The 57,671-nt window shown below is 60.1% G+C and carries 52 protein-coding genes and 1 riboswitch (2 of these 53 running past the window's edge); of the genes, 34 read left to right on the top strand and 18 right to left on the bottom strand.

Annotated elements, in window-relative coordinates; all coding sequences use genetic code 11:
• Both AC1DA5_RS05710 and AC1DA5_RS05705 read left to right on the top strand, forming a co-directional pair.
• Window positions 1-2,951 carry the 3' portion of a prevent-host-death family protein gene (locus AC1DA5_RS05710; RefSeq protein ID WP_480289507.1) on the top strand. The gene continues 1,384 nt to the left of window position 1, outside the view, so the window shows 2,951 of its 4,335 coding nt (coding positions 1,385-4,335); its start codon lies beyond the left edge, outside the window; its stop codon occupies window positions 2,949-2,951.
• Window positions 2,952-2,954: 3 nt separating this feature from the next.
• Window positions 2,955-3,164 (top strand): hypothetical protein, encoded by a 210-nt coding sequence (locus AC1DA5_RS05705; RefSeq protein ID WP_058237235.1) that lies wholly within the window; start codon window positions 2,955-2,957, stop codon window positions 3,162-3,164.
• Between the two features lie 39 nt (window positions 3,165-3,203).
• On the opposite strand, the gene mscL is transcribed toward AC1DA5_RS05705, so the two are convergent.
• Window positions 3,204-3,617, bottom strand: a complete 414-nt coding sequence (mscL, locus tag AC1DA5_RS05700) for a large conductance mechanosensitive channel protein MscL (RefSeq protein WP_058237234.1) — start codon at window positions 3,615-3,617, stop codon at window positions 3,204-3,206.
• Between the two features lie 34 nt (window positions 3,618-3,651).
• Window positions 3,652-4,284, bottom strand: a complete 633-nt coding sequence (locus tag AC1DA5_RS05695) for a hypothetical protein (RefSeq protein ID WP_070725317.1) — start codon at window positions 4,282-4,284, stop codon at window positions 3,652-3,654.
• A gap of 243 nt (window positions 4,285-4,527) precedes the next feature.
• Here AC1DA5_RS05695 and AC1DA5_RS05690 point away from each other — a divergent pair, with 243 nt between their 5' ends.
• Entirely contained in the window at window positions 4,528-5,658 is a 1,131-nt protein-coding gene (locus AC1DA5_RS05690; RefSeq protein WP_092648815.1) for a hypothetical protein, read from the top strand.
• Window positions 5,659-5,717: 59 nt separating this feature from the next.
• Here AC1DA5_RS05690 and AC1DA5_RS05685 read toward each other — a convergent pair whose 3' ends face one another.
• Genes AC1DA5_RS05685 through AC1DA5_RS05675 form a run of 3 tightly spaced genes read right to left on the bottom strand, consistent with a single transcriptional unit; the run spans window position 5,718 to window position 9,408 of the window.
• Window positions 5,718-6,881 (bottom strand): alpha/beta hydrolase, encoded by a 1,164-nt coding sequence (locus AC1DA5_RS05685; protein ID WP_257590307.1) that lies wholly within the window; start codon window positions 6,879-6,881, stop codon window positions 5,718-5,720.
• A gap of 4 nt (window positions 6,882-6,885) precedes the next feature.
• Complete coding sequence (metX, locus tag AC1DA5_RS05680) at window positions 6,886-8,034, bottom strand: homoserine O-acetyltransferase MetX (RefSeq protein WP_092648813.1); 1,149 nt, start codon at window positions 8,032-8,034, stop codon at window positions 6,886-6,888.
• Window positions 8,035-8,037: 3 nt separating this feature from the next.
• Window positions 8,038-9,408, bottom strand: coding sequence for an O-acetylhomoserine aminocarboxypropyltransferase/cysteine synthase family protein (locus tag AC1DA5_RS05675; RefSeq protein WP_092648812.1), 1,371 nt, complete (start codon window positions 9,406-9,408; stop codon window positions 8,038-8,040).
• A gap of 514 nt (window positions 9,409-9,922) precedes the next feature.
• Between AC1DA5_RS05675 and AC1DA5_RS05670 the strand changes: the two genes are divergently transcribed.
• The gene (locus AC1DA5_RS05670) at window positions 9,923-11,299 is read left to right on the top strand and encodes a C40 family peptidase (protein ID WP_227469098.1); all 1,377 of its coding nucleotides are present in this window, start codon (window positions 9,923-9,925) and stop codon (window positions 11,297-11,299) included.
• Between the two features lie 21 nt (window positions 11,300-11,320).
• On the opposite strand, the gene AC1DA5_RS05665 is transcribed toward AC1DA5_RS05670, so the two are convergent.
• On the bottom strand, window positions 11,321-11,827 hold the full coding sequence (locus AC1DA5_RS05665) for an inorganic diphosphatase (protein WP_058237230.1): 507 nt from the start codon (window positions 11,825-11,827) through the stop codon (window positions 11,321-11,323).
• A 173-nt stretch (window positions 11,828-12,000) separates the two neighbouring features.
• Between AC1DA5_RS05665 and dacB the strand changes: the two genes are divergently transcribed.
• The 10 genes from dacB (at window position 12,001) to AC1DA5_RS05615 (ending at window position 23,262) form a co-directional block, all read left to right on the top strand.
• Window positions 12,001-13,434, top strand: a complete 1,434-nt coding sequence (gene dacB, locus AC1DA5_RS05660) for a D-alanyl-D-alanine carboxypeptidase/D-alanyl-D-alanine endopeptidase (protein WP_257590306.1) — start codon at window positions 12,001-12,003, stop codon at window positions 13,432-13,434.
• 93 nt (window positions 13,435-13,527) lie between these two features.
• Entirely contained in the window at window positions 13,528-14,415 is an 888-nt protein-coding gene (locus tag AC1DA5_RS05655) for a zinc-dependent metalloprotease (protein ID WP_083314334.1), read from the top strand.
• The gene (gene tilS / locus AC1DA5_RS05650; RefSeq protein ID WP_162272398.1) at window positions 14,405-15,649 is read left to right on the top strand and encodes a tRNA lysidine(34) synthetase TilS; all 1,245 of its coding nucleotides are present in this window, start codon (window positions 14,405-14,407) and stop codon (window positions 15,647-15,649) included. Before AC1DA5_RS05655 ends, tilS begins: the two co-directional genes overlap by 11 nt.
• Before the next feature lie 136 nt (window positions 15,650-15,785).
• Complete coding sequence (gene hpt, locus AC1DA5_RS05645) at window positions 15,786-16,352, top strand: hypoxanthine phosphoribosyltransferase (protein WP_058237226.1); 567 nt, start codon at window positions 15,786-15,788, stop codon at window positions 16,350-16,352.
• Between the two features lie 54 nt (window positions 16,353-16,406).
• The gene (gene ftsH, locus AC1DA5_RS05640) at window positions 16,407-18,512 is read left to right on the top strand and encodes an ATP-dependent zinc metalloprotease FtsH (protein WP_257590305.1); all 2,106 of its coding nucleotides are present in this window, start codon (window positions 16,407-16,409) and stop codon (window positions 18,510-18,512) included.
• Window positions 18,509-19,078 carry a GTP cyclohydrolase I FolE gene (gene folE / locus AC1DA5_RS05635; RefSeq protein WP_058237224.1) on the top strand — a complete coding sequence of 190 codons (570 nt, stop codon included), beginning with the start codon at window positions 18,509-18,511 and terminating at the stop codon, window positions 19,076-19,078. Before ftsH ends, folE begins: the two co-directional genes overlap by 4 nt.
• Window positions 19,075-19,899, top strand: coding sequence for a dihydropteroate synthase (gene folP, locus AC1DA5_RS05630; protein WP_058237223.1), 825 nt, complete (start codon window positions 19,075-19,077; stop codon window positions 19,897-19,899). Before folE ends, folP begins: the two co-directional genes overlap by 4 nt.
• An 8-nt stretch (window positions 19,900-19,907) precedes the next feature.
• Window positions 19,908-22,007, top strand: coding sequence for a dihydroneopterin aldolase (gene folB, locus AC1DA5_RS05625; protein WP_092648810.1), 2,100 nt, complete (start codon window positions 19,908-19,910; stop codon window positions 22,005-22,007).
• The gene (locus AC1DA5_RS05620; RefSeq protein ID WP_070725333.1) at window positions 22,004-22,492 is read left to right on the top strand and encodes a DUF3180 domain-containing protein; all 489 of its coding nucleotides are present in this window, start codon (window positions 22,004-22,006) and stop codon (window positions 22,490-22,492) included. The genes folB and AC1DA5_RS05620 overlap by 4 nt, the downstream gene beginning before the upstream one ends.
• Window positions 22,493-22,593: 101 nt before the next feature.
• Window positions 22,594-23,262, top strand: coding sequence for a hypothetical protein (locus AC1DA5_RS05615; protein WP_070725335.1), 669 nt, complete (start codon window positions 22,594-22,596; stop codon window positions 23,260-23,262).
• 18 nt (window positions 23,263-23,280) lie between these two features.
• Here the strand turns inward: AC1DA5_RS05615 and disA are convergent, their stop codons facing one another.
• The 6 genes from disA to AC1DA5_RS05585 form a co-directional block, all read right to left on the bottom strand.
• Window positions 23,281-24,351, bottom strand: a complete 1,071-nt coding sequence (gene disA, locus AC1DA5_RS05610; protein WP_092648809.1) for a DNA integrity scanning diadenylate cyclase DisA — start codon at window positions 24,349-24,351, stop codon at window positions 23,281-23,283.
• A 38-nt stretch (window positions 24,352-24,389) separates the two neighbouring features.
• On the bottom strand, window positions 24,390-25,760 hold the full coding sequence (radA, locus tag AC1DA5_RS05605) for a DNA repair protein RadA (protein WP_092649142.1): 1,371 nt from the start codon (window positions 25,758-25,760) through the stop codon (window positions 24,390-24,392).
• Between the two features lie 44 nt (window positions 25,761-25,804).
• Entirely contained in the window at window positions 25,805-26,473 is a 669-nt protein-coding gene (locus AC1DA5_RS05600; protein WP_058237217.1) for a potassium channel family protein, read from the bottom strand.
• Between the two features lie 40 nt (window positions 26,474-26,513).
• Window positions 26,514-28,055, bottom strand: coding sequence for a TrkH family potassium uptake protein (locus AC1DA5_RS05595; protein ID WP_082628574.1), 1,542 nt, complete (start codon window positions 28,053-28,055; stop codon window positions 26,514-26,516).
• Window positions 28,056-28,102: 47 nt separating this feature from the next.
• On the bottom strand, window positions 28,103-29,758 hold the full coding sequence (locus AC1DA5_RS05590) for a glycoside hydrolase family 32 protein (RefSeq protein ID WP_092648808.1): 1,656 nt from the start codon (window positions 29,756-29,758) through the stop codon (window positions 28,103-28,105).
• 223 nt (window positions 29,759-29,981) lie between these two features.
• Window positions 29,982-31,055 carry a LacI family DNA-binding transcriptional regulator gene (locus AC1DA5_RS05585; RefSeq protein ID WP_092648807.1) on the bottom strand — a complete coding sequence of 358 codons (1,074 nt, stop codon included), beginning with the start codon at window positions 31,053-31,055 and terminating at the stop codon, window positions 29,982-29,984.
• Window positions 31,056-31,216: 161 nt separating this feature from the next.
• Here AC1DA5_RS05585 and AC1DA5_RS05580 point away from each other — a divergent pair, with 161 nt between their 5' ends.
• The 3 genes from AC1DA5_RS05580 (at window position 31,217) to AC1DA5_RS05570 (ending at window position 32,394) form a co-directional block, all read left to right on the top strand.
• Window positions 31,217-31,435 (top strand): helix-turn-helix domain-containing protein, encoded by a 219-nt coding sequence (locus AC1DA5_RS05580; RefSeq protein ID WP_070725342.1) that lies wholly within the window; start codon window positions 31,217-31,219, stop codon window positions 31,433-31,435.
• A 94-nt stretch (window positions 31,436-31,529) separates the two neighbouring features.
• Complete coding sequence (locus AC1DA5_RS05575; protein ID WP_003792170.1) at window positions 31,530-31,628, top strand: 30S ribosomal protein bS22; 99 nt, start codon at window positions 31,530-31,532, stop codon at window positions 31,626-31,628.
• A gap of 97 nt (window positions 31,629-31,725) precedes the next feature.
• Window positions 31,726-32,394, top strand: coding sequence for a histidine phosphatase family protein (locus AC1DA5_RS05570; protein WP_058237213.1), 669 nt, complete (start codon window positions 31,726-31,728; stop codon window positions 32,392-32,394).
• 410 nt (window positions 32,395-32,804) lie between these two features.
• On the opposite strand, the gene AC1DA5_RS05565 is transcribed toward AC1DA5_RS05570, so the two are convergent.
• From AC1DA5_RS05565 to AC1DA5_RS05555, 3 genes are read right to left on the bottom strand one after another with little or no spacing between them, the layout of a single operon-like run.
• Complete coding sequence (locus AC1DA5_RS05565) at window positions 32,805-33,518, bottom strand: MSCRAMM family adhesin SdrC (RefSeq protein WP_257590304.1); 714 nt, start codon at window positions 33,516-33,518, stop codon at window positions 32,805-32,807.
• A gap of 41 nt (window positions 33,519-33,559) precedes the next feature.
• The gene (locus tag AC1DA5_RS05560; RefSeq protein ID WP_480289497.1) at window positions 33,560-34,441 is read right to left on the bottom strand and encodes a 1,4-dihydroxy-2-naphthoate polyprenyltransferase; all 882 of its coding nucleotides are present in this window, start codon (window positions 34,439-34,441) and stop codon (window positions 33,560-33,562) included.
• The gene (locus AC1DA5_RS05555; RefSeq protein ID WP_092648806.1) at window positions 34,442-35,758 is read right to left on the bottom strand and encodes an AMP-binding protein; all 1,317 of its coding nucleotides are present in this window, start codon (window positions 35,756-35,758) and stop codon (window positions 34,442-34,444) included. It abuts the gene before it with no gap.
• Window positions 35,759-35,885: 127 nt separating this feature from the next.
• Between AC1DA5_RS05555 and AC1DA5_RS05550 the strand changes: the two genes are divergently transcribed.
• The 5 genes from AC1DA5_RS05550 to AC1DA5_RS05530 all read left to right on the top strand — a co-directional run bounded on the left by AC1DA5_RS05550 (window position 35,886) and on the right by AC1DA5_RS05530 (window position 40,571).
• Entirely contained in the window at window positions 35,886-37,358 is a 1,473-nt protein-coding gene (locus AC1DA5_RS05550; RefSeq protein WP_285014787.1) for a L,D-transpeptidase family protein, read from the top strand.
• 55 nt (window positions 37,359-37,413) lie between these two features.
• Window positions 37,414-37,501, top strand: a riboswitch (TPP riboswitch).
• Entirely contained in the window at window positions 37,491-38,291 is an 801-nt protein-coding gene (thiM, locus tag AC1DA5_RS05545; protein WP_480289494.1) for a hydroxyethylthiazole kinase, read from the top strand. Its footprint overlaps the riboswitch before it by 11 nt.
• Window positions 38,254-38,988: a thiamine phosphate synthase gene (thiE, locus tag AC1DA5_RS05540; protein ID WP_257590303.1), complete on the top strand. Its 735-nt coding sequence runs from the start codon at window positions 38,254-38,256 to the stop codon at window positions 38,986-38,988. The genes thiM and thiE overlap by 38 nt, the downstream gene beginning before the upstream one ends.
• Before the next feature lie 129 nt (window positions 38,989-39,117).
• Window positions 39,118-39,918, top strand: a complete 801-nt coding sequence (gene thiD, locus AC1DA5_RS05535; RefSeq protein WP_092648803.1) for a bifunctional hydroxymethylpyrimidine kinase/phosphomethylpyrimidine kinase — start codon at window positions 39,118-39,120, stop codon at window positions 39,916-39,918.
• Window positions 39,915-40,571, top strand: coding sequence for a TenA family protein (locus AC1DA5_RS05530; protein WP_092648802.1), 657 nt, complete (start codon window positions 39,915-39,917; stop codon window positions 40,569-40,571). The genes thiD and AC1DA5_RS05530 overlap by 4 nt, the downstream gene beginning before the upstream one ends.
• Window positions 40,572-40,670: 99 nt before the next feature.
• On the opposite strand, the gene AC1DA5_RS05525 is transcribed toward AC1DA5_RS05530, so the two are convergent.
• Window positions 40,671-41,651 carry a 1,4-dihydroxy-2-naphthoyl-CoA synthase gene (locus tag AC1DA5_RS05525; protein ID WP_092648801.1) on the bottom strand — a complete coding sequence of 327 codons (981 nt, stop codon included), beginning with the start codon at window positions 41,649-41,651 and terminating at the stop codon, window positions 40,671-40,673.
• 31 nt (window positions 41,652-41,682) lie between these two features.
• Here AC1DA5_RS05525 and argF point away from each other — a divergent pair, with 31 nt between their 5' ends.
• Window positions 41,683-42,714, top strand: a complete 1,032-nt coding sequence (gene argF / locus AC1DA5_RS05520; RefSeq protein ID WP_092649141.1) for an ornithine carbamoyltransferase — start codon at window positions 41,683-41,685, stop codon at window positions 42,712-42,714.
• Here argF and AC1DA5_RS05515 read toward each other — a convergent pair.
• Complete coding sequence (locus AC1DA5_RS05515) at window positions 42,671-43,015, bottom strand: hypothetical protein (protein WP_058237203.1); 345 nt, start codon at window positions 43,013-43,015, stop codon at window positions 42,671-42,673. The genes argF and AC1DA5_RS05515 overlap by 44 nt on opposite strands.
• 26 nt (window positions 43,016-43,041) lie before the next feature.
• Between AC1DA5_RS05515 and AC1DA5_RS05510 the strand changes: the two genes are divergently transcribed.
• From AC1DA5_RS05510 to AC1DA5_RS05495, 4 genes are all read left to right on the top strand, one after another.
• Entirely contained in the window at window positions 43,042-44,145 is a 1,104-nt protein-coding gene (locus tag AC1DA5_RS05510; RefSeq protein WP_092648800.1) for an o-succinylbenzoate synthase, read from the top strand.
• Window positions 44,142-45,818, top strand: coding sequence for a 2-succinyl-5-enolpyruvyl-6-hydroxy-3-cyclohexene-1-carboxylic-acid synthase (gene menD, locus AC1DA5_RS05505; protein WP_092648799.1), 1,677 nt, complete (start codon window positions 44,142-44,144; stop codon window positions 45,816-45,818). The genes AC1DA5_RS05510 and menD overlap by 4 nt, the downstream gene beginning before the upstream one ends.
• A 66-nt stretch (window positions 45,819-45,884) precedes the next feature.
• The gene (locus tag AC1DA5_RS05500; protein ID WP_257590302.1) at window positions 45,885-47,789 is read left to right on the top strand and encodes a S1C family serine protease; all 1,905 of its coding nucleotides are present in this window, start codon (window positions 45,885-45,887) and stop codon (window positions 47,787-47,789) included.
• A 77-nt stretch (window positions 47,790-47,866) separates the two neighbouring features.
• The gene (locus tag AC1DA5_RS05495; protein ID WP_257590301.1) at window positions 47,867-50,458 is read left to right on the top strand and encodes a glycoside hydrolase family 31 protein; all 2,592 of its coding nucleotides are present in this window, start codon (window positions 47,867-47,869) and stop codon (window positions 50,456-50,458) included.
• Between the two features lie 427 nt (window positions 50,459-50,885).
• Here the strand turns inward: AC1DA5_RS05495 and AC1DA5_RS05490 are convergent, their stop codons facing one another.
• On the bottom strand, window positions 50,886-52,172 hold the full coding sequence (locus tag AC1DA5_RS05490; protein WP_070725364.1) for an isochorismate synthase: 1,287 nt from the start codon (window positions 52,170-52,172) through the stop codon (window positions 50,886-50,888).
• A 156-nt stretch (window positions 52,173-52,328) separates the two neighbouring features.
• Between AC1DA5_RS05490 and AC1DA5_RS05485 the strand changes: the two genes are divergently transcribed.
• The 7 genes from AC1DA5_RS05485 to nuoE form a co-directional block, all read left to right on the top strand.
• Window positions 52,329-52,979, top strand: coding sequence for a ubiquinone/menaquinone biosynthesis methyltransferase (locus AC1DA5_RS05485; protein WP_257590439.1), 651 nt, complete (start codon window positions 52,329-52,331; stop codon window positions 52,977-52,979).
• A gap of 158 nt (window positions 52,980-53,137) precedes the next feature.
• Window positions 53,138-54,418 (top strand): geranylgeranyl reductase family protein, encoded by a 1,281-nt coding sequence (locus AC1DA5_RS05480; protein WP_058237198.1) that lies wholly within the window; start codon window positions 53,138-53,140, stop codon window positions 54,416-54,418.
• A gap of 73 nt (window positions 54,419-54,491) precedes the next feature.
• A complete protein-coding gene (locus AC1DA5_RS05475) occupies window positions 54,492-54,851 on the top strand; it encodes an NADH-quinone oxidoreductase subunit A (RefSeq protein WP_058237197.1) in 360 nt (119 codons plus the stop codon).
• 16 nt (window positions 54,852-54,867) lie between these two features.
• Window positions 54,868-55,422, top strand: coding sequence for an NADH-quinone oxidoreductase subunit B (locus tag AC1DA5_RS05470; RefSeq protein WP_058237196.1), 555 nt, complete (start codon window positions 54,868-54,870; stop codon window positions 55,420-55,422).
• Window positions 55,423-55,475: 53 nt separating this feature from the next.
• The gene (locus tag AC1DA5_RS05465; RefSeq protein WP_070725414.1) at window positions 55,476-56,162 is read left to right on the top strand and encodes an NADH-quinone oxidoreductase subunit C; all 687 of its coding nucleotides are present in this window, start codon (window positions 55,476-55,478) and stop codon (window positions 56,160-56,162) included.
• The gene (locus tag AC1DA5_RS05460) at window positions 56,162-57,517 is read left to right on the top strand and encodes an NADH-quinone oxidoreductase subunit D (RefSeq protein ID WP_092648797.1); all 1,356 of its coding nucleotides are present in this window, start codon (window positions 56,162-56,164) and stop codon (window positions 57,515-57,517) included. The genes AC1DA5_RS05465 and AC1DA5_RS05460 overlap by 1 nt, the downstream gene beginning before the upstream one ends.
• Window positions 57,514-57,671 carry the beginning of an NADH-quinone oxidoreductase subunit NuoE gene (gene nuoE, locus AC1DA5_RS05455; RefSeq protein ID WP_092648796.1) on the top strand. Its footprint extends 532 nt past the window's final position, so 158 of the gene's 690 nt are visible here — the first part of the coding sequence; it begins with the start codon at window positions 57,514-57,516; its stop codon lies beyond the right edge, outside the window. The genes AC1DA5_RS05460 and nuoE overlap by 4 nt, the downstream gene beginning before the upstream one ends.

The following is a 57,671-nucleotide window of genomic DNA, read 5'->3' as shown; positions in this document are numbered from 1 at the left end:
GACAGCGCGCCCGCACGCTGCTGCACCGAGCCAGCGGCCTGAATCTGTTCTCATCATTCACGCAGCGCGGCGCGTGGCGCGGAGCGGTCATCAACGCAGCGGAGCAGGTTCCCGATGTCTTGAAACGAGTCAGGAGGCTCGCCACCGAATCCCTGCCTGAGATGCGAGTGCAGATGGGCACGGTTGCCGGCGAAACGGGGCTTGTCCCTGCCACCAGCCTGACTCAGTGGGAAGCTCAGCTTCAAATGCTCGAAGGCGTGCGCGATGTCCTCGACGTGTTCGAGCCGGCCATTTTTGAACGCAGCGCAGCCGATATGGTGATTGCAACCGCGTCGAAGCAATGGCGTCGCTCGCACGGTATCTCCATGAAACATTCGCAGCGTCAGCGCCTGATCCGACAGGCACGCGATTATGTGCGGCCCGGACGTCACGTTGAAGACCTTCACCGTGAACTTCTGCTCGTGCAGGAGCGCCGTGATGTGTGGCGACAGCATTGTGATTCCGACGGTTGGCCCACACTGCCGCAACGCATGGATGAGATCATTGAGCTGGCCGCATCAGTGCGTGCTGACCTGAACCGTCTGGCGCCGATTCTTGGCACCTCTCACCCTGACCTTGCCCGTATGAATATGACCGATCTGGGCAGACTGCTCGATCGTCTGGCAGCAGATCCGGATGGTGCTCGCGAACTTCCGCAACGTGTCGCTGTTCTGAAGGAACTGGCTCAGATCGGACTGGATGACCTCGTCGCTGACCTCCGTAAACGTAGTGTCGTCGATGAGATGCTGGATAGTGAACTCGATCTGGCGTGGTGGGCATCCGTTCTTGGACTGATGCTGGCACAAGAACCCAAACTCGGCGGGTTCGACCCGACAAAACTTGAAGACCTCATTGTTGAAGGCCGCCGGCTGGACGAAGAACAAATCGAATCGCTGGCTCCGATTGCGCTCCAGCGTGCACGCCGATTGCGCCAGCAGGCTCTTGCCACGCGACCTGAACAGCACGCCGACTTGGTTGCGTCATTGAAAGCAGGTGCCAGCGGGACTGACCTCTTCGCGCGACACCTCCTGTCCTCGCACCTCATTCCGCTGGTGTTGACCGTCCCGACTCTGGTACCGCTCCTTGTGCCGCATGGACACCGCATTGACCTCGTTGTGCTCGATGATGTCGATAGCCTGCCGTTGGCAGAACTTATTCCCATCATCGCGCGTGCGCGACAGATCGTGGTGATCGCCGACCTGTCGACCAGCGGCACCGCTTCCGAGCAGTCGGATTCCAGCAAAACGCAGGGAGCCGTGAGCGCGCTCGCTCAGATTTTGCCTCACTCGCGTTTGAGCGTGCTGCCGGGTCATCTCAATGACCGTGTTGCCAAATTGGTGAGCCAATACGATTCAGCTCAAATGGGTATCCCGGTTCCCTGGAGCACGACCAGTTCACCGATCAAGGCGATCTGGCCCGATGGCTCAGGTATGCCTGCACCGGGTGTAGCTGCAGTCGAGTCGTCGGCCGCCGAAGTCCACGCAGTTGTCGAGCAGGTCATTTGCCACGCACTCGAGCACCCCGACCGCTCCCTTGCTGTGATCGCGCTCAATGAACGGCATGCCACACGTATCCGCGCCGCCCTCGAACGGGAAGTGGCATCGTCTCCGGGGCTGACATCCTTCTTTGATCCTGATGCTCTTGAACCTTTCGTCGTGGTGAGTCCCGAAGACGCGCGTGGCCTGAGCCGGGATCACATTATGCTCACGGTGGGCTACGCGAAGACACCACACGGTCGCGTCCTGCACGATTTTGGCCAGATCAGCGCTGCGTCGGGCCTGCCCGTCCTTATTGATGTGCTGCGCACGGTGCGTTCGGAACTGACCGTATTTTCGTCAATTCGTCCCGAGGAATTTGATCGCTCACGTGTCACGTCCGAGGGAGCCCACTTGCTGCTCGATCTGTTGGAAGTAGCTGAAGGGGCAGAAGAGGACGAAAGAGATGCAACATGGCCGACCCTGCAGGATGCCCCCGATCCGCTGCTGATCGACTTGGCTGAGCGGCTGTATTCACTTGGTCTGGAAGTGGTACCGAACGTGGGTGTGCCCGGAGGAATGCGTATTCCGCTGGCAATCGGTCATCCCGAAGTACCTGGTCGCCTGCTCGTCGCAGTGCTCACTGATGATGATGCATATGTCAACGAGCCTTCACTGCGGGTGCGCGATCGGATCTGGCCTAAACTCCTGGAGGCCCAGGGATGGAAAGTCCGAACCGAACTGTCCATGGCAGTCTTCATTGATCCCGAACGCGAAACTGACGCGATTGTGCAGCTCGTCCTTGATGCAGTTGATGAGGCCAACGGGCCGGCAGCGCATATCACGGTGCCCGACATCATTGATATCGACGAGGCAGACTCCGATGACGCGCCTGGTCTGGATCGCTCACTGAACGCTGACGCCTCGTCCGAGCCAGTTAACGGTTCTTCAGAGTCTGATCGCGGTGCCCACTCCGGCGCGCCCGGCGCAGATGGTCAAACCGGCAGCATCACTGATGATGAGGATGCTGGTGGTACGCGCGCCGAGAGCGGGACGGAAGGCTCCGAAGGTGCGCGAGCACTGGACTCGCCATCACCGGCAATGAGCAGTGAGGATCGGGCTCGTGCCCGAGCTGACGAAATCGAGCTGGGACTGACCGCAGAGATTTCCCGAATCGATCTTGAAGCGGCGAAGGAATCGGCGGATGCTGACAAGCGTGGACCGCGACCAGCTATCGCCAAAGGCCTTCCTCTGGCCGCCTACGGTGATGATCAGCTCGATGAGCTGGCACACTGGGTGCGCGCTGATGGTGAGGAACGCACGGAAGACGAGCTGATTGATGAACTGCGTTTCGCTGTGGGGCTAACCCGTCGTGGAGCGCAAACCGATGCAGTGTTGCGTAACGTTGTCAGGCGTACCCAGCCAACTCAGGAATAGGCGATGGCAGAGCACTCCAGACGTCGGCGCGTCATACGCATCAGCCCGACTGATCAGCGGCTGATCGATGACGGCGTGGCACCCTCGTGGGACGAGAAAGTAACCTCACGTGACCGTGAACGCGAAGGAGCCCAGCGTCATAATGATCATGAAAATGACGCCAGGCTCCTTGACAATGTCCCACCGCATTGGCAGGTGCGATCCGATTCCTAGGTGATGGCCATCAGGCCGCCACCAGGGTCAGAAGCGAGGTTAGCGTACGGATGGCGTTGAGCCATTTGTGGAGAGCAGGTCGCGAATTTCGACAAGCAGTTTTGCTTCATCGGTCAAAGCAGGCTCTTCGGCTTCATTCTGTTCGGTCTTCTTCTGACGACGCTCTGCCAGCTTATTCATGGGCATCACGATGCAGAAGTAGATGGCGAATGCGATGAGCAGGAAGTTGACAAGGGCAGTCAGAACGAGTCCTGGCTTGATCTCGGACGTGCCGATGGTGAACTTGAGGACGTCGTCAAAGTTCGGCTGGCCAAAGATGGCGCCAATCAGCGGATTGATCACGCCATCAACGAGGGCGGTCACAATCTGTGAAAACGCGGCGCCGATAATGACACCAACTGCCAGGTCGACGACGTTGCCTCTGGAAATGAATTCCTTGAATCCCTGGATCATGATCGTCTCCTTGAAAAATAGACAAAGGGGATTCTTACCCCGAAGGAGATCGTAATACGAGCGTGATGATGTCTGAGGTAACGTGCCCGACGATCCGCTCAGTTTCGTCTGCTTTCATGATGATCGATACCGATTGGGTGGGCGAATCGGCCAGTGGCCCCGAATCATGGTCGGAAATCGAGGCGATACGGATACCATCAGCAAGCAGGGTCGCCGGGCATTTTCGCTGTTCATCGGCGCAGAATGAGTCAGATGCCCACAGCTGCACCGTGTCTCCAGCCGACACTCGAGTCAGCTGATCGACAGGCAGCTCGATCGTGACTTGAGCCTCGTCATCTGCCAGAGCGCGAGAATCCGCAGATCCTGCCACATTCGATTCAGTCAGCACCGTCCCCGCCTCGATGTCGGCACCCACCCATCGAGGCGGGATATCCGCGTCAGCGCTCAGCGCATCTGCTGGCACCGCAGCCGGTGGCACTGCGACTGTGTGAACTGCGGAACTGCTCGTCATTCCAGATGTCAGACGGGCTGACGTGACGAGGACGTCAACCCCTGGGGGAGGCGGACGCAGATACATCAGTGTTCCGCACAAGGCCAGACACATACTCACAGCTACTGTGATACGGACGGCCCAGTTCCATCGTCGGATTCGTGTCAGATCATCCATACGGTCACCTCATCATGGGTGTGCACTCGCCCAAAGCGCAGTGGCTCCACTTGTGGATCGCGCGAGATTCACGTCGACAGTGTGGATAACACAGTTTCGACCCACTCCTGTAGATGCCGCCGCATTGTCAGGGCCACTGCGGCCGTTCTGTTGATCGAGGCAGATCACTGTACGATTGCCGTAGACTGACATAAGAAACACTGCGGCGAGCGGAACGCAGCAGAGGACCGGGGGTGGCATTGAATGGCACTGTTTGAGGTCGAAAACGGGCGCCTGGTGGCAGCACAGTTCGGCCATCCTGTTCAGGGGCCAATAGGCGAGGATGTGCTGGACTCGGTGCGCAACCAGGTATTGGAGATTGTCTCGCGCCCACTGTTTCCGATTACATGGCGAGACACCTCCCACCATCCTGACGCGGCCGGCACCCCTCGCCTGACTGCGCTGGACGCAACCGGCCAAGTGGTGTGCGTGGAAGTTACCTCACATCTGGATTCAGATCTGCTGATCGCCTCCCTTTCGCGACTGTCAGACTCGGCAGCATTGTCGTGGACTGACCTGGCACGCGAATATGCAGGCGGGGTGGAAGCATTCCGGACCGGATGGCTACGGTTCCGCGATTCCATGCCACCCACCATTTCAGCTGGCCCACGCCTCATCCTGGTGGTCGGATCCATCGACGACCAGGTGCGGCCTGCCCTGGATGTGCTCGCCTCCTCAGGTGTGGAAGTGCACGAACTGTCGATGCGTGCCCTGTCATCTGGCCGCATTTTCCTGGACGTTCAGACAGTGGGGCCACGCTTGTACGGGCATGTCCCGCATGTCCTCGTGTCGGATGCTCAGTCGCAGGCCACGATCGGCCCGGCCCCCTCGGCAGACAATGGGCTGTACGCGCGCGGCGAGACTTCGTGGGACCCATCAGAAGGGGACGAGGATTACCTGCGTGCTGATTTTGATGACGCCACTGCTCAGGAGGATCCCGAAACCGGCGCGATCAGCATTATCGCCCCGCATCTGCCGTCTCGATCCGAGCGACGTCATGCCAGGCACGCGCAGCAACGCCGCGACGACACTTCAGAAGCGGTATCCGTGAGCGCAGACGATGAAGCGCTCGAACTCGTTGCGCACATGGTGGGCGAACAGATCGCACTGGTACTGGATACTGAGCTGGCTACAGATACGCAGTTTAGCGAGGACCGTGCCCACCTGACCGAACAGGGCGTGATCGTCATGGCTGAAGCGGAGTTCTCCGACCCGACAGATGCGTTGGCAAGTTTGGGTCTGAGCGGAATTGACGGGTGGCACGCCTGGCATATCGACAATGCTGAAGGTCCGACGCTGGCAGAAGCGCTCGCAGAAATTCGCGCCGTTCGCTGAATGCCGCTCGAACGAGGGAACGCCTGACGTGTGCCCGACAGTGCTGCCGCAGTTCACTGCTACAGTGCGTGAGCCATGAACTCCAGCCAGGAATCCATCGTGTACCAGACGCGTTGACGAACATCAGGATCCGACAACACCAGGTCATGGCGCCCGTCAAAGCGCGCGATTGTCACCAAAGATCCCAGGTGGGCTGACCGCGTAGCCAACACATCGGCATCGAGCACCGTGTCAGAACGGAAAACTTCCGGGCTCCACTTCTCGTCAAAATAACTGTGCGTGGACATCATCGACAGAATCGGGCAGTCAATCGAGACAGAATGCTCGATCTTCTCGTGCCCCACCAGGATGGCATCGAGCCACTGAGCGTACACCGGGTAGCCTTCTGGGCGCTTCCATTCATGCAGGTAGTCCCACCCTGTGAAAGCAGGGTCGTCGTCAGGAAAATCACGCAGCTCTTCTGGCAGGTCGAAACCCGAAGTCGACCAGCCCTCCATGAGGGAACGGCCATAATGATCCGGCCCTGTTGATGCAGGAATTTCCCACAGGGGAGTGCGGGCAGCGATGCGGCCAAGGACGGGCTGGACAGCCGAACGCACCGCTGCAAGCGTCTGCATCTCCAGCCACGGCGAATTCAGAACCAGTCCATCGAGCGCACCGGGGTGACGCCACGCCCATAAGGTTGCGATCAGGCCGCCCGTCGAATGTCCCATCACGATCAGCGGGCCGTCAGAGCATTCGCCGCGGATGATGTCGAGCGCCTCACCCATGTCCTCGTCATAGTCGTCAATATCGCTGATGAAGCCAATTGTTTGCCACGGGCGCAGTGATCTGCCGTACTTGCGTAGGTCCAGTGCGTAGAAGCGCCCGCCCAGCGCCGAAATATGGCGTGCGAGGTGCCGCTGGAAGAAATAGTCATTTCGGCCATGCAGGTACAGGACTGTCACGGGGTTCTCGAGGCGGATAATCGGCCGGTCGACTGAACGCAGGTCATCTGCGTTCGGGTCGTTTTCTGGATCGTGACGCACCAACGTTGCCACAACCGGGCCTTCATCGTCGGGCAGAAGATCGATGGTTCGTGACACAAATCCTTCGCCCAGCACGTCAGTGCGCCACTGGCCCGATGGCGGTGGCCCGTCTGTGCCCCACGGTGCCAGGGGATCCCGAACTACGGGTTCGTCCTGTTCAGTCAGTTCATCGCGATCGTTCAAATGCTCACTCACACTCCTACTGTATCGACTGGACCCATCGGTTTGATGCAGAGCCAGGCTCGTATTCCTCATGCCCGCCGCGATACCGATCAATGAATTCTCGGATCAGTCGTGCCACCTGATCACGTTCAATCAGGAAACCGTCATGACCGTGGTCGGAGTGCACCTCTCGATAGAACGCGCCGCGCACGTTGTCCGCAATGTTCCACAACTCATTGGGATGGAACAGACGATCCGAATCAACGGCAATCACCAGCGTGCGGGCCGTCACTGAACGCAGCGCGTGCGCAATGCCGCCACGATCCCGCCCCACGTCATGCGTCAACATGGCGTGGCATAGCGCGACGTAGGAGCCTGCATCGAAACGGTTGGCCAGCTTGACACCGTGATGATCCAGGTATGACTGGATAGCCAGCCGGCCCCCCTCGAGCACATCTTCTTCATGCTGCGGGAACCTGCCGAAGCGTTCCTGCAGCTCCGGCGCACTGCGATACGTTGTATGCGCAATCTGCCGGGCCAGCCCCAGTCCCTGCGCGGGAGGCGGCCCACCGTAATAGTCGCCTCCCTTCCACAGGGGATCGAGGCGGATTGCGCCCAGCTGACTGTGAATCCATGCCGCCTGATCAGCAGTTGTCTGCGCACCCGAGGCAACGACGATAAGGCGTTCGACGCGTTGCGGGTAGGTGATGGCCCACTCCAGCGCTCGGTGACCTCCCATCGACGCGCCGATCACGAGTGACCAGCGATCAATTCCCAGTGCGTCAGCCAGCCGCGCTTCGGCATGGACCTGGTCGCGAGTGGAGATGAGAGGGAAACGCGACCCCCACGGTGTGCCGTCGGGAGCAGGGGAGGAGGGGCCGGTGGACCCATGGCAGCCTCCGAGGATATTTGCAGCGACCACGAAGTGCTCGCGCGTGTCAATAGGAGATCCTTCCCCGACGATGCCCTCCCACCATCCTGGTGTCGGATCGTGGGATGAGGACGTCACGTGAGAATCACCGGTTAGTGCATGCAGGACCAGCACGGCGTTGGAGCGCTCCGCATTCAGGGTGCCCCACGTTTCGTATGCCAGATGTGCCTGTGGCAGTGCGTCTCCGTTTTCAAGACGCAGCGGCCCAATATCGCACAGGTGCCGCCCGCCAGGGCATGTCGGTTTGGATCTCATGTGTCACTCCTGTGTCTTTCGTGCACTCGACCCCTCGCCGCTCACCGCGTCAGCAGCTGCGAAACCTCGCTCCAGATCAGCGATGATGTCGTCGACGTTTTCAATGCCGACGGATAGGCGAATCGTGCCGCCCTCGATTCCTGACTTGCGCAGCTCCTCTTCCGTGAGTTGCGAGTGCGTGGTCGAGGCTGGGTGAATCACCAGAGTCTTTGTGTCGCCGATGTTGGCGACGGTGGGAATCAATTCGAGTGACTCAGCGAAGGTGCGCCCCGCATCGGCGCCACCTTTGATGACGAAGGAGAGCAAGCCACCGGCACCCCTCGGCGCATACTTGAGCTGCAACTGGTGGTAGGGCGAAGCGTCGAGGCCTGCGTAGTTGACCGATTCCACGTCTGCGTGTGCCTCCAAGTATCGGGCAATCGTCAGCGCGTTGTCGACGTGGCGTTCAACTCGCAGTGACAGTGTCTGGATGCCCTGCTCAATCAGGAACGTGTTGAGCGGGGAGAGCGTGAAACCGAAGTCACGCAGTCCGACGGTGCGGGCTCGAAGAATGAAGGACAGGTTCACGCCGAACTGCCCGTCTTTTCCGAGATCGCGCGCAAAGACTATGCCGTTGTAGCTGGCGTCGGGTTCATTGAAGTCGGGGTAGCGGGCAGGGTCTGATCCGAAGTCGAAGGTGCCGCCATCGACGATGACGCCTGCCACTGAGGTGCCGTGCCCACTGAAGTACTTCGTGGCCGAATGGATCACGATGTCGGCGCCCCATTCCAGTGGTCGCACGAGGTAAGGCGTGGCCACCGTGTTGTCCACAATCAGCGGAACTCCGACTCGGTGCGCTGCCTGCGCGACTGGCTCGATATCGAGGATATCGCCCTTGGGGTTCGGGATCGTCTCGCCGTAAAATGCGACCGTCCTGTCATCGGCAAGTGCTTCCCACTGAGCCGGATCTGCGGGATCATCCACCCAGCGTGTTTCAATTCCCAAACGTCCCAGTGAGTTCTTCAGCAGGATGATCGATCCGCCGTACAGCGAGGGTGACGCCACGACGTTATTGCCTGCCTGAGCGATGTTGAGAATAGCCAGAGCTGCAGCTGATTGGCCCGAGGACACCAACAGTGCTCCCACGCCGCCTTCGAGCGAGGCGATACGGGCTTCGACGGCGTCGTTGGTGGGGTTCGTCAGACGGGAATAAATGGGGCCGAGTTCGCGCAGCGCAAAGCGGTTCGCTGCCTGTTCGGGTGTCTCGAAGGCGAAAGATGAGCTGTGAACAATGGGGAGGCTGGTTGCGCCCGTTTGAGGATCGCGATCCCATCCGGCGTGAATCTGGCGGGTTTCAAAAGCCCAGGTGCGTTCGATTTCGGTGCGGTCAGACATGAGTGTGCTCCTTTAATAGTGTCAAGAATCTTTGGCGGCGCGATGAGTTGGACTCACACTTGTGGTGTGGTGAATTGGTGAGCCAGTTGTCGACAAGTCAGTCTTTGACGCAATCAACAGATGTCTGAAACTTGAAAACGAATGGCAGCGTCCAACGTCCCGCGCTAGATGAGGGCGGTGCTGCACAGCTGGTCGTGTGACGAGCGTGCAGTCAGTTGGACATTCGCATTCGTTGGAACATGTCCATCACAGTAAGAGATTCATCGTGATCATGCAAGATGAGGTCAGAGGCGTGTCCACGATGTGGATGGTGGGGTGTGCGGAAGATGAACGAGGGGGATGTGTCTGGTGTGACGAATGTGAAAACTGTGACTGATGTGAATAACGTGAAAAATGGTGAAATTGTTGCCAAAGTGTTCGACGATGGGCTAGCGTAAGTGCTATATGTCGTGCGCGATGTCCACATGGCGTGGGGAGCGTGCGGGAAAAGTCAGAGTGTCATTAGGTGGATCAGGTGAAAAGACAGGTTTACGGTAAGGTGTTGAGCCACTTTGGCCAGAAGGCTCCGCGTCGCGCATCTGGCCGATACGCACTGACCGCTCTATTCATGTCAGGTTTGCTTGCTGTCAGTGCCGGCGTTGCGATGCCGGCGTCATATGCAGATGACACGCCCTCTCAAGATGACATCAATCAGGCGCGTGCCGAAGCCGATGCCGCCAAGATGTCAGTGGGGCAGATCGAAGTCGAATTGGCCGCGGTCTCTCAGCGCGCTTCAGATGCCATGCGCAATGCGCAGATTGCCGGCGAAGAGCTCAACAAAGCACGCTTGGATCTTGATGCTGCAACTGCTGCGGCAAATAAAGCTCGCGATGATGCGGATAAGGCTCAGGCTGAGTTTGATAAAGGTCGTCAGGAGCTGGCTGCTATAGCGCAGACTGCCTACCGCTCTGAAGGTTCGTCTCTTGATGCCGCTGCAGCATATTTGCAGGCCGACGGATTGCGCTCCGTTGAGTTCAAACAGACGACACTCGATTCATTCGCCAATAATGCCGATACGAAGATGCAACGGGTGGCCGCCCTCGAAAAAGTAGCATCGGTGATGAAGGAATCGGCTGAATCTGCCGAACAGCGTCAGCAAAAGGCGACAAACGAGGTGCAGGAACGCACCGATGCTGCGCAAAATGCTGCCAACTCGGCGTTGGCTTCTCAGCAGGCCACTGAAGCGCGCCGCAGTGAACTTGTGGCTGAGCTGGCACGCAAGGAAAACACCACTGTTGAGCTGATTAATCAGCGTGAAGCCGAACTGGAACGTCGTCGCGTGGAAGCAGCGCGCAAGGCGGCCGAAGAAGAATCAGCTCGCCTGGCGGCTTTGGCTGCGCGCCAGGAAGAAGAAGCGGCTACTCAGGGTCGACAGGAAGAGACGTATACTCCGCCTTCGCGTGAGACGCGCCCAACGCCGACTCCTACGCCGACCCCAGCGCCGACTCCTGATCCGGCACCCGCACCGTCCTACGGCGGCAGCGGCGGAGCGCAGACAGCGGTCAACGCTGCGTATAGCTTCCTGGGCGTCCCCTACGTATGGGCTGGCGAATCATACGCCGGTGTGGACTGCTCCGGCCTGGTCATGCTGGCGTGGAGGCAGGCTGGCGTGTACCTGCCACACTACTCTGCCTCACAGTATGGATATGGCACCCGTATTCCGCTGAGCCAGCGTCAACCGGGCGATTTGCTCTTCTGGTCCAGCGACGGTTCACAAAGCGGTATTTACCACGTGGCGATCGCCCTTGGCGGCGACCAGATGATCGAAGCGCCGTATCCTGGCACCACGGTGCGCGTCACCAGCATCTATGGCTGGAGCGGTTCCCTGATGCCGTACGTCGTTCGCCTCTGAGACTGCCTGGTGAGCTAGTCGCTACTCGTGCGCGTGCTCGCCAGCTTCGGCTTGTCTGGCTCGCGCGTAGGAGCGACGGATTTCCTCCTCGGCGTCTTCACGGCCCACCCAGTGTGCGCCTTCGACCGACTTGCCGGGTTCGAGGTCCTTGTACACCTCGAAGAAGTGCTGAATTTCAAGACGATGGTATTCCGACACGTCTTCAATTTCTGTGCGCCACGACGCGCGTTGATCGGAAGCTGGAACACACAGAACCTTATCGTCGCCGCCTTTCTCGTCGCGCATGCGGAACATGCCCAAAGCGCGGCAGCGGATCACGCATCCCGGGAATGTGGGCTCTTCGAGCAACACCAATGCGTCCAGAGGGTCGCCGTCCTCGCCGAGCGTGTCATCAATGAAACCGTAATCATCGGGATAGCGGGTCGACGTGAACAGCATGCGATCCAGACGAATACGACCGGTCTCGTGATCAATCTCGTATTTATTACGATTGCCCTTCGGGATCTCAATCGTCACGTCGAATTCCATCAATTTGTGTTCCTCCTGAGTGGCCGTATCTGTCTCATCCGCCATTGTCCACTACTGTGGAGCCGTGGGTTGAGACCGACTCACCCAAGGCGGAGGAGACGCGCGTGCAACGTCAAACTATAGGTGCGATTGTATGCGCTTCACTATGCACTTTAGCGTGTGGGGCGTACGCAGTGGGCGATGTCTACGATGTCGTGCCGGGCCTCCTGACGATCTCCGCGCCAGTTCAGGCCGTCGCGCCACCAGATCTGGCATCCCAGTCGGGGCTGAACATTCCCGATGCCACCGGCCAGTCTGATGGCCAGTCATCGACTCTGAACATCACCGATTCTGCCTCAGCTCCCGCTCCCACCGCCGCGCAGATCCAGACCTTGTGGTCACCAGTTGCGCAGGCCGCGCAGGAGGGCAAATGGAAAGCGTGGGCAGTGGTGATGGATGCGCTGACAGGGGAGGTGCTGCTCGACGCTGACGGCACGGGCGTGCACGTGCCAGCTTCGACAGCAAAAATCCTCACCGCAACGACAATCCTGACGCACATCGATGCGAACACCCGCCTGCGCACCGAAACCTTCCTGACCGACACAACACTGCACTTGTGGGGCGAGGGCGACCTGCTGCTGTCTTCTGACGAGGGCGACCCGACCGCCATCGATGGCCACGCAGGGCTGGCTGACCTGGCTCGCCAGACAGCAGACGGCCTGAAGGAACGCGGCGTCACCTCGGTGACCTTGAACTGGAACAACGACATTTTCGACGGCCCGGCACGCCTGAGTGCGTGGACGACGCAGGAAGTGGCTTCCTACGAAGGTCAGGTCGGCGCATTCGCGATCGACCGCGGCGCCTACGGCTATGCGCGATTTGATCCCACCTTCGATCCTGGACGGGACGTTGCCACCACGTTCGCCGAGCACCTACGCGACGAAGGAATTACCGTCGAACTTGGATCTGACGGTGATTCCACACCGCCACCAACCGTCAGCTCATCCGACACCGCGTCGTCGGGAACCACTACAGCAGATGCACCCGCTCAGGCAAGCAAGTCCGATGAACTGGCAGTCGTGTATTCGGCGACGCTCGGGCAGCAGATTCGCACGATGCTGCACGACTCTGACAACACGCTGGCCGACCAACTGTGCAGAATCGCAGCGCGCCGGGCTGGATATGACGCGAGCTATACAGGGTCAACGCAGATGGTGTCCGATACGATCGCCACGATGGGAATTGACACAACCGGCCTGTCCCTTGAGGACTGCTCCGGCCTGTCGAGCAACGACCGCTTGACGGGGCACATTTTGGTCGACACGCTCCACGCGAGTATGACCTCCGAAAACTCTCAGGTGCGTGACGTCATTCGATTCCTACCGTGGGGAGGACTGGAAGGAACTGTTCGGGCACGCTTCCCCGACACCCCGGCAGGCGGGAACCTGCAGGCCAAAACGGGATCCCTGTCTACTGTGTCCACGCTGGCAGGAGCGGTCAGCACTGCTGATGGTCGTCAGCTTCTGTTCGCCATCGGGCACGACAATGTTCCAAACGATGGTGCGTACTCCACTCGACCGATTCTGGACGACTTCGTAGCCGGCCTGGCCGCTCTTCGAGCTCAGTGATTCTGACGCCTCGCCTCGTCGGAAAATTGCATGCAGCCGGCACACATGCCGCACCTTTTAGCCAGCGCGCCGCCAGGTCGGTAGGATGACACCATGAATCGGACAGCACAATGGCACCGCTTGGGGCGCCTCATGTCCAGCGCGACCCTGGCCGGCCCGACCGTCAGCCATTCAGCTGCAGCGGCAACAGTAGGCAGACTACGCAGAGCAATTTCACGCACCAACCCCCTGCTTGCTGGCTTATCCAGCCTTCCCGAAGCTGCCGAGCACGTGGCTTCAGCGCCCGTGCTGATCGTGGATCGCCGCGCCGCCGTCCAAATCATTTCCCAGATCACCGACCAGTTCATTACCGCCGGACTGGACCTGACTGACCAGGCCCCCTCATCGCGATCCTTCCTTGCATCGCCTCTGACTACCCTGAGCGAAATCGGCGTGCTCCGCACCGTTGCGCCGCACGTGAAAGGAATTTGGGACCCATTCGGACAGCGACGCATCTTCATCGCACCCTCCGTTCTTGAAGCCGCCCAGCGCGGCACACTCGACCACAAGGATTTCAGCTCATGGGTAGCGATCCGTGCCGGACTGTGGGGCATCCTCTTCTCAGCCGCACCCTGGCTGCGTGACGAGCTGTCAATCACTGCCGCGAAGTTCCCCTCGTCCACAGCGCAGCTGGCCCGATTGGTCATGATGATGGACGGGATCGTGCGCGCGCAGATGGAACAAATTTCTCCGCGCCAGATCTCCTCGGCACGCTGGATCCGCAACAATGCGCCTGAGTCTGCCGGCATGACTGGGTTGATGGAGCTGCGGCGCCTGGGCGCATCCGTGCGTTCTATTGAGGCAGAACGCCAGGGAGCGTTCTCCTTTGCCCGCCACGTCGTCCTCGATGGTCAGGTCGCCACACTGTTGTCTGACCGTACCCATATGCCCACGCGCGAAGAGCTTGTCTCCTACGAATCGTGGCGCGACCGTGTCGTGTGAGTCCCGCGCCTCACAACTGGTTGGCTCGACCCCGACAGGTGCCGTCCGGCGATTGTCGCTGGCAACACGCCGCTGCCTGCAGCAGATCATAAACGAGGGCGTCCCGACCGCCGTTGTGGTTGGAGTATCCGGCGGACCAGACTCCCTGGCCTTGTTGGTAGTCGCCACCGACCTGTGCAGACGGTGGAATATCCCGGTAGCCGGTGTTTACGTTGATCACCACATTCGGCCTGAATCCTCCAACGAGGCCCGCCATGTGTATGACGTGGTGCAGTCTGTGGGCGCACACCCGGCAATTATGGATGCTGACATGGAGGCGTATCGCGAAGGCGGACCAGAGGCTCGTGCACGTTCGGCGCGGCGGGACGCCCTTGTCCGCTATGCGACGCAATGGGCACGAGAAAGCGGCACGACAGCAGCGACGATTCTTCTCGGTCACACAATGGATGACCAGGCCGAGACAGTAATGCTGCGCCTGGCCCGCGGATCGGGTGCGCATTCTTTATCTGCTATGCGCAGGCGTGACCTGATGGAATGTGGTGGGGTAGCGATCACGTGGCTGCGGCCCCTGCTTGATCAGCGTCGCGTTGATACTCACCAGGTGTGTCGGGATCTGAAGCTCGCGTGGGTCGATGATCCGACCAATGCGGTCGATGGGCCGTGGCGTGCATCTGATGGCAGTGCGCTGCGTCGTGCTGCAGTGCGCCAGTGGGCACTGCCTGCTCTGGAACGTGCGCTGGGAGTTGATCCGATTCCGGCGCTTGCGCGAAGCGCCGACATGCTCGGAGAAGATGACGCCTATCTCAGCGCACAGGCCGGCGACCTGTTCGATGCGTGTGTGCGCGAAAGCGAGGGAGCTCGAGACGGACGGTCGTCGGAAGCTGAGGGCGTCCGGGGTGCAGAACGCGGGCAGGTAGATGCCTGTGAGCAGTCAGAGGACAATGACAGTGCTCGCGGCAAAGCTTCGCGTGGCCGCGGGCGACACTGGATCGTTGACTGCACCAAGTTGGCAGACCTGGCAGCTCCTATCCGCAGGCGCGTTTTGCACCGACTCCTGGCTCAGGTGTCGAACTCACCAGGTTCCGTCTCTTCTGTCCACGTCAGGCAGCTTGACGAGATGGCGCTTAGCGGCGCTCACGGGACCCGTATCGACGTGCCGGGTGGGCACGCGAGGGTGGAGCGGTCCGGACCTCGTCGATCGATGCGACGCCTGATCGTGGAACGTGTCGAGTGAAGGCGAATCGCCATCACCGCTGGGGTGGTGCAGCAAGTCAGCCGATAGCGAGACTGCCCACGTTGAGTGTCACCTTGAGCGCGAAATGTGGCACTCTTGGACTATTAGTCGTGTAACCGAGAGGAAGACCAGGCGCGTGGACGCTCAAGACATGGGTGAAGACCTCGAGAAGGTTCTCTTAACCGAGCAGCAGATCAGCGACAGGCTCGAGGAAATGGCGGCGCAGATTGACGCCGACTATGAGGGCGAAGAGATCTTGATGGTTGGTGTGCTGCGCGGCGCCATCATGGTGATGGCGGACCTGTCACGCAAGATTCACTGCCCCCTCGAAATGGACTGGATGGCAGTGTCGTCATACGGTTCCGGTACTCGATCATCGGGTGTGGTGCGGATCCTCAAAGACCTCGACACTGATGTTCACGGCCGTCACGTCCTCATCGTTGAAGACATCATCGACTCTGGACTGACACTGTCGTGGCTCAAGGACAACCTGGAGACGCGGGGAGCGGCCTCGGTGAAAATCGCAACCCTTTTGCGCAAGCCGGACGCGGTGAAAGTCGATGTCGATGTGACATATGTGGGATTCGATATTCCCAACGAGTTCGTCGTGGGATACGGACTCGACTTTGCTGAAAGCTACCGCCACCTGCCCTTCGTCGGCACCCTCGCACCTCACGTGTACGGCGGGACCGAACGGCACTGAGGCCGCGCGCGACCATCACGGAACTGACAAGAATATTCGGTAAAGGCAACTGCAGTGGCTGAAAAGAAAAAGAAGAAAATCAACTGGCTGTACGTGATCATCCCCGTGCTCGCGGTCATCATTCTTGCCTCCATGCTCGGAAGACTTTTCGGACCGTCAACTGTTGACACCTCTGAAGGGCTGAAGATCCTTGAAGGCAACACTGTTGAACGCGTCATGGTCAATGACTCGACCCAGCAGATCAACCTCACGTTGTCCGAGCCGTACACGCACAAGGCAGTGGACGAGATGGACCGCGAGCGCAACTTCGGGACCCAAATCTCCTTTACCTACGTGCGCGCCCAGGCTGATGACATCTTGTCAACGGTGAAGGATCTGGAGCCGACGAAGGGGTGGAACGCGTACTACCCGCAGCCCAGCGCCTGGATGACGATGCTGCAGCTCTTCTTGCCGGTCCTGCTGATTTTCGCTCTGATCTGGTTCTTCGCATCACGCATGATGGGCACACGCATGATGGGCAGTTTCGGCCAGTCCCGCGTGCGCGAAATCAACCAGGAACGCCCTGATATCACATTTGATGATGTGGCCGGTGAAGATGAAGCCGTTGAGGAACTTGAAGAGATCCGTGAGTTCCTGGTCGCACCAGAAAAGTTCCATAAGGTCGGTGCGAAAATTCCGCGTGGCGTCATGCTGTACGGGCCTCCCGGAACAGGTAAGACACTGCTTGCCAAGGCAGTTGCCGGCGAGGCCAACGTGCCGTTCTTCTCCATTGCAGGCTCGGAGTTCATGGAACTGTATGTCGGCATGGGTGCCAAGCGTGTGCGCGACCTGTTTGATAAAGCCAAAGAATCGGCTCCTGCCATCGTTTTCGTCGACGAGATTGATGCAGTTGGGCGTCATCGCGGCTCCGGCATTGGCGGTGGAAACGATGAACGTGAGCAGACGCTGAACCAGCTGCTGGTTGAGCTCGACGGCTTCGATGAACGCACCAACGTCATCTTGATTGCCGCGACGAACCGACCTGACGTCCTCGACCCTGCCTTGCTGCGTCCGGGGCGTTTTGATCGCCAGATCGCAGTGGAGGCACCGGATCTGAAGGGCCGCGCTGCAATTCTGAAGGTTCACTCTCACGGCAAGCCGATGACGGACGATGTGGATCTGCAGCAGATCGCCAAACGCACCCCCGGTTTTACCGGCGCTGACCTGGCGAACGTGCTCAACGAGGCCGCATTGCTGACGGCCCGCTCGAATGCGGACCTCATTGACAACCGCGCGATCGACGAGGCCATTGACCGCGTCATCGCCGGCCCGCAAAAGCGTACCCGAGTGATGAATGATCACGATAAGGCAGTCACTGCCTACCATGAGGGTGGCCACGCGCTGTGCGCGGCGGCACTGCGCTATACGGATCCGGTGACAAAGGTGACGATCCTGCCGCGTGGACGCGCACTGGGCTACACGATGGTGATGCCGACTGAGGACCGTTTCAACAAGACACGCAACCAGCTGCTTGACGACCTCGTGTACTCGATGGGTGGCCGCGTTGCTGAAGAGCTGGTATTCCGTGACCCCTCGACAGGTGCCGCCAACGACATTGAGAAGGCGACGCAGTCCGCGCGTGCGATGGTGACGGATTACGGCATGTCGGATCGTGTCGGCCTGGTCAAACTCGGCCAGTCCAACACGGACCCGTTCGTGGGTCGCGAGATGGGACGAGGTGAAGGACGCGACGTGTCCGAAACACTGGCGGGCATCATTGACGAGGAAGTGCGCCGGCTCCTAGATGACGCGACGCGTGAAGCGTGGCAGATCCTGACGAAGAACCGTCACGTCCTTGACGACCTGGCGCAGCGCCTGCTCGACGAGGAAACCCTCAACGAAAAGGAACTGGCTCAGATCTTCGAACCTGTCATCAAGCAGCCGGAGCGAGAAGTCTGGAACTACCAGGCGGACGCTGCGATCGAAGGTGCCCGTTTTGGTGATCCGATCGGCGTGAACACCGAGGAGCCGCCCACCCAGCAGGCTCCCACCCTCGCCCCTGACACTCACGGCGAGCCTGCCTCGTCAACCCCGACGCCGGGGTCGACCACTGCGGGTGAACCCGTGGCACCACCCTCGACGGGCCCAGCAGCCGGCCCAGAGGCGGGGACGCAGCACTGATGTATGACCAAGCTGGTGTCGAACAGGCAATTCGCGACCTTCTGGTGGCAATTGGGGAGGATCCAGAGCGTGACGGGTTGAAAGACACACCTGCACGCATGGGCCGCTCCTTTAGGGAACTGGTCGGCGGCCTGGCTGAAGATCCGCGTGAGCACTTGCGCACGACCTTCACAACCGGGACGAATGAAATGGTGCTCGTCCGGGACATTGAGTTCTTCTCACTGTGCGAGCACCATCTGCTGCCCTTCCACGGCAAGGCCCACGTTGGCTACATCCCCTCTGACGGCACAGTCACCGGATTGTCGAAGCTGGCACGCCTTGTTGAGGGGTACGCACGCCGGCCCCAGGTGCAGGAACGCCTGACAAGTCAAATTGCCGACGCAATGGTGGAGATCCTGCACCCGCAGGGCGTTACCGTCATCCTCGAGGCCGAACACATGTGTATGACAATGCGCGGAGTTTCCAAGCCGGGCTGCTCCACCGTGACATCAGCGATGCGCGGCGTCATGAACAATGCCGCCACCCGCTCAGAGATGATGGCGCTGGTCATGAGGGGGCGGCCATGACTGAAACCGGGCGCACACCTTTACTTCCAGATGGGATGACACTTCCGAGCGACCGCACCCTCGTCATGGGGATCCTCAACGTCACGCCCGACTCTTTTTCAGATGGCGGCCAGTGGAACGACACCGACCGTGCTCTCGATCATGCACACGCCATGCTCAACGCCGGTGCAGACCTCATCGACGTGGGGGGAGAATCAACACGGCCGCACTCTCAGCGCATCTCAGCTGACGAAGAATGGGACCGCATCGGCTCGGTCATTACTGCTTTGGCCGCCGAGGGGGTCGTTGTCTCCGTGGATACACTCCACGCCGCAACTGCCAGGCGTGCCGGCGAGGCGGGGGCAGCCATTATCAACGACGTGTCGGGAGGCTGTTTCGACCCGGATATGAATGACGTTGTGGCCAGCACCGGCTGCGCGTATATCGTCCAGCACTGGAGAGGCCTGCCGGGTACCACTGGTGAATCATTCGACTACACCAATGTGGTCGAGGACGTTATCGCTGAAACGTGCGCACAGATCGACAAGGCTGTGGCTGCAGGGGTGGCACCCGAGCGAATCATCTTCGATCCAGGTTTAGGATTCTCATTGACGAACGAGCAATCATGGCTCATCGTCGACCATATGGAGCGCTTGAACGAATCCGGCTATCCTGTGCTCATCGGAGCGTCGCGCAAGCGTTTCCTCGCCCACTCACATCCAGACGGGCCGGACGCAGCTACCCTTGAGGTGACGCGTCAGGCGATTGAGGCGAATATGTGGGCGGTGCGCGTGCATCACGTGGACGATCATGCCACGATGGTTCGAAGCACTTGCCGCTAGGAGGAGAGATGGCACGGAAGCTGGACATCATCACCTTACGAGGCTTGAGCGCAGCCGGACGGCACGGAGTATTCGACTCCGAACGCGAATCAGAACAGCCTTTCCACGTTGACATCTCCCTGTGGGTAGACACCACTGAAGCAGCCCACTCCGACGACATCGACCAGACAGTGTCCTACGCGGACATAGCTGAAGAAGCAGTCGCCGTTTTGTCCGGGCCTTCCGTGTCCCTGCTCGAAACACTGGCGCAGCGCGTAGCCGATGCCGCTCTGGCGCATCCGCGCGTCGAAGGCGTGGAAGTGACCGTCCATAAGCCGATGGCACCGCTGGCCCAGCAATTCTCGGATGTCCTTGTCACGATTCGCCGCGGCACGTGCGATGAGGCACCGCTGCATGTCGAAACGTTGCAGCGAGCCGATGAAGTTGAGGATGCTCGCGGCCCCCTCGAAAAATCCAGTCCGACATTGCCGCCCCTGCCACCGGTGCCCGCATCGTTGGTGCAGCGTCCGGTAGCTGACAACACCTCCGCTGTACGTGAGCATCCGGGCGAGGCTAAGACAGCCGGCAGCTCTAACAGGAGAGTGGACTACGCGATAGTGCTGCCACCGCGTCGCACCTCCACCTACCAGCCTCACGGACTGGATGATGCCGCGCAAACTCGTCACGTTGTCCTTGCTTTGGGCGGCAACGAAGGCAATGCGCCCGTCACGCTGGCCGCCGCCGTCGGCAAGCTCATTGACTTGGACGGTTTTGAAGTTGATAACGTGTCGCCGCTGCTGCGTACTCAGGCAGTCATTGACGAGGGGACAGCCCCGCAGCGCGATTACTGGAATGCCGTTGTGCTTGGACGCACGACGCTCGACGCTGAAGAGCTGCTCTTACGGTGCCAGGGCTTCGAAGCCGAGTTGGGCAGAGTGCGCCACGAACACTGGGGGCCGCGCACAGTGGACATCGACATCGTCACCGTGGAAGGCACGACGTGCCATACACCCACGCTGACCCTGCCTCATCCATACGTACATCAGCGCGCGTTTGTCCTTGTTCCCTGGAATATGGCCGATCCGCTCGCGGAACTGGTGGATGCGCACGGCAATGCCACATCCGTTGCTCAACTCGCATTAGCTGCACCGGATCGCAACGGAATACGCGATGCGGTGACAGACTGGTTGGACGATCCAGCCAGCGTCATGGACGAATCGGATCGTGTCCTTGCCTCACAGGTGGATGAACCGCTGTCGAAACTTGATCTGTTGCCACCGGAATCCAAGATCGGGCTGCGTCCCAGCGAATCTGGTACGGATGTCCTGTGGCGCAATCTGTGGAAACAGTGGCAAAGCTCGCCCCTCGACAATTCTGAACGCCATGAACAGGCCGAAGCGCCTGCCCAAGCGTCAAGCGACGTGCCCACCGACGTGTCAGCCGACGCTTTACCAACGCCGCCTGCGCCCAGTGACGCAGCAAGGCGCGAGCAGGAAGACGTGCCCGCTGAAGCGCCAGTCGACGAGCCAGCCGACCTGCCGGCCGACCAGCCAATCAACGAGTCAGCCGATGAGCCGCTTGCCGCCGACGAACCAGTGGCCGGGTCGCAGCAGGGCGGATACGAATTGCCGGAGCCACCCGTTGCCTCCACGCGTGAGGATATGTCGGACACATCGGAGATCATGATCCCTTCATCCCTGCTTCGGCGCCGCTCTGTACGGTGGGTGCCTGTGCGTTCGGAGCACAACTCAGGCGAGGGGAAGCGCGCCTACACCGACGCTGAATCTGATCCTGATGCCGGCGCCGATGATCCTGTGCCTGAGGGCGATACTCGTGGTAGACGAGGCGCAGCCTCTCGGAGTACGAGCCGACGCGGGAAGGCGCATGTTCCTGCGCTGCCGGACTGGAATTTCCAGTCTTCCTCCCCGGCGCGCATTATCGACGATGCGGACGAGGCGCCCGTGCGGCGCCGTTCAATCCTCGATCCACATATCGCTGACCAGTTCCCACATGGGCCACTGCCAGACGATGAGACAACGACCACTTCGGTGGTGCGTGGACGAACAGTGCGACCGACGGTGACGGGGCATATCCCTGTCATCAGGCGCGATGAGGGACAGGCTCAATGAAACCTGTGTCAGTCGCTCACCTCATCGTTATCGCTGTGGTTTCGGCTGTATGTGGTGCGGTGGTCAACTCCCTGCTCATCCAACGTGGGCTCTCACCCCTTCTGGTGTCCTACTTCCTGGCGATCCTGTATCTGCTGATCTCCGCACTACTGGGCTACTACGGTGTGTTGGTGCGTCGGTGGCGCGCACGCAAGAGTGACAGGATCGACGCACTGACCGCTGCTCGCGTGGCCGTCACAGCCCGCTCCTGCGCATATGTGGGGTCAGGTTCTGTGGGTATTTTTGTTGGCATCCTTCTGCCGTGCCTGGCGCGCATCGACGCACCCGCAATGCAGATGTGTGTGACGCGATCACTGGTCGCCGCAGTGGCGGCCTTGGTATTGACTGTGATCGCATTGATTGTTGAACGCTGGTGTGTTGTGGACATGTCAGATGACGACGATTCAAATGCGTCGCAGGCCTCACGGTCAGCAAGCCCCGCGTAGACACACACCGAGCACTGCAAGCGCCGCGCAGGCACGCTCATGAGTGACGAACCGGCGTGGCACCGGCTTCCCATCGAGCCTGGAACGGTAGCGTCGTATTTATGAAGTCATCTGTGCGTCGCCGTCGTAATCCGTGGCCGCGCCGCATCATTTCGACCACGGTGTTGCTCCTGATCGTTGTGGCGCTTGTCGCGGGCCTTGTGACGCTCATCTCTCGAGCGATCGGACCGGAAAGCCGGCGGGCAGGGCAGGTGCAAACAGCGGTGCAGTCCGGTCAGACCGCACACGCGCAATCGGGCGACACATATGCACAGTCGGGCCAGGGTTCACAGTCAGGTGCCACCGTCGGCGGTGTGCCTGTGTGCGACCCGCAGTCATTTCAGGCCACCATCGCCCTTGGCGCATCGCCAGTCCTGATCGGGCAGGGCACCTCGTTCGACGTCACGTTCACCAACAAGAGCAACCGTCAGTGCTTCACGACTTTCGATCAGGCAGGTCTGCTGGTCGACACAGGTGGGTACACGGTATACGACACGACCTCATGTGAATCCCAGTCAGGGCAGGTCCCATTGCTGTTCGGACCTCATCAGTCATGGACGGGGCACATAGCCTGGGATGGGCGAATCTACGACGCATCCTGCCAGGCCGTGGACACTGACTCCGATGGGAAAGCAGATATCGCGGATGCCGGCGGGTACACGGCGCGACTCTCATTCGCAGGTCGCGTCCTGACAAAGACACCCTTGACGTTCGAGGTGCGCTATGAGTAAGTGCCGATGTTCCTGGTGCTACCAGCCGACGATTCCTGACAGTGCCATAGCCTGCTGACGTTCCAGATTCTCCACGATCAGACCAGCGCGATACGGGCCAATGCCTTCAATGCGTTGAAGATCTTCCGTACTTGCTTCGCGCAGTTCTGACAACGATGTGAACTCTGAAGCGATCACCTTAATGATGCTCCACGGCAGATGGGGAACCATCGACAGTGCGCGTATGCCGCGCGGCTGAATGGCGTTATCCAGGTCAGACATGTCGGCAACGTGCAGTCCCAGAACGTTTGCAATGGCAGTCAGATCGACCAGCTTGTCACCCTCCAGGGTGGACAGGTGTGATTCGGCGCGCGCAATTTCTGACGTGTGCCGGATGTAGTCGCGCAAAACCAATGCACGTTCAGAGGCAGAGCCGCGCACCAGGTCATCCACCTGCAGGGCGAGGAGACGCCCATTGGAGCCCAGCTCTTCAAGATACCCGTTGATTTCAGAGGTGATGCGCCTGATCATCTCCATGCGTTGCATCACCGTGGCAACATCACGCACCGTTGCAGAATCGCGCATCTCCAAAATCGTCAGGGTCTGCAGGACCTCGTCGAGGCGCTGCGAATAGCGGTCCAGAGTATCCACAGCCAGATTTGCTCGCGACAACAGTGTTTCCGGCTCGTCGACCGAGTGGTGCAGTGCGCCGACATAGATGGAGATCAGACGCATGGATGCCGACAGTGACAGCACGGGCACGCCAGTCTGGCGTGCGGTGCGTTGCGCAGTGCGATGACGCATACCTGATTCATTGGTGGGGATGGACGGATCAGGAAGCAACTGAACGTTGGCTCGCTTGATGCGCCATGAATCGGCCTCGAGAATCACTGCGCCATCCATCTTGCACAGTTCGCGCAGTGCCGAGGCGGAAAACTCGACATCGAGTTCGAAACCACCCGAACACATCGCTTCAATCTCAGGAGTCATCCCCATGACAATGAGAGCACCGGTGTGTGAACGCTGGATACGATCCAGCCCCTCACGCAAAGCGGTGCCAGGAGCGATCGCCTGAAGCGCGCCACGCAACGTCGCCTCATCGGATGTCATCGCGCACCTTCCTTCTTTCAAGTCACCCTACCTGCAGTCTACGGCAGTCCGACACGAACGCCAGTGGCTAGATCACTGACCGGAAAGATTTCGATACCGTCGACGGGCCGAACGTCGTCAGCTCCGCGCGCAGGGATAACAGCGTGCGTCAAACCCAGACGCGCTGCCTCTTGCAATCTGCGTTGTACTCCCACGCACGCGCGTACCTCACCGGTCAGACCCACCTCACCGAAAACGACGAGGTTATCCCTCAGCGGCTCGCCACGGTAGGCCGACACGATTGACAGTGCACACGCCAAATCGACCGCAGGCTCGCTGGCTTTCGCGCCACCTACCGTCGACACGTAGACATCTTCCGACGACGTGTCCAACCCCAGGCGCGCCTGCAAAACCGCCAGAATCATGGCGACACGGGAATGATCCACTCCGGCGGTTGTCCTGCGTGGCGATCCGCCCGCGCTCGCAGCGACCAGCGCCTGCACTTCCAATGGCATCGGTCGGCGCCCCTCCAGCGTGATCGTGGTGCACGAGCCAGGCACATGCAGCCCGTTCGATGACAAGAACAGGCCGGACGGGTCAGCAAGCCCGCGGATGCCCGTATCGGTCAGCTCAAAACATCCGACCTCATCGGTCGGCCCGTAGCGGTTCTTCACAGCGCGCAGCAGACGCAGGCGATTGTGCCGGTCACCCTCGAACTGACAGACCACATCAACGAGGTGCTCCAGAATGCGTGGGCCGGCAATGCCGCCATCCTTGGTGACGTGCCCGACCAACAGCACAGGCATGTTGCGTTCCTTGGCCAGCCTGATCAGCGCCGCAGTGACCGCACGAACCTGCGTGACACCGCCTGCCGCACCCTGCTCATCGCGTGAGTAAGCCGTCTGAACGGAGTCCACAATCAGCAGTGAAGGAGATTGCGCTTGAACGTGACCGGCGATCACGGCCACGTCAGCCTCGTCAGCAAGCAGCAGGGCATCATCCAGTGCGCCGATACGGGCTGCGCGGTTGCGCACCTGGGAAGCGGACTCCTCACCCGTGATGTACAGAACCGGCCCGTCACCATTGCGCCGCGCCAGCGCGGCGGCGCGTGAGGCAACATCGAGCAAAAGCGTCGATTTACCCACCCCAGGTTCACCGGCCAGCAACACCACCGCACCGGGGACAATTCCACCGCCAAGGACACGGTCAAGCTCACTGACGCCTGTCGATCGGCAGTCAGCGGCGTGAGCGTCCACCTGCACAATGGGCTGAGCTTGACGCGAAGGCGTGGCGGTAGCCGGCAGCAGCGCGGAGGGACGGCCAGCTTCTTCCAGTGTGCCCCACTCATGGCACTGACGACACTGACCGACCCACTTCGGGGACGTCCATCCGCACTCAGTGCATTCGAAGGTGGTTTTGTCTTTCGCCATGGTCACACGATAAAGGTCGTCATGTGCATCTGGAGACCTACCGCTCAGGGCCTGTGGGCGAAGTGCTCAAGCAGCATCGCATCGCCGGACACGATAATGATGTCCTCCGGGTTGATGCGTGTGGACGAGTCGGCGTATTCGAAGGGCTTACCGGGGCGCATCACACCGAGCATGTTGACGCCGTACTGTGCGCGAAGATCCAGCTCTGCCAGGGTGAATCCCTGAATTTCCTGAGGCGGCCGCAGCTTCATGATGGCGAAGCCCTGCTTATCCATTTCGATGTAGTCAAGCATGCGGCCACCCACCAGGTGCGCAGTGCGCTGACCGGCATCAAATTCGGGGTAGACCACGTGGTGTGCGCCGATGCGTTTGAGGATGCGTCCGTGTTCACGTGAGATGGCTTTCGCCCAAATCGAGGGGATCTCAATATCAACCAGGTTGGCAGTGATGAGCACGGACGCTTCCAGCGAAGAGCCGATCCCGACAACTGCCGACGCAAACTCGCGTGCGCCGAGCTGTTCGAGCGCCTCCGCATTGGACGCATCAGCTTCAACCAGCGGGATACGACCCGCAAATTGCTGGACGCGTCGTGGATCCTTTTCCACACCGAGAATTTCGTGCCCGAGCCGATCCAACGTGGCGGCAACGGCTGATCCGAAGCGTCCCAGCCCGATCACCAACGTGCCGGACGCGAGCGGTTTTTCTTCTGCCATAGTGGTATTGTCCCACAGCGCCGGGATGAACGAGGCAGACCTATCCGACGATGGGCCGCTCAGCCGGCATTCTGATCACGCGGCGTCGTTCACGCAGTGCCAGAGCTGCAGCAACCGTCATCGTGCCCATACGTCCGGCGAGCATGAGGATAGTGAGCACATACTTGGCGAAAGTCGGCAGGGTCGGAGTGATACCAGTGGACAGACCAACCGTGGCGAATGCGGACACCGTCTCAAAGAGGACGACGTCCAGGGAGTAGTTCGTCACGGACAGCAAAATGATTACTGCGGTCGCCACCATTGCTGAGCCGATGAGCGCCACGGCAACGGCGAGACGTACCACTGAGTGCGGGATGCGGCGGCCGTACGCTTCAATATCGTGATCGCCTCTAGCTTCTGCCACGACAGCCAGCATGAGGACGGCAAATGTGGAGACCTTGATACCGCCTGCAGTTGAAGCCGAACCGCCGCCGATCATCATGAGGATGTCCTGGACGAAGTGTGTCTGAGGCTGCATACCGCCCACATTCAGGGCAGACAGACCTGAAGAGCGACTATTGACTCCCGCCAGGAACACATTGAGAACCTTTGAACTCGTATCAAGCGGCCCCAGGGTTTGCGGGTTGCCCCACTCCGTCAGAGCCATCAGCACTGAGCCGACTACCAGCAGCAGCAGGTACATCGTGATGGTCAATTTAGTGTGGAGCGTCCAGCGGCGAGGCGTGCGCCACCGCGCGACCACATCGGTGACAACGGGGAAACCTACCGCTCCTACAGCCGTGCCCAGTGCGATGGGGAACAGCATCCACCAGTCGGACACGAAGGGTGCTAGACCACCTGGAATGTTGACGAATCCGGCGTTATTGAATACGGAGATCGACAGAAACAATGCGTGTCCGATTGCACCTGTCACGGAGTCCGTCAGCTGCAGGAAACGTGGCAGAAATATGACGAATAGGATTGCCTCGGCAATCAGCGACGTGCCCACAACTGCGCGCAGCAGGGAACCGACCTGCCCCATACCGGACGACTTTGTTTCCATGGCGGCGAGCATGCGCTGCGTGAGCCCCAGGTGACGCGACACGGCGAAGCCGAGGATGGAGGCCAGGGTCATGACGCCGAGGCCACCGATCGCGATACCGATGGCGATGACGGCCTGCCCGAAAGAGGACCACTGCGTTGCAGTATCGACCGTTGTCAGACCTGTGACACACACCGCCGACACTGCGGTAAACAACACGTCCACAAATGATGCGGGCCGCCCTGTCGCAGAAGAAAATGGCAAAAGCAACAGCAGTGTGATGATTATCGCGATCGTGGCGAACACGGCGATCGCCAGGCGCGCCGGTGACGTGCGCGCTCGCTGCTCAACCCATTCGCGCAGGTGGTCCCAGCCTGATTTGCGCAAGAGCGTGAGCTGAGGGCCGTCCACACGCCGAACCAGGGGTGCCGCTGATGATGACTCAAGGCTCGGCGGTTCACCCGGTTGGATAGGGGAGCGTCGCCGTCTGAGTGATGTAGTGGTGATCGGCCGGTTGATCCGTTTCAGTGAGCGCCGGTGCGGGCGCGAGGAACGGACCATGACAACTCCTTTAAGCAGATCACCCGAGGCGGGTCAGCACTGTGATGCTAGCCCATCGTACGCGGGTTGGACCCGTTATCAGAATAGATGGAGTCGAGGTGGCGCACGGTCAGCTCCTCAACGCTGATGATCCCGGAGATGCTGGACAACGAGGTACGGCGTTTGCCCTCAGAAGGGAAAGCACAAGCAGAAAGAGTCGCCGTGTTGCGCCCCGCGAACACTTCCACCGATCCGCGATCAACCAGGACAGTCATCCGCAGGTGGGAGTCACCCTCGTCCATGTCGATGGGGGCGCTGCGGTAGCCGCGATCAGTTCCTGCCTTCGTACGCCTGTCGACAACGATGCGGCGCGCCAGATCGTCGTACGCCACCCACGTGTAGGATCCGTCCGATGTTTCGTTGACACGCAATCCAACCTGCTCAGAGGTGGTGGCAGACAGGTCAACAACCATGTCAATGGCGAATGCGTCCCCGTCGTCAACCAGGAGCCTGTCGCGGTTCGCGTCAAGAACAAAAGTGCCGAGGGTGTCCCGACCACATTCCAGCCCGTTGAGTTCAGGCAGGGCAGTGGCGGCCAGCTTGAGGTCCTCGGTGAGCGTCAACTCGCGCGGCACGGTGAACTGGCCGGACCAGTTGTCGCTGTACTGGGGTGCGAGAGGCAGCGTGAATGCTCCCATCCATGCCAGTGCGATGCGTCGGCCATCAGGAGCCTCGAAGGTCTGCTGTGCGTAGTAGTTTGAGCCCCAATCAGACAGGGCGTAATCGGTCAATGGATGGAAATCGCTGCCCAGCGTCCAATCGCCTACGACATAACCGGCGTTATGCCCGTTACGCATGGCATAGCCGGATGCGCGTGCGTTGGTCATCGGCCCGTAGCACAGTACCCAGTGGTCACCCAAGGGGAACAGGTCAGGGCATTCGAGCATGTAGACGTGCGGGTCAGGATCTTCGAACAGGACGCGGTCAAAGCTCCAGGTGCGCAGGTCCGGTGAGGTATACAGGTGAACCTGGCCGCGATCAGCTTCAGAGGTCGCGCCCAGCACCATGCACCACGTAACGCCTTGACGCCACACTTTCGGGTCACGGAAGTTCGGGAGGCCAGGGGCGTCAATAATGACGCCTTCCTTGTGGAAAGTCAGGCCGTCCTCGGATACCGCCAGGCACTGCGTCTGCTCGTTGCGACCGTCCGCGTGGCCGTCAAGCCAGCGATTTCCGGTATAGAACACATACAGCAGGCCGTCTGGCCCCTCGACGGCGGAGCCGGAAAAAACGCCATCCTGATCTGCCGGAATGCTGGGGGCGAGGGCGATTCGCTCGCGCTGCCAGGTCACCAGGTCAGCAGATGAGACATGGCCCCAGTGCATCGGACCCCATGCGGAGCCGTAGGGGTGATGCTGATAGAACGCGTGATAGCGACCGTCGAAGTAGCACAGTCCGTTCGGGTCGTTGATCCACCCTGCTCGAGCAGCAATGTGGAAGGTGGGGTACCAGCGGTCGTTGCGTGCGCGCTCAAGCTGGCCAGAGGCTTTTTCAGCGCGTTCCAGCGCCTGCTCGTGTGCGAGGGTGAGCGGTGCGTGGGGCAGGGGATGCTGCTCGTGTGCCAAGGCATGCGTATTCCCAGCGTTCAGGTGATCTTCCTGTTCGGGGATCTGTGCGCCTTCATTGGTCGGCTCGATATTGTGCGAATCCGTCGGCGTACTCATCAGGTGTCAGCCTCCTGTGATGCGCCAGTAATGGGCGCGAAAAGGTATCCAAGCTGTCCCCATCACTGTAAACAGCATCGGTGGCGCGCTTCAAGGCGATGCCTGCCAGCGTTCACCTGACGCTGCGAGGCAGCTCTCACATAAGGCGCTAGGTAGCGCCGCCCCGCTGGTGGCGCGAGTCATTGTCCAGCAGAGGGCGCCAAGCCGTGCCCAGCAGAGGGCGCTACCCAATTGTGCGAACGGAGTCCCGCTCCACGATCGGCACATGAACAAGGGTTGGTTCCGAGTGGGGCTCCGACTGCGATGACTGATTATCTGCATTCTTCTGTGCCCGCCCATGTGAGCGGGCACAGTCAACCAGGTACTCCATCCCAAGGGCGCCCATCTCCAGGTACGGCAGATGCAGCGTCGTCATCGGCGGGCGCATCATGTTGGCAAGTGGCTCATCGTCAAACGAGAGCACCGACATGTCGTCAGGCACCCGCAGGTTCCGATCACAGAGCGCCTGGTACACGCCCATTGCGATTCGGTCGTTGGCTGCAACGATGGCCGCTGCGCCGCTGCGATCTAGTCGATCGAGGATCGCATTCGCACCTTCGAAGCCCAGCGGAGACTCCCATGCTTCCCCAGGAACCTCATCAACGATCTGTACGCCTGACGCAGCGCATCCTGCGTCAATACCGCGCAAGCGGGCTCCTATGCAGATGGATACTTCGGGTGCGGGGTCAGTCGGATAGCGCCCGATCAGAGCTACGCGACGGTGCCCATGCGCTCGCAGGTAGGCAATGGCACGGCGACCCGCGTCTTCCTCGTCAGGCATGATCGAATGCCACCCGTCGGCCTGGCCGTTAATGATTACCCCGGGCAATCCTGACGTCAAATGCGGCAAGGAGACCAGGCGTGGGGACATCAGGCCGACTGCAAATCCTTCGACTGCGCGGGACCTGAGGGCGCTCAGTGCGCGCGCCATGCCGTCGGGGCTTCGGTCGACTTCCATCATGAGGACTGAGAAGGAATGCTCGTCTGCGGTGTCGAGGATTCCACGGATCATCTGCGATGCGAATCGAGTAACGGTCACTCCACTGGAAACGAATCCAACCGTCGATGTCGTGCCGGTACGTAAATTACGCGCTGTGAGATTGGGTACATAGCCAAGGTGGCGAGCAGCCTGCTGGACGCGTTCAATGGTGGCCTCAGGGATGCGTGACTTGTGAACGCTATTGAGCGCCATGCTGACCGTCGCGGTGGACAGCCCGACATGCTGCGCGATATCAGCGATCGTAATGCGGCTTTCCATGTGGATCAGAATAAACCTCTGTGTATATAAAAGAGTGAAAGTGGATGAGGAGGTTTTTCGTCGATAGTTGCTGAAAAAGTCCTGAATGGCATTAAGATAGGGCTCGAGGCTTCTCGGAGCAGTGATCAGACCTGCCCGCCTCTTTGTTTTTGGGAGACGCAATGGACTCTTCACCTGCGCCCCGTTTTATGACGGTTGCGGAAGTGGCAGATCTCATGCGTGTGTCCAAAATGACTGTCTACCGCTTGATTAACAAGGGTGAATTGCCTGCTCTTCGCGTCGGCCGCAGCTTCAGAGTGCCCGAGGCTGCAGTGAGTCACATCATCGATGCCGGCCTTGCGCAATGGTCCGATGAACGTCAAAGTGGAATAAGCGGGTAGGATAGTAGGGTTGTATCTTTCGAGGTACCCCAGACCGTAGCTGTCATGCACCATCATGACTGCATTCAATTTGTGAATGACGAGGGAGGGCCCTATGGGTTCCGTTATCAAGAAGCGCCGTAAGCGCATGGCAAAGAAGAAGCACCGCAAGTTGCTGCGCAAGACACGGCACCAGCGTCGTAACAAGAAGTGACGCGACCGGGGCCCGGCCATCGTGGTCGGGTCTCGTTTTATATCTGATCAACCTGAGTAGCCGACCAGCGGCACAAACCCATCGAAGGGTGACAACCATGGAACTGACAACGATCCACGTGATGCGCCACGGGGAAGTCGATAATCCCGACGGTGTTCTGTACGGAAGGCTCCCTGGATTCGGCCTGACTGAGCTCGGGCACGCGATGGCGGAACGGGTCGCTCAGTACCTCATTGACGAGGGCGCCGATGTCACGGCCATTATTGCATCGCCACTCAAACGTGCTCAGCAGAGCGCTGCTCCGACCGCGCGGGCCTTTGACGTACCTGTCCAGGCGGACGTGCGCCTGATCGAAGCAGATTCAGCTTTCGAGGGTCTGCCCATTAACGCCAACCGCGCACTCTTACTGCATCCGCGTTACTGGCACCTCTATCTCAATCCGTTACGTCCCTCGTGGGGAGAATCCTATGCTGATGCTGCGTCGCGAATGAGTGCGGCAGTTTCCTCAGCCCTGGACAAGGCCCGTGGGCATGAAGCGTTGGTGGTTTCTCACCAAATGCCGATCACAGCGCTGACTCGTTTCGTGCAGGGTCGCATGTTGGCACACTCGCCACTGTCTCGTGTGTGTTCCCTGGCATCGGTGACGAGCTTCCATTTCAGCGGCTCGACGCTGGTGGGTCTCGACTATTCCGAACCATGCAAGGACATGTTGGCTCATGCGGCCGACATGACTCCAGGTGCGTCGGAAGCTCAGCTCAAACGGTAGTAACTGACATCTGCGTATCCGGCTGGTTGGGACAGCCTATCGGTACCGGCCCTTTGATGTAGGCCTGTTCGAGTGCGGGCGGTGCGTGGCTATGTCTAGTCGGTCAGGCGCGGGCGGCAGCACCGCAATAAACGGTCTAGCGCGTACCTCTGCCTCCAACTGTCCCCTCCCGAACCTGCCTGTCTCTTTCTGCACCCAACTGTCGATCTGAAGGCAGTCTGCGAGGCGGGATTTTCACTAGCACCCGCCTGAACTGCGCAAACGGTGAAGACACATCGGTGTGGAACTCGCGAGCGAGCTCGAGATCGACAGATGGGGAGAGAACGGACAGAGGGGCGAGACGGAGCAGATGGTGCGAGACGGAGCAGACGAGAGCGCTCGGAGATGTCTGTGATGAGTGACAGTGAGTGTTAGAGCTCGGGGTCCTCATCCAACGGGTCGCCAGTCTCGGACGTATCTTCGTCGGTGAAGGAATCGCGACCTGCTGGGCCCGCATTGCTAGTGGAATCAGGCCCTGGCGCGTCTGCATTGGTTGAGGAATCAGGGCTTGTTGGATCCGCATCGGTGTCGGAATCGGGCCCTGTCGCGTCTGCTTCTTCGGAAAATGAATCAGCCGGATCTGACTGGTCGGAATCAGAAACTGATGTGGAACCGGCTGGCGGCACGCGATATCCAGGCTCGTCGGGAGAACTCGAGTCGCTGTCAACGGGCTTCGCGTGGTCTCCGTGCGCTTCCTCATTGCGAGCCTGCTCGCGTCGGCGGCGCTGAATGTCACGTTCCAGGCGGAACAGGAAATCCGGATCATCGTCGGGTGCCAGTGGTTCGCGACGCTGCGAGGACTGCGAACGGTCAGGTCGCCGGGACCATCCAGAACGCAGCGGATTCGATTCTGATGTCAAGTCCGACAACCCCGTGGTTTCCCCGGATTCGGCGCGCGTGATGGTTCGCAGCAGGATCCACACGATTGACCCGATGGAAATAAACGGCATCGTGATGACGATGATCGTCAGCCACCACATACGGCCGATACGACCAGGCACTTCATCATCAGGAGTGCGTGCCCAGTCAGCGATTGCGTAAATAGTGACGGCAATCCACAGGACAACGGCAAGAATACGAACCATCCCACCATTTTAGGTCAGGAACGACCATGCCTCGACACGACTTAGATGACGATGGCCACTGAAACGATGACGGCGCACGCCAGCGTCGCGATCCCCGTGTACTTCAAGGCGCGTATCAGATCGCGGCCAACCGCACCGCTAAGAACGATTCGAATACCGGGAATGACGGTGCCGGCCATCAGAACAGCGGCCACACACACCGCCCACCACGGGGAATGCACACTGATCGCCAGCACCACAACTGCGGCCACGAGGAGCGCGCAATACGCCGCTCGCGAAGCGGGATCACCCAAACGTACAGCCAGCGTCATCTTCCCAGAGGCCCTGTCCGTGGGAATGTCACGCAAGTTATTCACCATGAGCAAGGCGATCGATTCGAACCCCATGCCTGCTCCGGCACGCCACACCCACCAGGGAGCACCCAGAGTCTGCGTCCATGTGGTGCCCACAGTTGCGACCAACCCGAAGAAAATGAACACCATCAGCTCGGACAGCCCCACACCCATATACCCGTACGGATTGCGTCCACCAGTGTAAAACCATGCGGCGGCAACTGCCGCGACGCCCACCACCAGCAACCACCACTGGCCAGACAATGCGATCAGAACCAGACCGGCCACGCCTGCCACAGCGAAACAAGCCAGCGCCACTGCCAGGACGACGCGCGGAGAGACCGAGCCGCCGCTCGTCAAACGTGGCGGGCCGGTGCGAAAGTCATCCGTTCCACGCACGCCGTCAGAATAGTCATTCGAAAAGTTCACACCGATTTGCAAAGCCAGCGCCACACACAGTGCGAGCAATGCGCGCCCCCAGTGCAACTGATCCAGCTCAGCTGCAGCCGCAGTTCCCACAATCACGGGCGCAAGAGCGGCCGGAAGTGTGCGAAGGCGGGCGCCCTCAATCCAGTCTTGAACAGTTGCCATTTAGCGTCGCCAGTGCTCCCCGTGTTCGATCTGTTCCATCACCAGTGCCCGCACACGGCTCCGGTCAACTTTCCCGGATTCCAGCATGGGCAGTGTGTGAAGCGGTACGACAACGCGTGGAGCCTGCGCTCGGCCCAGACGCGCTCCCACGTGATCGCGAATGGAGCGCGCCCATGAATCCAGATCCGCACTGTGCGAGCTATCGCGCACCACCGCGGCGGTGACCACGTGCCCCCAGCGTTCGTCTTCAAGATCGAGGATCCAACTGTCACGCACACCCGGAGCTGACAACACGGCATCACGAACCGGACCAGGTGCCACTGACAGGCCGCCCGTCACGATGACATCATCGCTGCGCCCCAGCACCTGAACGTCGCCATTGGAGGCAATTCGACCGATATCACCTGTCAGCAGCCACCGTGCGCCACCCTCGTCAATGAAGGGGGAGGGGCCGTCCAGGTACTTTGTCATGAGCATGGGCCCGGCAATTGCCAGGCGTGATTGCCCGTCAACGTCGACAGCGCGGACCGTTACCCCCGGCAAGGGACGCGAGTTGTACACGCAGCCGCCACCCGTTTCAGTCATGCCATAGGTCGTGACCACCCGGATGCCGTGGTTGCGCGCAGCCTGCAGGAGTTCCTTGGTTATGGAAGAACCGCCGACGAGGACACCGGCAAGCGAGGCCAGTGCGCGAATAACTTCCTCACCGGCATCCAAACACGCTCGCAGCTGCACGGGTACCAGCGAGAGATACCCTGGCACCTGTGAATCCTGAGTGGCACCCGCGATGGAAGAGAGCAGGTCAGCGGGGCGGAAACCTGAATCCGTGTCCACCACCATCGGGCTGAAACCGGCGACTGCACTGCGCATGAGGACCTGAGCACCGGCGATGTGATGGGCAGGAAGCGCAAGAATCCAACGCCCCGGCCCCTCCAGCGCCGCGTGAGTGGAGTGCACGGATGCGATTAATGCCTCGGTGGACAGGCCAACGAGGTGAGGCGTTCCCGTTGATGACCCCGACGTCGGAATCACTACGTCGACGCCGTCCAGAAGAGCCGGGTCATTGCGGACGTCTTCGGGTAGTTCAGGAAAAGCGTGTGACACATCGGTTTGAAGATGGCGCAAGGACGTATGGGGGATCTCGCTGGGAGGACGCATGACCACGACTGTTCGCTTGTGCGACGAGGGTGCCTCGTCCATGGCGCCGTCTGATGCTGTGCGTGCCTGTTCAGCCAGTTTGCTGAGCGAGGCGTAAGCCAAAGCCGCTGCTCCAACGGAAGTGCCTCCCGGAACGACTAAGACACGAGGGGTCTGCACTTGTCCTCCTTTACAAACGGCTTTTCTGAACCATCGTAATGCCCAATCGGTCAATTAACGTGTGCGGAGATGAGATCGTGGGCAAGTCGACATGGAATTGCACCGATAGCCTCGTTACTATCGAGGTATGACTATTGGGAAGCTCTCAGCGAAAGCCTCATGGGCGCTGATCGCATTACTAGGAGCACTGCTCGTTGCAGTGATCGGTGTGGGTGCGTACGCGGCCTACTTCGCTGACCGCGCCTTGCCGCGAACCACTGTCGCCGGACAGTCCGTGTCCGGACAAAACCGCGACGAAATTGCCCAAGGTCTGCAGGAGCGAGCCTCACACGCCAGCATCAATGTGACGGTTGACGGTACGCTGACCAGCGCGACGCTGGAAGAAGCGGGAATCACCATCGACACCGACGCCACGCTGGATGATGTGTTCGCTCCCAACGGTTCGATCCTGTCACGCATCTCCTCACTGTTTACCTCGCGGGATGTCCAGGTGGTGACCTCGCGAGATGATGCGGCTGCGCAGGCATTGACCCAGAAAGTTTCCGCCTCTGTTGACCAGCCCGTACGCGAAGGTTCCATCCAGTTCAACGAAGACGGTGGCACATTCAGCGTGATTGAAGCACAGGAAGGGCACAGTGTCGACCTCGAGCAGCTTGCCAGTGCATGCGATGAAGCTGCGCGCACGCTGACTACCCAGGACATTGACTTGCCGATGATCGCCGTCAGCCCGACGGTGACCACGCAAATTGCTCAGCAACTTGCAGACAAGGCGAACACGATGCTGGAAATTCCTGTATCGATTACTGACGGTATTCACACCTACTCACCCGATGCGCGTGAACGCTCGACGTGGATCGCGCTGCCGGATCTGAACGCCGCGGGCGGAGCTGGTGGCAAGGGCGCTGCCGCCAACACAGGCGCACTTGATGTCACGTGGAATGAGAAACCGGTTCGCGCGTGGGTTGAATCGACCGCGCTGTCCACCAACGAAGAGCCCACGAAGGGTGTCAAGAACGTCAATTCGCGTGGGGACGTTGTCGCGGTCGCGGATCCAGGTAAGAGCGGATGGACCGTCAACAACGCTGGCGAGGTGGCCGATGAGCTGCTCGCAGCCCTGAAAGACGGCACCGCCTACGAAGGCGATTTTGACTACGACCAGACCGAACCCGAATTCACCACCCGCGAGATTGCGGATGGTGCTGGCGACAAGGTGTATCAGGCAGCTCCTGGTGAAAAGTGGATCGACGTGGACCTGTCGAACGCATCAGTGACCGCTTACGAAGGTGCAACTGTTGTCCAGGGCCCGATCCCGATGGTTCCCGGCAAGCCCGGGTGGGAAACCGTTACCGGAACGTTCCGCATCTACCTCAAGCATCAGGACCAGATGATGGGCTGCAGCCCCGGCTACGACTACTGCACATACACACCGTGGGTGTCATACTTCCACGGTGACTACGCGTTGCACGGCGCGCCCTCACGCAGCTCTTTTGGCTGGTCAGGTGAAGGTGGCTCGCACGGTTGTGTCAATATGCCGGTTGATGGTGCGCAGTGGATCTATAACTGGGCCCCTGTCGGCACAGTGGTGGTGTCACACTACTGAGCAGCAGGCTCATCATTGCAGTTCGACCTTTTCGTATAAACCTGATAGCATTGTGATCAGTGGCACGGGGTGCTTCACGCTGAGATCAAACCCGTTGAACCTGTCCAGATAATGCTGACGAAGGAATGTCCGATGGAGAATTTCCATACCCAATGCGTCGACGCTTTACACGCTGTCAGAACACACCACCCGCTCGTTGGAGCCATCACCAACTCGGTAGTCACGAACTTTACGGCCAACGCTCTGCTTGCCATTGGGGCAGCACCGGCAATGGTCGATATCCCCGGCGAATCCGGTCCCTTTGCCGCAATTGCCAATGCTGTGCTGATCAACCTGGGAACCCCGACGCCGACTCAGTGCGAAGCCGCGCTGGAGTCCGCCACCAGCGCCAACGAAGCGGGCACGTGCTGGGTTCTTGACCCGGTTGCCATCGGGCCGCTGCCGGTGCGCACGCAGCTCGCGCATCAGCTGGTCGCCCTCGGCCCGTCAATTGTGCGAGGCAACCCGTCGGAAATCATTGCTCTGGCAGGGCTGGGAGAAGGCGGCCGCGGTGTTGACTCCGCTGATGCGGTGGACGCCGCCATCGATGCCGCCCGCCGCATCAACAGCGAATATGGATCGTTGGTGGCTGTGTCCGGCAAGTCCGATGCGATCGTCTCAGCCGACGCAATCGTGCGTGTCGAGGGTGGCTCAGATATGCTGACCCGCATCACTGGGGCGGGATGCTCACTTGGCGCGCTGACCGGCGCGTTCGCCTCTGTGGCTCGGACCCAGCTTGACGGTTTGGTTGCTGTTCACGCACTGTATGCGGTGGCCTCGGAAATCGCGGCGGAGCGTGCACGCGGAACCGGCACGTTCCAAATAGAGTTCCTCGACGCGCTGGACAACTTCCGCGATGAGGACTTTGAACGCGTCACCATCATCGCGCAGTGAGGCCAGGCCAGTGATGAACAAGGCTGTCTCATCCCTCGACCTGAGCATCTATCTTGTCACGGACGCAGACATGTGCCACGCTGCGGGACGCACCGTTGCGCAAACGGTGGCAGAAGCTGTCGCCGGAGGAGTGACATGCGTGCAGCTTCGGTGTAAAGATGCCGAGTCACTGGATTTCTTCAACGAAGTGATGGAAGTGGCCGACGCTGTCGCTGACTCGGTCACACTCCTGATCAATGATCGTGTGGACGTATTCCTGGCGGCACGCCAGGCGGGCGCGACCGTTGCAGGCGTCCACGTTGGACAAACCGACTTGCCGGTTGCCCTTGTCCGCAAGCTGATCGGTCCCGAGGCCATCATCGGCCTGTCGGCCTCCACCCCTGAGGAACTGAAGGAAGCCGAAGAGAACCCGGGGCGCGTCGACTACATCGGCATTGGTGTCGTGCGTGATACATCCACGAAAACCGATGCTCCTGAGGAACATGGCATCGATGGAACAGGACAGATCGCACGCAGCACACACCTGCCGTCGGTGGCAATCGGCGGCATCAAAGCACCGGATATGGCACCGCTGGCACGTGAAGGATTGGACGGAGCGGCCGTCGTGTCCGCAATTTGCCTAGCACCCGACGCGCGCGAAGCTGCACGCGAACTGGCAGATCAATGGGCAGAAGGCCTGCGCAGCGCGGGTCACTAACCACCCAATTCAGACCCCGAGGAAGGGACTCAGCACGTGCCGGCTATGTATCCAGTGCGTCCGCCAGCTCATGATCCAAGCCCCGAATGACAGCGCATGCATCATCCATGCGATGAAGGAGAACATTTTATGAAAACAGTCAAAGCCCTAACAATCGCCGGATCGGACCCCAGCGGTGGGGCAGGCATTCAGGCAGATCTCAAATCGTTCAGCGCCTCAGGAGCTTACGGAATGAGTGTCATTACGGCGCTGACCGCCCAATCGACGCAAGGAGTGCGAGGCGTGTTCCCCGTCCCGGTGGACTTCGTGCGCCAGCAGATGGACACGCTGCTGGACGACATCACTCCGGACGCCACGAAAGTGGGAATGGTGGCAAGCACGGAACTTGCGGCCGCAATCGGTGAATATCTGCCGCGCCTGGCGAACACGATTTTTGACCCCGTCATGGTGGCGACCTCGGGTGACCGACTGGTTGACGAGGACGCAGTTGACGCTGTGCGCGACCTGTGCATGAAAGCTGACATTATTACCCCGAATCTGCAGGAAGCAGCCGTGCTGCTGGATTGCGATGTGGCGACAACGCTGGACGAAGCAACCGACCAGGGCAAGGAACTTCTCGCGCGCGGCATGACCCGCGTCCTCATCAAAGGCGGACACTTGACCGACACGTCCACAGACGTGCTGATTGATGGTGACGGGGTCTCATTCCTGAAGGGGACGCGTGTTGACACACAGAACACTCACGGCACCGGATGCACGCTGTCCAGTGCCATAGCGGCCAGACGCCCACGCACAGACACCTGGGTTGATGCGATTGCTCAGGCGAAAGATTACTTGACGCGCGCGATCCTGGCTGCCGACTCGCTCGATGTGGGCAGGGGGCACGGTCCCGTTCATCACTTTGTCGACCTGTGGAATGAGGAATCATGAGTTTTACCGACCAGGTATGGCAGCGCATCGAACCGGTGCGCAACGCGATCAGCAGGCATCCCTTTGTCTGCGCCCTTGCCGACGGGTCGCTTGAGCTGGAGACATTCCACGAGTACCTACGCCAAGATGCGTTGTACCTGATTGACTATTCGCGCGCCTTGTCCGCACTGGCAGCCGGCGCCAGGGACGCTGACGAAGTGACATTCTGGTCGGGGTGTGCGCATCAGACAATGGTGGATGAACGTTCGCTGCACGCCTCACATGTGGACGTCCTCGAGGGGGCAATCATGAACCCCACATGTCGCGCCTACATGTCATTTCTGCTGGCCAGCACGCATGCCGAAACGCAGGGTGTTGGCATCGCAGCAGTACTGCCATGCTTTTGGCTCTATGATTTCGTCGGGCACCGGCTCCGCGAGGGTGTCCACTCCGAGGGTGAGCTGGACGCACACCCCTACGGGGACTGGATCAGAACCTACACCGGGCCAGAATTCGAGGAAGCAACACGGCGCGCAAAGGACTACGCGGACCAGTATGCGCAGGCCAGCGATGATGCGGGGAGGGAACGTATGGCGAAAGCCTTCGAAGTTGCCTCACGCTATGAGTGGATGTTCTTCGACGCTGCGTGGACAGGTCAGCAGTGGCCACTGTAATGCGCGAGGCCACCGACAGTTGTCGGCCGGCGCAGTGCGGTCACCCGACAACGGGCCACGCGTCAGCAGTATGAATGGCCAGCTGTCAGCCGGCCGGCTTTAGTAGTAGTACGGGAAGATCGACCAGTCGGGGGAGCGGTGCTCGAGGAACGCGTCACGCCCCTCCTGAGCCTCCGCCGTCATATACGCCATCCGGGTTGCCTCCCCGGCGAACACCTGCTGCCCGGCAAGACCATCGTCAGCCAGATTGAACGCAAACTTCAACATGCGGATCGCCTGCGGAGACTTGCCGGCAACCGTGTGCGCCCACTCCAGCGCCACATTTTCCACATCCTCATGCGGCACCGCACGATTGATGGCTCCCCACGCTTCCGCCTCTGCCGCGTCATAGCGGCGAGCCAGGAAGAAAATCTCGCGTGCGCGCCGATCACCGACCTGACGGGCCAGCAGCGCCGAACCGTACCCCGCATCAAAGGACCCCACGTTGGCATCCGTTTGCATGAACTGAGCATGTTCGCGGGAAGCGACCGCCAGATCACACACGACTCCCAATGAGTGACCGCCACCGGCAGCCCACCCGGTAATTGCAGCGATCACGACTTTCGGACAGGTGCGGATCAGGCGCTGAACCTCCAAAATATGCAGACGTCCCGCCCGAGCCGGATCGATCTGCTCACGCCGGCTCGACACATCGGCGTCCGCGTCAGCACCATCCACCTCGTAGCGGTACCCGTCGTTGCCTCGAACACGCTGATCACCACCCGAACAAAACGCGTAGCCACCGTCACGGGCAGACGGCCCGTTGCCAGTCAGGATGATCGCGGCAACATCACTGCTCATCCGCGCATGATCCAGACAGCGGTACAACTCATCGACAGTCAGCGGTCGAAAAGCATTGCGAATGTCTGGGCGATCAAAGGCAATACGAACCCAGGGCAGATCTTGTCCGGCTGCCGCTCCGTCGCAAGATCCGCGCGAAATTCCGCGATGATACGTCATGTCGGTCAGGTCCTCGAACCCCTCGACAACACGCCAGCGATCAGGATCGAAGGTGTCGGACACAAATGGAAGAGCACTCATGACCTCCACACTAGCGGCTAATCTGGAAGCCATGAGTACAGATCTGTCATCCATGCTGCGCCCCGGACAATCCCTGCTTCGTGAACTTGACTTCACGCGCGAAGAATGGGACAACCTGCTATGCCTGTCAGCAGCGCTGAAAGCAGCCAAGAAGAATGGCACTGAACAACAACTCATGAGTGGACGCAACGTCGCCCTCGTCTTTGCGAAAACATCGACACGCACGCGCTGCGCATTCGAGGTCGGGGCGGCAGACCAGGGAGCCCACACCGTTTACCTCGATCCGCAAGGCTCACAGATGGGACACAAAGAATCCATCGAGGACACCGCTCGTGTGCTGGGACGTATGTTCGACGCGATCGAGTACCGCGGTGACGACCAATCAGTTGTGGACACGCTGGCACAGTACTCAGGCGTTCCGGTATTCAACGGCCTGACCGACCAATGGCACCCGACGCAGATGCTGGCTGACACACTCACGATGAGAGAACACAGCGAGGGCGTGGACGACCATGACATTGCCTACGCCTACGTCGGGGACGCGCGTTTCAACATGGGGCGGTCCCTGTTGGTGAACGGCGCGATCCTCGGCATGGACACCCGCATCATTGCACCGAAGGAACTATGGCCACCGCAGGACGTCATCGAGGCGGCTCAGGCACGGTCCGACGAGTCGGGTGCGCGTCTGACCATTACCGAGGATGTCGACGCAGTCGCTGGCGTCGACTTTGTCCACACGGACATCTGGGTGTCGATGGGGGAGCCTAAGGATGTGTGGTCGCACCGCATCGACCTGCTGCGCAGCTACCGCGTTGACGAAGCGCTCATGGCACAAGCCGGTCCCGATGCGAAATTCATGCACTGCCTGCCGTCATTCCACGATCTGAAGACCACCGTCGGACAGCAGATCTTTGACGAGTTTGGCCTGGATGGAATCGAAGTTTCCGACGAGGTGTTTGAGGGGCCGCGCTCCATCGTCTTCGATCAGGCCGAGAACCGCATGCACACGATTAAAGCTGTTATGGTCGCCGCTTTGGGTCGGAGTGATACCACGAAGGCGTGAGCCACGACGGCAACGGCTTTCGTCCAAAGGCCATCATGGAGACGACAATACTGGCTATGAGGAGCAGAGCACCTGCCGCGCCTGTAATCCAGCGGCCAGCGGGGTTGGGAATCATCGACCCCAATGCGAGGATACTGATGCCGAGCAGCACGCCAGCCAGGCCCGGGATCGTGGCGAACGCCATTTTCTCATCCACCAGTCCGTTCGCGTTCTGCCACCATCGTGAACGCGGAGAATCGGTACGCAGCCACAGTGCCGCTGCCAGCACCATCAATCCGAAGAGCAAGGCAATCAGAATCATGATCCCACCCTACGTGGAGGGCTGCGATGTTACATAATGACCACTCTCAAATCTCAGGCGATCCGCTTCGCGAAAGATCGGGCGCTTCATGCGCGATCGAACAGGTCCGCATCGCTGAGCTGGCACCGGCCACGCGCCGCATGCTGGACGCTATCGACACCGTCCTGATCTACCACACGCCGCTCATCACGCGCTTTCGTGGAGTCACGGAGCGAGAAGGCCTCCTGCTGCACGGCCCTGAAGGCTGGTCAGAAGCGGCGCCGTTTTGGGATTATGGCCCGCCTGAATCCTCACGGTGGCTGATGGCCGCCCTCGAAGCTGCAACGCAGACGCCGCCCACGGCCCGGCGCACCAGCGTCCCCGTCAATGTCACGATCCCTGTCGGAACGCCAGCTCAGGCAGCCGAGCGTGTGCAAGCCAGCGGAGGATGTACGACCGCCAAAGTGAAGGTGGCAGACCCGGGGATGACTGTGGACCAGGACTGTGAACGCGTTGCCGCTGTTGCCCGCGAGCTTGCCCGCATCAGCGATGATCCGCATGTGCGCATCGATGCCAACATGGCGTGGGACGTGCCCACTGCTATCGCGGCGATTACTGCGCTGCACGAAGCAGCGGCCAGCGCCGGTGGCCTGGAATACGCGGAACAACCGTGCCGCACAGTCGAAGAGCTGGCGCGCGTGCGGGCCCGCGTTGACGTGCCAATAGCCGCTGACGAGTCGATCCGACGTGCCGAAGATCCCTATGCCGTTATTCGTGCTCACGCTGCCGACGTGGCGATCATCAAGCTTGCCCCGCTGGGAGGGGCGCGCGCAGCACGTGAGATTGCTGAACGAGCTGGCATCAAAGTAGTGGTCTCCTCCGCCCTCGAATCATCCATTGGGCTGGCGCGCGGCCTCCAACTGGCGGCTTGCCTGCCTGTCGAAACGGCGTGCGGACTGGCAACTGCGCAACTGTTCGCTGCTGACACCGTGCGCGAACCGCTCAAAGTGGAGTCAGGCCGAATTCAGGTGCATGACATGAGAGTGGATGAGGAATTGATTGACGCATGCCCCCTGCCGGCCGGATGCCGGAACAGGTGGATCGACCGATTAGACGCCATGTGCGCCGTGCTGAATGAGGAACGCCAATGACTCAGTCACTTCGCCTTGCTCTTGGAATCGTTCGTGCGCTCGCAGCTCACGGTGTGCGTGACTTCGTCTACAGTCCCGGGTCGCGATCAGCCCCGTTCGCCTATGCGCTTGACGCGTGTGAGCGCCACCTCGATATCCGAACGTGGATTGTGCTCGATGAGCGTGATGCCGCCTTCTTTGCAGGCGGCCTGTCTCGCGCCGACGAGTTGGCCACACCTGACTTCACTCCTGCGGCACATGAGCCTCGGCCCGTTGCGCTGATCATGACGTCAGGTGGAGCCGTTGCCGAGATGCACGCCGGCATCGCCGAAGCTCACCATTCCCATCTGCCGTTGATCGTGGTCAGCGCTGACCGTCCCTTCGAAATGCGATCCGTGGGAGCTTCGCAAACGACGACGCAGGCGGGGATCTTTGCCTCGCACGTGTCGATGACGTGTGACATTCCCGCTGATACCACTGCTGACCGGGCTTTGACGGCCCGCGTTGGACGCCTCGTCGCTGCCGCTCGCGGATGGTCAGCCACCGATCGCGGCCCGGTCCACCTCAATGTCGCACTTCGTGATCCTCTTGCACCTGCCAGTGCCGGTGACCTTGAGAAAATCCTGATGGACGAGGGTGACCCCGCCGTTTCTGCGACCCGCTTCTTCTTATGTGAGCGTGAGCCGGTCGCGTGGCGGCAGGTGGTGGATCCGAATCTGCGCACTGTGATGATTGCCGGCGACGGTGCGCATCGCGACAGCGCCGCATGGGCTGAGCGCGCCGGGATCCCGCTGCTCGCTGAGCCGACCAGTGAGCTGACAGGAAGCTCCGCGTGGATTCCGCATCAGCAAAGCATTCTCAGTGACAGTGACGTGCTCAGCCAGATCGAGCAGGTCATCGTGACGGGGCGACCGACGTTGTCGCGCCCTGTTTCCAGGCTTCTTGCGCGCGATGATATTCGCATCGTAGTGGTCAGCGAGCATACGGAATGGCCAGATGTTGCAGGCAGGGCGAGCAGCGTTGTGCCCTCGCTGTGTGATGTGCCTCTGGGCGAGGGGGGCGAGTGGTGTGACTGTCTGCGTGAGCGTTCAGGGTATGCCGATGATGCGCTCGATCCCGAGCAGTTCTCTATGCTCACTGTGGCGGACCTGATCTGGCGCGACACTGGAACCGACGTACTGGTTCTGGGAGCATCGAACACTGTGCGTGCTTTCGACCTGGCGATCCGTACGCCTGCCCAGGCGAGCGTCGTGTCGAACCGCGGTCTGGCCGGGATTGACGGCACGATTGCCACGGCGTGGGGCTGCAGTGCCAACGGTGCGCGCGTGCGCGCGGTAATGGGGGATCTGACTTTTTTCCATGATGCGTCGGCACTGGCGCTTCGCGGTGGTGGAGCGCTGTCGATCATTGTCCTGGACGATCAGGGCGGATCCATTTTCGCCTCGCTTGAACATGGACAGGCACCTCAATCGATGTACGAGCGATGGTTTGGCTGCGCGCAGAGCGTTGATATCGAATCACTATGCCGAGCCTACGGGTGGTCTTACTGCGCGGCCGTGAGCCTGGATGATGTGGCAGAGGCCCTGGCGCTCCCCATCGATGAACCGTCTGTGATTCATGTCGAATTGACGAGGGATGCTGACGGTATGCGGAGAATTCTCACACCTTCACGTTCTCAGAAAACTTCCAGATAACCTTCAGGTCATCTGGAAGATCCCTTGTCATACTGGGCATCACACAGACCAGAAAAAGAAGGACGTATGACAAACGAGCAATTTCCTCGATCTGAATTCAATGATCAGAACGAGACACCAGATGGGCGCGACGCTTACGCGCCACAGGAAACCTCTGACCACTCGTCGGCATATATGCCGCCGAGTGACCTGCCGCGTTCCGATCGCGATGGCGCCGAACGGAGTGATCTGGGTGAACAGAGTGATCTCAAGGAGCGAGGTTATCAGAGCGATCAGAGAAATCAGGGCGATCAGGGCGATCAGAGAAATCAGGGCCAGTCGAGTGAGCAAAGCGGACAGAGCCGGCAGGTTCAGCAGGGATCCCGATATGCCTACGGGTCGCCCTCGAACTCGACGGAATATATCCGCCCGGACGGGCCCAGCTATGCAGGGCGCGGTTCTTCGGCCTACGCAGGCGGCAGCGATGGCTTCGTAGCCCCGAGCTCCCAGTCGTATGGAGAAAGTGCGGCGAGTGGCCAGAGCCAGTCGTACGGGCACAGGCAGTCGTATGACCAAGGTGAGTCATCTGAGCGCACGCAATACCTGCAGGGCGGCCAGTATGCTCAGGGGGCGAACGGCCAGTACACGCAATCCGGCCAGTATGCAGGTGCGTCACGAGGTGACCAGTACTCGCATGATTCCCGCAATCCCTATGCATCACCGAACCCAGAGTCTGGATCCGCTTCCTATGGTCGAGTCGCCACTGCCGCGCCGGCATCCTCCACGAAACGTGCACGAAAGACGCGGAAAAATGGGCCGGGCTGGGGCGCAGTTGCTGCTGCGATGCTTGTGGCCGTTGCCCTCTCGCTTGGCGGCGCGTGGGGGATTAATGAATTTGTCGGTTCAGATAATTCGACGGCAACTGCTACCAGTTCGCAGAGCTCGCACGCCTCGCAACAGCCTGCACCTGTCATCAGCAGCGATGCGACGTGGGCAGAAGTTGCCGCAGCGGTCTCTCCCGCAACGGTGTCCATCAACGTCCAAGGCGGGCAAACCGCCGACATCGGATCGGGCGTCGTGTACGACTCAGCCGGTCACATCGTGACGAACTACCACGTTGTATCAGCGGCTGAAAATGCCTCAAATGGTCGAATCAGCGTCACCTTGTCTGACGGGCGAATCTATGCCGCCGAAATTGTCGGCGTCGATTCGAGTACCGACCTGGCCGTGCTGCAGATTGTGGATCCTCCCGCAGACCTGTCTGTCGCCGCATTCGGGTCATCTGCGGATGTCCAGGTGGGACAGGACGTGATGGCGATCGGATCGCCACTGGGTCTGTCGTCAACCGTCACCACCGGCGTCGTTTCAGCACTCAACCGCCCAGTCGAGGTGGCAACCGAACAACAGGACAACCAGCAGCAGATCGACCCACGTGACCCCTTCGGACAGCTTCCTCAAAATCAGAACAAGGAAACCAGCCCATCGGTCATCACCAATGCGATTCAGGTGGACGCCTCGATCAACCCGGGAAACTCCGGCGGACCGCTCTTTGACGCCCAGGGCAAAGTCATCGGTATTAACTCATCGATCGCATCTATGGGCTCAGATTCCTCATCTGCAGGCTCGATCGGACTTGGTTTCGCAATTCCATCGGACCTCGTGAAGTCTGTCGCTGAACAGATCATCGCGAACGGACAAGTCGACCACGCTGTGTTGGGCGTGCTCATTACAACCGGCACAGCCACAGTCGATGGCACCACGCGCATGGGTGCCGCCATCAGCGAGGTCAACAATGGCTCAGCCGCGGCCGAGGCAGGGCTGAAAGCTGGTGACGTCATTACCGCCGTCGACGGTAATGCGGTTGAATCCGGAAAGTCTCTGACCGGCTACATTCGCCGTTACACTGGAGGCGACCACGTCAGCATCGAATATGTGCGTGACGGCAAACTGGCCAGTGCAGATGTGACACTCCAATCGCAGATCCAGAAATAGAAATGCCAGGATCTATGCTCGTGTCAACATCTTGTTAAACGGGTCAATATCTCCTGAACTTGGAAGGATACAGCGCCATGGTGGCCGACTCACTGTTCAGTATGGACAAAATAGGGGCACGCCCCTCGATGGATCCGCAGCGAACAGTGAGCGGGCCCCACTGGCGCATCGGCATCATCACCGACCGGCTGATCCGATTCGAATGGTCCGACACCGACGAATTCGTTGACGACGCCACTCAGATCGTTCTGAACCGCAGTTTTGGGGATACTCCAAAATTCCGCGTCACTCGGCGCGACGGGCGCGTCCTGATCGATACGGACGCTGTGCGTATCACCTACGACGAAAAACCGTTTTCCCGTTTCGGGTTGTCTGCGTTTATCAAGGGCGTGGGATCCACCTGGCGTTTCTCGGAACCGGCTCGGGCCAACCTGGGCGGCACCGCCCGTACACTCGACCAGATCGACGGTCCTGTTGAACTGGACGAAGGCCTCGCAGCATTCGACGGGTGGGCTGTGATCGATGATTCCCAGTCCAACCTGATCCGCGAAGTCAGCGAAGTTGACGGGCATGACAACGCATTCGGTACGTGGGTCCAGCCCCGTAATCCGGATGAGCCGTCCGGAGCGACACCCTCGTCCCACGACTTCTATCTGTTTGCCTACGGGCATGATTTTGCGGACGCGGTGCGCGACTTCTATCAGCTGACAGGCCCGACCCCGCTGCTGCCGCGCTTCACACTGGGCAACTGGTGGAGCCGCTACCACGCCTATTCGGACGAGGAATACCGCGAGCTCATCACACGCTTTGAGGACGAGCGCGTGCCACTGTCCGTTGCCGTAATCGACATGGACTGGCACCTTGTCCACGACATTGACCCGAAGTACGGCACCGGATGGACTGGATTCACATGGAATCGTGACCTGTTCCCGCAACCTGAACAGTTCCTCGATTGGCTCCATCAACGGGGGCTGCGCACGACGCTGAATCTGCATCCGGCCGACGGGATCCGTGCCTTTGAAGAGGCATACCAGCGGGTCGCCACACGCATGGGAATCGATCCGGCCAGTGAGGACCCGGCCGAATTTGACCTGACAGATCCGCGCTTCATGCAGATCTACTTCGAAGAAGTCATTCACCCCATGGAAAAGGAAGGGGTCGACTTCTGGTGGCTTGACTGGCAGCAAGGCGGAACAACCCGTCAGCCCGGCCTGGACCCGCTATGGATGATCAACCACCTGCATTTCCTCGATTCCGCGCAGGCAGGGGAGCGCCCGCTGACCTTCTCGCGCTACGCAGGGCCAGGCTCACACCGCTACCCGGTTGGATTCTCCGGCGACACGGTCGTGTCGTGGGACTCGCTCAAGTTCCAACCCTTCTTCACATCCACGGCCTCCAACATCGGATACTCCTGGTGGAGCCACGACATCGGCGGACATATGTTCGGTGTGCGCGATGAAGAACTGGAGGCACGCTGGTACCAGTTGGGTACCTTCAGCCCGATCAACCGCCTGCACTCCACTGAATCAGCTTTCAACTCAAAGGAGCCGTGGAACTTCCACGACGAGACGCGCAGCGTGATGAACCAGGCACTTCGTCTGCGCCACCAACTGATTCCCTACCTGTACACGATGAACAGGCACACAGCTTACGAGGGGCGGCCGCTCGTGGAGCCGATGTACTGGCAGGCACCCGAGACTGCCGATGCCTGCGATCACCCGCACGAATTCCGCTTCGGTTCGCAGCTGCTGGTCGCTGCCATCACTGATCCACGCGAGCACGACACGATGAAAGCCCAGGCCGACGTCTGGTTCCCGCGCGGCACGTGGTTCGATTTCTTTACAGGTCGACGCGTCGAATCTCGCGGTGAAGCCGGCCGTCGCCTGCGCGTATGGCGCGATCTGGATTCTTACCCGGTTTTCGCTCCCGCAGGCGCAATCATCCCGCTGCAGGATAACGCGCCCGACCAGCTCAACAATGTTGACAACCCCGAGCATCTGCGCGTCATCGTCATGCCCGGTGATAATGGTGAGTTCGTCCTGTGGGAAGATGACGGAGCCGCACAGGAAAATGTCGCATGGGCCGCAACCACTCTTTCACTGAACTGGTCGCCTGCCGATGATTCCGACACGCGCACCTTCACCATTTACCCGCCTGCCGACCATGTCGACGTTCTCCCGGCCACGCGCACGTGGACCCTCGTCTTCCGCGGCGTTGCGCCCATTGACGAGGGTGACGTGACGATCACCGTCAACAACGACAAGGTTGCCTCTGAACGCGTGGCGCTGACCTACTGCAACAAGACCTTGTCCTATGAAGTCACGATTGCTGACGTTCCGGCAGATCAGCAGGTTACGGTTGAGATGTCTGCGGAAGCACTGACAGTGGCGGACGATCCGTGGTTTGATGACGCATTCGACCTGCTGTTCAAGGCGCAGATCGGCTATCCGGCCAAGGAACGCGCGATCGAGATGATTCGTGAGGAAGGTGAACGCGCTTTGGGTGGCCTCGCCTCTTTGGGTGAGCCAACCCCGACGATACAGTGGCCGCACAAACCCGAATACCTTGTGGTTCCTGACAGCGTGCGCAGCGCTCTCGATGAGATCCTGACCCGAACCTCCCAGCCGCATGTAGTTCCCGCATGTCCGCCAGCATCGTCATCTAGGTAGAGGCTCTTTTCACGCATCGCCCGACTGCCGGCGCACGACCCCCTAGATTTAAGGCTGAATCGTGCACATTCCCCTAGATTTTCGATCTTTTTGTGCACATACCCCTAAATCTTCGGCATTTTGTGCACATACCCCTAGAAGAACCGCGACCGTCCGCTGGCGCTCTCCGCGCAACACCCCGTGACCTGCGCATATGGGAAAGCGATGAAATGGCGAACCGCCTTTTCTAGGGGTATGTGCATTCTGGCGAGACTTTTTAGGGGTATGTGCACGTGCGCCCGCCAGTTTGAGGGGTCGGTGCACGCCCGCACCGACGTGACCACGCCGCGCCGCCGAAGCGTCGTCACCGAGGCAACCACACCACGCCGCGCCGCACGGCCGCCGATACTTCCGTTAGGCGGATACCACCAGTACCCAATCGCGCAATCTACACGCCCAGCGCGTCCAGAACAGGGGACATCTTCGCGCGCGTTTCGGCCAGTTCCATCTCCGGCACGGAGTCAGGCATGATGCCCCCACCAGCGAAGACACGGATCTGTGTGCGCTCACGCGTGAACTGTCCGCATCGCAACGCAATGCCGAACTCACCGTCGCCATTCGCATCGACCCAGCCCACCGGGCCTGAATAGCGGCCGCGACGCGTCTGCTCGAAGGATTCCAGCAGATCGTACGCCAGTGTTGTCGGTGTGCCGCACACCGCTGCCGTGGGATGTAAAGCAGCCACCACGTCGAGGAGGGAGTGATCCGGCACAACAGCGTTGACTTCGGTTGCCAGGTGAATGACGTTTGGAAGTTCGATCACGCTAGGCTCGGGCGGGCACTCGACGGACGTGGCCATCGGTTCGAGGCGGCGGGTGACAGATTCAACGGCCAGCGCGTGTTCACGACGATTCTTATCTGACGACATCAACTCGTCAGCATTTCCGGGAGCTGCAGTGCCAGCCAGGACGCGCGAGTACACATGATCAGCTTCTTTAGACGCCAATATCTCCGGTGTGGCGCCCACTAAACCGGCAACGGCATATGTCCAGGTCGAAGGAAACTGCTCGTGCAACTGGGTGACCAGGTATCGCTCATCCATAGCGGTCGGACTGTCCACGACCATGTCGCGACTCATCACCACTTTCGATGCTGCTCCCGAGTTCAGGCGCCGGATCACGCGGCGCACCGCGCTGAGCCACTGGTTCTGCGTCATACGCCCGGCCTGTGTCATCAGTCCTTTCGGCGTAGTCAGCTGCGTACTGAGCGCTGCCTCGGCAAGAGCGGAGGCTGCCTGAATCGGATCAGCAGGATCCTGGTCGAGCGCCGTCGTGATCACGAAGCGCGCGCCATCGCGCTCGACGATTGCGGTGTGCGGAATGATCAGGACACCGCGCGTATTCCATGCAAAACCGAACGAGGCCAATGCAACCGGTCCACAAAGGCGTGAGCTCCCCTCGTCAATTGTCGAATCAGTATCGACGAGGGCGTCCTGGCACACGTTCGTCCACTCTGACGACGCCTGCCTGATGGCCTGTGTACCTGTCACAGTGATCGTGGCAGTGCGCCCATCGGCAACGATCGAACAGCGATCTCCCAACCACGTCAACGCGTCTGCAGGGCTGGGCAGCAGTGAGGCCAGCGGACGCGTCGCACAGAGGTGTGAAGGCGGTAGTGATGCAATAGAGACGTGGAGTTTGCCATTGAGAGATACGGAACCGAAAGTGCCAGACATGAGGCCATCGTATCCAGACCATGAAAAGATAGAGACATGAATGAAACGGCAGGTCTGAACTACGACGTCTATGACCAGGACGCTGACCTCAATGACGACAGCTCACCGGCGGGCGTGCGCGCGCAACTAGATAAGGATCCCGGCGAAGTTGCGGCAATGTTTAATTCCGTGGCACGTCGATACGACATGATGAATGCACTTGCCAGCGGTGGGATGGATCATGTGTGGCTGCGCGCATTGCGCACTGCAATCGATGGCAAGCCTGGGGAGGAAATCCTCGACCTTGCTGCCGGAACCGGTGCATCAGCTGCGGCGATCGCTGCCGGTGGCGCACGCGTGACGGCGTGCGACCTGTCAGAAGGAATGATTGCGATAGGCCGTGCGCGCCACCCGGAGATCTCATTTGTTCAGGGCGATGCCACCAACCTCCAATTCGAAGACGCGACATTCGACGCCGTGACCATGTCGTACGGGCTGCGCAATATCAGCGACCCGGAACGCGCCTTGCGTGAAATGGCACGCGTGACGAAACCGGGCGGGCGACTGGTGATCTGTGAATTCTCCCACCCGACTGACCCGATTTTCTCGCGCCTGTACCGCATCCACCAGATGGTGGTCATGCCGACGCTGGCACGCCTGGTTTCATCTGACGACGTGGCGTACGACTACCTGGTTGAGACGATCCAGAGCTGGCCCGACCAGATCACTGTGGGGCAGATGATCGCGCGGAGCGGATGGGAGAGCGTGGAGTACAGGAATCTGACAGGCGGCATCGTTGCGCTGCATCGTGCCCGACGTGCCCAATGAGACGCGCTTCACGATACCTGAAATAGGTAAAGGCCCCCTTTCTCAAATACATCAAAGAACCAGTCTTTTTTCGCGCCAAAATGACGAAATGTGCCCTTTGGGGCAATCGGAGTAGGGTGCTAGTCGAATGAGGCTTGACAACAAGTAGAGGAGACACTGTGTCTGACGGTGTGGCGAAGCATGATGATGCTGACGTCGTAATCGTCGGTGGCGGGCCGGCAGGTGCATCAACTGCCTACCACCTGGCAAGTGCCGGCATTGATGCCCTCGTACTTGAAAAAGCATCATTCCCGCGGGACAAGATATGCGGCGACGGGCTGACCCCTGCAGCCGTGTACGAACTCATTGTGATGGGCGTCGATACAAGCACGTGGACGCGTAACCGCGGATTGACGGTCATTGGTGGCGGGCATCGCCTGCAACTGGAATGGCCTGACCAAAAATCACTGCCCGGATACGGCATGACACGTCGCCGCACGGAACTCGACCAAGACCTCATTCAGCACGCATGCAATCGTGGTGCGCGCCTGGTCGAAAACTGTACGGTGACAGGACCGTTGACTGACTCAACTGGGCGCATCACTGGCGTGCGCGCGCGCATCGGGCAGGGTAAAGACGCTGAAGATGTCGAGTTCCACGCCAAACTTGTGGTGGATGCAGGCGGCGTGTCGGCGCGACTGGCCACCGCAATGGGACGTGAAAAGAATCCGCGCCGTCCCCTCGGAGTGGCGGCACGCACGTACTTCCGCTCACCTCGCTCAAATGAAGAATGGATGGAATCCCACCTCGAACTGTATGCAGGACAGCCCGGCAAATCCGAACCGCTGCCCGGTTACGGCTGGATCTTCCCGATGGGTGACGGCACCGTCAACGTCGGCTTGGGATCAGTCTCTTCAGATGCGAAGGCAACCAAACTGCCGTACCACAAAGTGCTGAAGCAATGGGTCGATTCCCTTCCCGACGAGTGGGGTTTCACGCCTGACAATCAGGTTGGCTCCCTGCGCAGCGCAGCGTTGCCGATGAGCTTTAACCGCACACCCCACTACGCGAACTCACTGGTGCTGGTGGGTGATGCTGGCGGAATGGTCTCACCCTTCAACGGCGAGGGAATCGCGCCGGCCCTGAAAGCGGGTCGTCTTGCTGCAATGGCGATGGCTCAGGGTCTTGCCCGCACGACGCTTGCCGGCATGGATAAGGCGATGGAAGAGTACCCTCATGCGATGAAACAGGAATATGGCGGGTACTATTCCATGGGACGAATCTTCGTGCGGCTGATCGAGAACCCGAAAGTGATGCACTTGTGTACACATACGGGGCTTGGAATCCCACGCTTGATGACACTTGTCCATAAACTGTTATCAGATGGTTTTGAACGTAGCGGCGGTCAATGGGACGACCGTCTGATTACTACCCTCACGAAGGTGGTGCCCAAGGTATGAGATCGACTCAGCAATCTCCGTGTTGCAGTTGTGCCATCGGGCTGACCGCCCTCGTCAATAACCGGGAGGAACAATGACCAATCCCTACGTGCCATTGCTGATTATGGCCGCAGCAGCCATCGTGCTGGCGCTGGGCGGCCTGGGTGCATCAGCGATCCTGGGACCCACACGCAAGAACAGCACCAAAGCTGACAACTACGAATGTGGCATTGATCCAGGCCCTCAGCACATTGAGGAAGGCCGTTTCCCGGTGCGCTACTACCTCGTCGCGATGACCTTCATCATCTTCGACATCGAGGTCGTCTTTATGTACCCGTGGGCCGTCAGCTTTAACCAGCTGGGCTTGTTCGGGCTTGTTGTCATGTTGACCTTTATCGCCCTGATCACGGTGCCCTACATTTACGAGTGGCGCCGCGGCGGGCTGGACTACTAGGAGCGAAGGAGGACTCATGGGTATTGAAGAAGCGTTACCTGCAGGCATTGCTCTGACCAGCATGGAAAAACTGCTGGGGCTGGGTCGTAAACACAGCCAGTGGCCTGTCACCATGGGCTTGGCGTGCTGCGCGATTGAAATGATGGCAGCCGGCACCCCTCGCTTTGACATGTCACGATTCGGACTGGAAGTGTTCCGCGCCTCGCCGCGTCACTCCGACCTCATGATCGTCTCGGGTCGTGTCTCCCACAAGATGGCACCGATCATCCGTCGCGTCTACGACTCGATGGCCGACCCCAAGTGGGTCATTTCGATGGGCGCCTGCGCCTCGTCCGGCGGCATGTTCAACAACTACGCCGTCATCCAGGGCTGCGATCACTTCCTGCCTGTGGATGTCTACCTGCCCGGATGCCCACCTCGCCCCGAAGCGCTGATCCACGCCGTCCTCACCCTGCGTGAGCAGATCGGCAAAGAGCCGCTTGGCGTCCACCGTCAGGAAATCGCACGCAAGGCCGAGCAGGCAGCACTTGCTGCTACACCGACCCACCAGATGAAGGGACTCCTGTCGTGAGCGAAACTGAATCAGTGACGCCTACCCCTGATGAGGTGCAGCCGCAGGGGCAGATGCAGGCGCTGGGATCCTTCCAGGCCCCCGACGTGGTGGCCCAACGCACCGGCATGTTCGGCGTTCACGACGCCGGAGACACCACCGGTTTCGGCGGGCTGCAGCAGGCCGCGACGTTCGCTGCCCCCAGCCAGCGGCCGTACGGATCGTGGTTTGACTCGGTCGTGGACATCCTCGAAGAACTGATTACCGAGGATGGCCTTGATGTCAACGACGTCATCGAAAAGGTCGTTGTCGAACACGATCAACTGACGATCTTCATTGCGCGCGAGCACATTCAGCGCGTGGCACGTCACCTGCGTGACGACCAGGACCTGCGCTTTGAACTGTGCATCGGCACCAACGGCGTGCACTACCCGGCCGACAGGGGCCGTGAACTCCACGCCATTTACCCGTTCATGTCGATCACCCATAACAGGATGCTGCGACTGGAAGTCACGTGCCCGGACGCAGATCCGCACATCCCCAGCATCGTCGACATCTACCCCGCGAACGACTGGCAGGAACGCGAGACGTGGGACCTGATGGGCATTATCTTTGATGGCCACCCCTCTTTGACGCGTACTGCGATGCCGGATGACTGGGTAGGACACCCGCAGCGCAAAGATTACCCACTGGGCGGCATTCCCGTGGAATACAAGGGAGCCACCGTTCCACCGGCCGACACACGGAGGTCGTACAACTGATGAACGCACAACGTGTCAATTTCCGGGCAACCCCCGGAACAGCCAACATCGATGTCGACGACATTCCCGAAGTCATGGCGCAGGGCGGTGACTGGGAAGACGTCCTCGCCGAAATCGAAAAGATCACGAACGAACGCATCGTGCTCAACATGGGTCCAGTGCACCCCTCGACGCACGGCGTGCTCCGCCTGGTCCTTGAACTGGACGGCGAACTCGTGCGCGAAACACGCGTTGACACCGGCTACCTGCACACCGGCATCGAAAAGAACATGGAATACCGCACGTGGACACAGGGCGTCACATTCTGCACCCGCATGGACTACGTCGCACCGTTCTTCCAGGAAGTCGGCTACTGCCTGGCGGTGGAAAAACTGCTGGGCATCACCGACCAGATTCCAGAGCGCGCCACGCTGATCCGCGTACTCATGATGGAGCTCAACCGTGCAGCCTCGCACATCGTGGCAATCGGAACCGGCGGCAACGAGCTGGGTGCCACCACGATGATGACCATCGGCTTCCGCGCACGTGAAGAAATCCTGCGAATTTTCGAACGCATCACCGGCCTGCGCATGAACCACGCGTACATCCGACCTGGCGGCGTCGCACAGGACCTGCCGGCAGGAACGGTGGACTTCATCCGTGAAAAGCTGCCGCGCATCCGCAGAGACGTGGGCGAACTGCAGGACCTCACCTTACAGAACCCGATCTTCAAAAAGCGTTTCGTTGGTACCGGCTACATGCCGCTGTCAGCTGTTATGGCGCTCGGTATGACCGGACCGGGCCTGAAAGCGGCCGGCATTCCGTTTGATCTGCGAAAGATGCAACCGTACTGCGGGTACGAAGATTTCGAATTCGACGTTCCCACCTATGATTCATCCGACGCCTACAACCGCACACTCGTTCGCTTCGACGAGATCTACCAGTCACTGCGCATCGTCGTGCAGGTGCTCCGACGCCTCGAGAAGTGCGAGGGCGGTCCGACCATGGTTGATGACCCCTCGATCGCGTGGCCGGCACGGCTGTCGGTTGCAACCGACGGACAGGGCAACTCGCTCGAACATATCCGCGAAATCATGGGCGAGTCGATGGAGTCGCTGATTCACCACTTCAAGCTGGTGACCGAGGGATTCTCTGTTCCCGCCGGTCAGGTATACCAGACCATCGAACATCCGAAGGGCCTGCTCGGGATCCACGTAGTCTCCGGCGGTGGCACGCGCCCCTACCGCGCGCACTTCCGTGACCCTTCATTCGCCAACCTGCAGTCATTGTCCATCATGACCGAGGGGGGCCAGCTGGCTGACGTGGTTGTCTGCCTGGCAACAATTGACCCTGTTTTGGGAGGTGTTGACCGATGAGCTACGCGCCAGAAGTTGAACAGCGTCTGCGTGAAGAAGCGGCGGTGGTTGTGGACCGGTATCCCACCGGACATTCACGCTCAGCACTGATTCCGCTGCTGCACCTCGTGCAATCCGTTGACGGATACATCACTGCTGACGGCATCGCGCTGTG

The organism is Pauljensenia sp. C0254C2 (genome assembly GCF_056583835.1).
This window is presented reverse-complemented; position numbering and strand designations above follow the sequence as displayed.

Bases quoted from the DNA above. Each gene is read 5' to 3' on its own strand.
- AC1DA5_RS05600 (WP_058237217.1), bottom strand. From the start codon at position 26,473: ATGGCAGAAGAAAAACCGCTCGCGTCCGGCACGTTGGTGATCGGGCTG.
- AC1DA5_RS05550 (WP_285014787.1), top strand. From the start codon at position 35,886: ATGACTATTGGGAAGCTCTCAGCGAAAGCCTCATGGGCGCTGATCGCA.
- thiE (WP_257590303.1), top strand. From the start codon at position 38,254: ATGAGGACTTTGAACGCGTCACCATCATCGCGCAGTGAGGCCAGGCCA.
- AC1DA5_RS05560 (WP_480289497.1), bottom strand. From the start codon at position 34,441: ATGGCAACTGTTCAAGACTGGATTGAGGGCGCCCGCCTTCGCACACTT.
- thiD (WP_092648803.1), top strand. From the start codon at position 39,118: ATGAAAACAGTCAAAGCCCTAACAATCGCCGGATCGGACCCCAGCGGT.
- metX (WP_092648813.1), bottom strand. From the start codon at position 8,034: ATGAGATCCAAACCGACATGCCCTGGCGGGCGGCACCTGTGCGATATT.
- AC1DA5_RS05595 (WP_082628574.1), bottom strand. From the start codon at position 28,055: ATGGTCCGTTCCTCGCGCCCGCACCGGCGCTCACTGAAACGGATCAAC.
- argF (WP_092649141.1), top strand. From the start codon at position 41,683: ATGAGTACAGATCTGTCATCCATGCTGCGCCCCGGACAATCCCTGCTT.
- AC1DA5_RS05590 (WP_092648808.1), bottom strand. From the start codon at position 29,758: ATGAGTACGCCGACGGATTCGCACAATATCGAGCCGACCAATGAAGGC.
- disA (WP_092648809.1), bottom strand. From the start codon at position 24,351: ATGACATCCGATGAGGCGACGTTGCGTGGCGCGCTTCAGGCGATCGCT.
- AC1DA5_RS05615 (WP_070725335.1), top strand. From the start codon at position 22,594: ATGAAGTCATCTGTGCGTCGCCGTCGTAATCCGTGGCCGCGCCGCATC.
- AC1DA5_RS05575 (WP_003792170.1), top strand. From the start codon at position 31,530: ATGGGTTCCGTTATCAAGAAGCGCCGTAAGCGCATGGCAAAGAAGAAG.
- AC1DA5_RS05500 (WP_257590302.1), top strand. From the start codon at position 45,885: ATGACAAACGAGCAATTTCCTCGATCTGAATTCAATGATCAGAACGAG.
- AC1DA5_RS05495 (WP_257590301.1), top strand. From the start codon at position 47,867: ATGGTGGCCGACTCACTGTTCAGTATGGACAAAATAGGGGCACGCCCC.
- folB (WP_092648810.1), top strand. From the start codon at position 19,908: ATGGCACGGAAGCTGGACATCATCACCTTACGAGGCTTGAGCGCAGCC.
- AC1DA5_RS05460 (WP_092648797.1), top strand. From the start codon at position 56,162: ATGAACGCACAACGTGTCAATTTCCGGGCAACCCCCGGAACAGCCAAC.
- AC1DA5_RS05510 (WP_092648800.1), top strand. From the start codon at position 43,042: ATGTTACATAATGACCACTCTCAAATCTCAGGCGATCCGCTTCGCGAA.
- AC1DA5_RS05585 (WP_092648807.1), bottom strand. From the start codon at position 31,055: ATGGAAAGCCGCATTACGATCGCTGATATCGCGCAGCATGTCGGGCTG.
- AC1DA5_RS05470 (WP_058237196.1), top strand. From the start codon at position 54,868: ATGGGTATTGAAGAAGCGTTACCTGCAGGCATTGCTCTGACCAGCATG.
- AC1DA5_RS05465 (WP_070725414.1), top strand. From the start codon at position 55,476: ATGCAGGCGCTGGGATCCTTCCAGGCCCCCGACGTGGTGGCCCAACGC.
- AC1DA5_RS05515 (WP_058237203.1), bottom strand. From the start codon at position 43,015: ATGATTCTGATTGCCTTGCTCTTCGGATTGATGGTGCTGGCAGCGGCA.
- AC1DA5_RS05695 (WP_070725317.1), bottom strand. From the start codon at position 4,284: ATGGATGATCTGACACGAATCCGACGATGGAACTGGGCCGTCCGTATC.
- AC1DA5_RS05675 (WP_092648812.1), bottom strand. From the start codon at position 9,408: ATGTCTGACCGCACCGAAATCGAACGCACCTGGGCTTTTGAAACCCGC.
- AC1DA5_RS05475 (WP_058237197.1), top strand. From the start codon at position 54,492: ATGACCAATCCCTACGTGCCATTGCTGATTATGGCCGCAGCAGCCATC.
- AC1DA5_RS05580 (WP_070725342.1), top strand. From the start codon at position 31,217: ATGGACTCTTCACCTGCGCCCCGTTTTATGACGGTTGCGGAAGTGGCA.
- AC1DA5_RS05570 (WP_058237213.1), top strand. From the start codon at position 31,726: ATGGAACTGACAACGATCCACGTGATGCGCCACGGGGAAGTCGATAAT.
- radA (WP_092649142.1), bottom strand. From the start codon at position 25,760: ATGGCGAAAGACAAAACCACCTTCGAATGCACTGAGTGCGGATGGACG.
- AC1DA5_RS05705 (WP_058237235.1), top strand. From the start codon at position 2,955: ATGGCAGAGCACTCCAGACGTCGGCGCGTCATACGCATCAGCCCGACT.
- AC1DA5_RS05525 (WP_092648801.1), bottom strand. From the start codon at position 41,651: ATGAGTGCTCTTCCATTTGTGTCCGACACCTTCGATCCTGATCGCTGG.
- AC1DA5_RS05485 (WP_257590439.1), top strand. From the start codon at position 52,329: ATGTTTAATTCCGTGGCACGTCGATACGACATGATGAATGCACTTGCC.
- AC1DA5_RS05655 (WP_083314334.1), top strand. From the start codon at position 13,528: ATGAATCGGACAGCACAATGGCACCGCTTGGGGCGCCTCATGTCCAGC.
- folP (WP_058237223.1), top strand. From the start codon at position 19,075: ATGACTGAAACCGGGCGCACACCTTTACTTCCAGATGGGATGACACTT.
- AC1DA5_RS05490 (WP_070725364.1), bottom strand. From the start codon at position 52,172: ATGTCTGGCACTTTCGGTTCCGTATCTCTCAATGGCAAACTCCACGTC.
- AC1DA5_RS05620 (WP_070725333.1), top strand. From the start codon at position 22,004: ATGAAACCTGTGTCAGTCGCTCACCTCATCGTTATCGCTGTGGTTTCG.
- mscL (WP_058237234.1), bottom strand. From the start codon at position 3,617: ATGATCCAGGGATTCAAGGAATTCATTTCCAGAGGCAACGTCGTCGAC.
- AC1DA5_RS05530 (WP_092648802.1), top strand. From the start codon at position 39,915: ATGAGTTTTACCGACCAGGTATGGCAGCGCATCGAACCGGTGCGCAAC.
- AC1DA5_RS05665 (WP_058237230.1), bottom strand. From the start codon at position 11,827: ATGGAATTCGACGTGACGATTGAGATCCCGAAGGGCAATCGTAATAAA.
- AC1DA5_RS05565 (WP_257590304.1), bottom strand. From the start codon at position 33,518: ATGGTTCGTATTCTTGCCGTTGTCCTGTGGATTGCCGTCACTATTTAC.
- thiM (WP_480289494.1), top strand. From the start codon at position 37,491: ATGGAGAATTTCCATACCCAATGCGTCGACGCTTTACACGCTGTCAGA.
- menD (WP_092648799.1), top strand. From the start codon at position 44,142: ATGACTCAGTCACTTCGCCTTGCTCTTGGAATCGTTCGTGCGCTCGCA.
- AC1DA5_RS05690 (WP_092648815.1), top strand. From the start codon at position 4,528: ATGGCACTGTTTGAGGTCGAAAACGGGCGCCTGGTGGCAGCACAGTTC.